Source organism: Aeromonas sp. (genome assembly GCF_050252055.1).
Taxonomy (GTDB): domain Bacteria; phylum Pseudomonadota; class Gammaproteobacteria; order Enterobacterales; family Aeromonadaceae; genus Aeromonas; species Aeromonas caviae.
In genome coordinates, this window is sequence record NZ_JBFWLQ010000016.1 from 1 (window position 1) to 41775 (window position 41775).

At 61.4% G+C, this 41775-nt stretch carries 40 protein-coding genes and 1 tRNA gene; 19 read left to right on the plus strand and 22 right to left on the minus strand.

Annotated features, from left to right (window positions below):
• Positions 1-353 precede the first annotated feature (353 nt).
• Positions 354-893: a gamma carbonic anhydrase family protein gene (locus AB7E19_RS20345; protein ID WP_322131703.1), complete on the plus strand. Its 540-nt coding sequence runs from the start codon at positions 354-356 to the stop codon at positions 891-893.
• A gap of 79 nt (positions 894-972) precedes the next feature.
• Here the strand turns inward: AB7E19_RS20345 and polA are convergent, their stop codons facing one another.
• The gene (gene polA, locus AB7E19_RS20350; RefSeq protein WP_427936402.1) at positions 973-3726 is read right to left on the minus strand and encodes a DNA polymerase I; all 2754 of its coding nucleotides are present in this window, start codon (positions 3724-3726) and stop codon (positions 973-975) included.
• 401 nt (positions 3727-4127) lie between these two features.
• Between polA and elbB the strand changes: the two genes are divergently transcribed.
• A complete protein-coding gene (gene elbB / locus AB7E19_RS20355; RefSeq protein ID WP_124244667.1) occupies positions 4128-4778 on the plus strand; it encodes an isoprenoid biosynthesis glyoxalase ElbB in 651 nt (216 codons plus the stop codon).
• A 72-nt stretch (positions 4779-4850) separates the two neighbouring features.
• Here elbB and AB7E19_RS20360 read toward each other — a convergent pair whose 3' ends face one another.
• From AB7E19_RS20360 to AB7E19_RS20375, 4 genes are all read right to left on the minus strand, one after another.
• Positions 4851-5060 carry a cell division protein ZapB gene (locus tag AB7E19_RS20360; RefSeq protein WP_010672454.1) on the minus strand — a complete coding sequence of 70 codons (210 nt, stop codon included), beginning with the start codon at positions 5058-5060 and terminating at the stop codon, positions 4851-4853.
• A 221-nt stretch (positions 5061-5281) separates the two neighbouring features.
• Positions 5282-6562: a hypothetical protein gene (locus tag AB7E19_RS20365; protein WP_010672453.1), complete on the minus strand. Its 1281-nt coding sequence runs from the start codon at positions 6560-6562 to the stop codon at positions 5282-5284.
• Between the two features lie 21 nt (positions 6563-6583).
• Positions 6584-7363 (minus strand): serine O-acetyltransferase, encoded by a 780-nt coding sequence (gene cysE, locus AB7E19_RS20370; protein WP_010672452.1) that lies wholly within the window; start codon positions 7361-7363, stop codon positions 6584-6586.
• 8 nt (positions 7364-7371) lie between these two features.
• Positions 7372-8283 (minus strand): cation efflux pump FieF, encoded by a 912-nt coding sequence (locus AB7E19_RS20375; RefSeq protein ID WP_043155671.1) that lies wholly within the window; start codon positions 8281-8283, stop codon positions 7372-7374.
• An 87-nt stretch (positions 8284-8370) separates the two neighbouring features.
• On the opposite strand from AB7E19_RS20375, the gene AB7E19_RS20380 reads away from it, so the two are divergent.
• From AB7E19_RS20380 to trmL, 3 genes are all read left to right on the plus strand, one after another.
• Positions 8371-9066 carry a response regulator gene (locus AB7E19_RS20380; protein ID WP_010672450.1) on the plus strand — a complete coding sequence of 232 codons (696 nt, stop codon included), beginning with the start codon at positions 8371-8373 and terminating at the stop codon, positions 9064-9066.
• On the plus strand, positions 9063-10418 hold the full coding sequence (locus AB7E19_RS20385; RefSeq protein WP_039041147.1) for an ATP-binding protein: 1356 nt from the start codon (positions 9063-9065) through the stop codon (positions 10416-10418). The genes AB7E19_RS20380 and AB7E19_RS20385 overlap by 4 nt, the downstream gene beginning before the upstream one ends.
• Positions 10419-10488: 70 nt before the next feature.
• Positions 10489-10953, plus strand: coding sequence for a tRNA (uridine(34)/cytosine(34)/5-carboxymethylaminomethyluridine(34)-2'-O)-methyltransferase TrmL (trmL, locus tag AB7E19_RS20390; protein WP_103244035.1), 465 nt, complete (start codon positions 10489-10491; stop codon positions 10951-10953).
• 31 nt (positions 10954-10984) lie between these two features.
• Here trmL and dinF read toward each other — a convergent pair whose 3' ends face one another.
• From dinF to lexA, 4 genes are all read right to left on the minus strand, one after another.
• Positions 10985-12355: an MATE family efflux transporter DinF gene (gene dinF / locus AB7E19_RS20395; protein ID WP_124244664.1), complete on the minus strand. Its 1371-nt coding sequence runs from the start codon at positions 12353-12355 to the stop codon at positions 10985-10987.
• A 14-nt stretch (positions 12356-12369) separates the two neighbouring features.
• Positions 12370-12996, minus strand: a complete 627-nt coding sequence (locus AB7E19_RS20400) for an SCO family protein (protein ID WP_045522510.1) — start codon at positions 12994-12996, stop codon at positions 12370-12372.
• A 190-nt stretch (positions 12997-13186) separates the two neighbouring features.
• A complete protein-coding gene (locus tag AB7E19_RS20405; RefSeq protein WP_427936407.1) occupies positions 13187-13477 on the minus strand; it encodes a hypothetical protein in 291 nt (96 codons plus the stop codon).
• 350 nt (positions 13478-13827) lie between these two features.
• Positions 13828-14454, minus strand: coding sequence for a transcriptional repressor LexA (gene lexA / locus AB7E19_RS20410; RefSeq protein WP_010672444.1), 627 nt, complete (start codon positions 14452-14454; stop codon positions 13828-13830).
• 204 nt (positions 14455-14658) lie between these two features.
• Between lexA and plsB the strand changes: the two genes are divergently transcribed.
• On the plus strand, positions 14659-17082 hold the full coding sequence (gene plsB, locus AB7E19_RS20415; protein WP_010672443.1) for a glycerol-3-phosphate 1-O-acyltransferase PlsB: 2424 nt from the start codon (positions 14659-14661) through the stop codon (positions 17080-17082).
• Between the two features lie 64 nt (positions 17083-17146).
• On the opposite strand, the gene ubiA is transcribed toward plsB, so the two are convergent.
• Both ubiA and AB7E19_RS20425 read right to left on the minus strand, forming a co-directional pair.
• Positions 17147-18010 (minus strand): 4-hydroxybenzoate octaprenyltransferase, encoded by an 864-nt coding sequence (ubiA, locus tag AB7E19_RS20420; RefSeq protein WP_010672442.1) that lies wholly within the window; start codon positions 18008-18010, stop codon positions 17147-17149.
• The gene (locus AB7E19_RS20425; RefSeq protein ID WP_202043486.1) at positions 18007-18558 is read right to left on the minus strand and encodes a chorismate--pyruvate lyase family protein; all 552 of its coding nucleotides are present in this window, start codon (positions 18556-18558) and stop codon (positions 18007-18009) included. The genes ubiA and AB7E19_RS20425 overlap by 4 nt, the downstream gene beginning before the upstream one ends.
• Positions 18559-18703: 145 nt before the next feature.
• Between AB7E19_RS20425 and AB7E19_RS20430 the strand changes: the two genes are divergently transcribed.
• Both AB7E19_RS20430 and AB7E19_RS20435 read left to right on the plus strand, forming a co-directional pair.
• The gene (locus AB7E19_RS20430; protein ID WP_010672440.1) at positions 18704-19135 is read left to right on the plus strand and encodes a flagellar basal body-associated FliL family protein; all 432 of its coding nucleotides are present in this window, start codon (positions 18704-18706) and stop codon (positions 19133-19135) included.
• A 56-nt stretch (positions 19136-19191) separates the two neighbouring features.
• Complete coding sequence (locus AB7E19_RS20435) at positions 19192-19362, plus strand: hypothetical protein (RefSeq protein ID WP_010672439.1); 171 nt, start codon at positions 19192-19194, stop codon at positions 19360-19362.
• 57 nt (positions 19363-19419) lie between these two features.
• Here the strand turns inward: AB7E19_RS20435 and AB7E19_RS20440 are convergent, their stop codons facing one another.
• The 3 genes from AB7E19_RS20440 to AB7E19_RS20450 all read right to left on the minus strand — a co-directional run bounded on the left by AB7E19_RS20440 (position 19420) and on the right by AB7E19_RS20450 (position 21337).
• Positions 19420-19764, minus strand: a complete 345-nt coding sequence (locus AB7E19_RS20440) for a DUF2799 domain-containing protein (RefSeq protein WP_080944131.1) — start codon at positions 19762-19764, stop codon at positions 19420-19422.
• Between the two features lie 162 nt (positions 19765-19926).
• The gene (locus tag AB7E19_RS20445; RefSeq protein WP_010672437.1) at positions 19927-20049 is read right to left on the minus strand and encodes a hypothetical protein; all 123 of its coding nucleotides are present in this window, start codon (positions 20047-20049) and stop codon (positions 19927-19929) included.
• A 265-nt stretch (positions 20050-20314) separates the two neighbouring features.
• Positions 20315-21337, minus strand: coding sequence for a LacI family DNA-binding transcriptional regulator (locus AB7E19_RS20450; RefSeq protein WP_041212112.1), 1023 nt, complete (start codon positions 21335-21337; stop codon positions 20315-20317).
• A 252-nt stretch (positions 21338-21589) separates the two neighbouring features.
• Between AB7E19_RS20450 and AB7E19_RS20455 the strand changes: the two genes are divergently transcribed.
• From AB7E19_RS20455 to AB7E19_RS20470, 4 genes are all read left to right on the plus strand, one after another.
• Positions 21590-22033 carry a PTS sugar transporter subunit IIA gene (locus AB7E19_RS20455; RefSeq protein WP_005307534.1) on the plus strand — a complete coding sequence of 148 codons (444 nt, stop codon included), beginning with the start codon at positions 21590-21592 and terminating at the stop codon, positions 22031-22033.
• A gap of 32 nt (positions 22034-22065) precedes the next feature.
• On the plus strand, positions 22066-22353 hold the full coding sequence (locus tag AB7E19_RS20460) for a PTS sugar transporter subunit IIB (RefSeq protein ID WP_042879175.1): 288 nt from the start codon (positions 22066-22068) through the stop codon (positions 22351-22353).
• 60 nt (positions 22354-22413) lie between these two features.
• Complete coding sequence (locus AB7E19_RS20465) at positions 22414-23670, plus strand: PTS ascorbate transporter subunit IIC (protein WP_011704190.1); 1257 nt, start codon at positions 22414-22416, stop codon at positions 23668-23670.
• Between the two features lie 215 nt (positions 23671-23885).
• Positions 23886-24935: a glycosyltransferase family 9 protein gene (locus AB7E19_RS20470; RefSeq protein ID WP_322131704.1), complete on the plus strand. Its 1050-nt coding sequence runs from the start codon at positions 23886-23888 to the stop codon at positions 24933-24935.
• Between the two features lie 21 nt (positions 24936-24956).
• On the opposite strand, the gene AB7E19_RS20475 is transcribed toward AB7E19_RS20470, so the two are convergent.
• Genes AB7E19_RS20475 through rfaD form a run of 5 tightly spaced genes read right to left on the minus strand, consistent with a single transcriptional unit; the run spans position 24957 to position 30478 of the window.
• On the minus strand, positions 24957-25652 hold the full coding sequence (locus AB7E19_RS20475; protein WP_262000069.1) for a glycosyltransferase family 32 protein: 696 nt from the start codon (positions 25650-25652) through the stop codon (positions 24957-24959).
• Positions 25649-26380 (minus strand): glycosyltransferase family 25 protein, encoded by a 732-nt coding sequence (locus tag AB7E19_RS20480; protein WP_042864640.1) that lies wholly within the window; start codon positions 26378-26380, stop codon positions 25649-25651. The genes AB7E19_RS20475 and AB7E19_RS20480 overlap by 4 nt, the downstream gene beginning before the upstream one ends.
• Positions 26361-27683 carry an O-antigen ligase family protein gene (locus AB7E19_RS20485; protein WP_045522532.1) on the minus strand — a complete coding sequence of 441 codons (1323 nt, stop codon included), beginning with the start codon at positions 27681-27683 and terminating at the stop codon, positions 26361-26363. The genes AB7E19_RS20480 and AB7E19_RS20485 overlap by 20 nt, the downstream gene beginning before the upstream one ends.
• 22 nt (positions 27684-27705) lie before the next feature.
• Complete coding sequence (locus AB7E19_RS20490; protein ID WP_324037433.1) at positions 27706-29469, minus strand: polysaccharide deacetylase family protein; 1764 nt, start codon at positions 29467-29469, stop codon at positions 27706-27708.
• A gap of 49 nt (positions 29470-29518) precedes the next feature.
• The gene (rfaD, locus tag AB7E19_RS20495; protein ID WP_039041134.1) at positions 29519-30478 is read right to left on the minus strand and encodes an ADP-glyceromanno-heptose 6-epimerase; all 960 of its coding nucleotides are present in this window, start codon (positions 30476-30478) and stop codon (positions 29519-29521) included.
• 154 nt (positions 30479-30632) lie between these two features.
• On the opposite strand from rfaD, the gene AB7E19_RS20500 reads away from it, so the two are divergent.
• From AB7E19_RS20500 to AB7E19_RS20520, 5 genes are all read left to right on the plus strand, one after another.
• Positions 30633-31277 carry a TetR/AcrR family transcriptional regulator gene (locus AB7E19_RS20500; RefSeq protein WP_010672429.1) on the plus strand — a complete coding sequence of 215 codons (645 nt, stop codon included), beginning with the start codon at positions 30633-30635 and terminating at the stop codon, positions 31275-31277.
• A 183-nt stretch (positions 31278-31460) separates the two neighbouring features.
• Complete coding sequence (locus AB7E19_RS20505; protein WP_042879183.1) at positions 31461-32651, plus strand: glycine C-acetyltransferase; 1191 nt, start codon at positions 31461-31463, stop codon at positions 32649-32651.
• Positions 32652-32740: 89 nt separating this feature from the next.
• Positions 32741-33766 (plus strand): L-threonine 3-dehydrogenase, encoded by a 1026-nt coding sequence (tdh, locus tag AB7E19_RS20510; protein ID WP_010672427.1) that lies wholly within the window; start codon positions 32741-32743, stop codon positions 33764-33766.
• Between the two features lie 219 nt (positions 33767-33985).
• Positions 33986-34438, plus strand: a complete 453-nt coding sequence (locus tag AB7E19_RS20515) for a c-type cytochrome (RefSeq protein ID WP_045522541.1) — start codon at positions 33986-33988, stop codon at positions 34436-34438.
• Between the two features lie 84 nt (positions 34439-34522).
• Positions 34523-36826, plus strand: coding sequence for a putative bifunctional diguanylate cyclase/phosphodiesterase (locus AB7E19_RS20520; protein WP_427936418.1), 2304 nt, complete (start codon positions 34523-34525; stop codon positions 36824-36826).
• Here the strand turns inward: AB7E19_RS20520 and rep are convergent.
• A complete protein-coding gene (gene rep, locus AB7E19_RS20525; protein ID WP_043155654.1) occupies positions 36813-38825 on the minus strand; it encodes a DNA helicase Rep in 2013 nt (670 codons plus the stop codon). The genes AB7E19_RS20520 and rep overlap by 14 nt on opposite strands.
• 152 nt (positions 38826-38977) lie before the next feature.
• Between rep and AB7E19_RS20530 the strand changes: the two genes are divergently transcribed.
• Positions 38978-40198, plus strand: coding sequence for an aminotransferase class V-fold PLP-dependent enzyme (locus tag AB7E19_RS20530; RefSeq protein ID WP_427936421.1), 1221 nt, complete (start codon positions 38978-38980; stop codon positions 40196-40198).
• Between the two features lie 13 nt (positions 40199-40211).
• Entirely contained in the window at positions 40212-40646 is a 435-nt protein-coding gene (locus tag AB7E19_RS20535) for a SufE family protein (protein WP_427936423.1), read from the plus strand.
• 21 nt (positions 40647-40667) lie between these two features.
• On the opposite strand, the gene tcdA is transcribed toward AB7E19_RS20535, so the two are convergent.
• Both tcdA and AB7E19_RS20545 read right to left on the minus strand, forming a co-directional pair.
• The gene (gene tcdA, locus AB7E19_RS20540; protein ID WP_427936425.1) at positions 40668-41504 is read right to left on the minus strand and encodes a tRNA cyclic N6-threonylcarbamoyladenosine(37) synthase TcdA; all 837 of its coding nucleotides are present in this window, start codon (positions 41502-41504) and stop codon (positions 40668-40670) included.
• 147 nt (positions 41505-41651) lie between these two features.
• Positions 41652-41728 (minus strand) — tRNA-Asp (locus AB7E19_RS20545).
• Positions 41729-41775 lie beyond the last annotated feature (47 nt).

Here is a 41775-nt window from a genome sequence, read left to right on the forward strand (position 1 = left end):
TTTGATGCTCGATGCTGTGAGTGCCCACACAGATTGCTTGATTCAAATTGTTAAAGAGCGACGCAGCTTTTGGCTGCTGCGGGAGTGGCATTCTACTCAACCGCCTTCTCGAGTCAAGCCTTATTTTACGAGGCTTTTTCGAGGCTACCGACCGGCTTGTTTGCGTTGCCGCTTGCCCTGTCGATGGAGGCGCATTATAGGGAGCGAATTCGTTCTGGCAACCCCTCCTCTGCAATAAAATTGTAAAAATCGGCACTTTTTTAGTTATTCATATCCAAACACAGCTTTTATACAAACTTATCCACAGAAACCGGTATCGTCTTGCTAGAATGGCCGAAAACAAGGAGGCCAAGATGGACTTGCGACTAAGACCTTACAAGGGAAAATGCCCGCAACTGGGCAATCGGGTATATGTGGATCCCTGCGCCACCCTGGTGGGGGATATCCAGCTGGGCGACGATGCGAGCATCTGGCCCATGGTGGCCGCCAGAGGGGACGTCAACCATATCCACATCGGTGCTCGCAGCAACATTCAGGACGGTACAGTGCTGCACCTGACCCGCAAGAGTGCCAGCAACCCTGGCGGCTATCCGCTGCTTATCGGCGAAGATGTCACGGTCGGACACAAGGCGATGCTGCATGGCTGCACCATAGGCGACCGGGTACTGGTCGGCATGGGTGCCATCCTGCTGGATGGGGTGATCGTTGAAGACGATGTGATGATCGGGGCGGGCAGCCTGGTGCCACCAGGCAAGCGGCTCGAGGCCGGCTTTCTTTATATGGGCAATCCCGTCAAGCAGGCCCGCCCTCTCAAGCCGGCCGAGATCGCCTTCCTGAAGACCTCGGCCGACAATTATGTGCAGCTCAAGGATGAATACCTGCAAGAGGCCTGACCCTGCAGCCACAAACAGGAAGCCCGGCATGATGCCGGGCTTCTCTGCTTATATAGCTAGCCAATCACTGTGGTCAGGATCAGTGGGCCTGATCCCAGTTGTCACCGGTGCCCGCTTCCACGACCAGCGGCACATCCAGTTCGGCCGCACCCGACATCTTCTCCTTGATGAGGGCGATGTACTCTTCCAGCTTCTCTTCGCGGATCTCGAACACCAGTTCATCGTGCACCTGCATCAACATGCGGATCGACTGGTCTTCAATGCCCCGGATCCAGCCATCCACGTTGATCATGGCCCGCTTGATGATGTCGGCAGCCGTACCCTGCATGGGGGCGTTGATGGCGGCCCGTTCGGCCGCCTTGCGCAGGCCCGCGTTGCGAGACTTGATATCCGGCAGATAGAGGCGACGGCCAAACAGAGTCTCCACATAGCCCTGGGCGTCCGCCTGCTGGCGGGTACGCTCCATGTACTCCAGCACACCCGGGTAGCGCTCGAAGTAGAGATCCATGTACTTCTGCGCTTCGGCGCGACCGATCCCCAGCTGCTTGGCCAGACCGAAGGCACTCATGCCATAGATGAGACCAAAGTTGATCGCCTTGGCGCTGCGACGCATGTCGCTGGTCACCGCATCGAGCGCGACGCCGAATACTTCGGCGGCGGTCGCCTTGTGGATGTCCTTGCCCTCGGCAAAGGCGGTCAGCAGCCCTTTGTCACCGGAGAGGTGGGCCATGATGCGCAGCTCGATCTGGGAGTAATCCGCCGCCACCAGCTTGTAACCGGCGCACGGAATGAAGGCCTGCCGAATGCGGCGCCCCTGTTCGTTGCGCACCGGAATGTTCTGCAGGTTGGGGTCGGTGGACGACAGTCGACCGGTCGCCGCCACCGCCTGGTGATAGGAGGTGTGCACCCGCCCGGTCTGCGGCTTGATCATCAGCGGCAGCTTGTCGGTGTAGGTGGACTTGAGCTTGGCCAGGCCACGGTGCTCCATCAGCAGACGCGGCAGCTCATAGGTCTCCGCCAGCTCGGCCAGCACCTCTTCCGCAGTGGATGGCGCTCCCTTGGGGGTCTTTTTGATGATCGGCAGCCCCAGCTTGGTGAAGAGGATTTCACCCAGCTGCTTGGGCGAGGAGAGATTGAACTCCTGCCCGGCCAGCTCGTGGGCCTGCTTCTCCAGCTCTGCCAGACGCACTTCGATCTCCTGGCTCTGCTGATGCAGCAGCTTGGGCTCGATGGTGGTACCGAGTCGCTCCATCCGCGCCAGCACCGGCAGCAGCGGCAGTTCGATCTCGCTGAACACCTTGGCAAGGCCCGGCTCGGCAGAGAGCTTGCCCCACAGTGCCTGATGCAGACGCAGGGTGATGTCGGCATCTTCCGCCGCGTAAGGAGCCGCCTGCTCCAGTTCGATCTGGTTGAAGGTGAGCTGCTTGACCCCCTTGCCAGCAATGTCCTCGAACGAGATGGTCTCGACGTTCAGATACCTGCGGGCCAGGGAATCCATATCGTGGCGGCTGGCGGTAGAGTTGAGCACATAGGACTCGAGCATGGTGTCGTAGGCGATACCCTGCAGCTCGATACCGTGGTTGAGCAGCACGTTGCGATCGTACTTGAGGTTCTGCCCCACCTTGAGACGGGCCGGATCTTCCAGCAGCGGCTTGAGCTTGCCCAGCACCAGCGCTTCGCTCAGCTGGACAGGCGCTCCCAGATAATCATGGCCGAAGGGCACGTAGGCCGCCTTGCCCGGCTCGATGGCAAAGGAGACGCCAACGACGCGCGCTTCCATATAGTCGAGACTGGTGGTCTCGGTGTCGAAGGCAAACAGCGGCGCCGCCTGCAACCGTGCCAGCCACTCATCGAATTCGGCCTCATCCAGGATGCAGCGATAGTCGGTTTCGATGGCGACTGCCGGGGCGGCACCTTCATCATCACCCTCGGCGTCACTCTCCTCAGCGCCGCCGGACTCCAACTCTTTGATCAGGTTGCGCAGCTCATACTCGCGATAGACCGCCAGTAGAGCCTCTTTATCGATGGGGCCAAGCTGCAGCTCTTCCAGACTCTGCTCCAGCACCACGTCGGTCTTGATGGTGGCAAGCACATAGGAAAGGCGCACCTGCTCTTCCTGCTCGCGGAACTTGTCGGCGAACGCCTTGGAGCCGCGGAAGCCGAGCGCCGCCACCTTGTCGAGGTTGGCGGCGATCTCGTCGATGCTGCCGATCCCCTGCAGCAGGGCCAGTGCGGTCTTCTCGCCGACACCTGTCATGCCGGGAATGTTGTCCACCTTGTCCCCCATCAGCGCCAGGTAATCGATGATGAGCTCGGGCGGTACGCCGAACTTCTCGATCACCCCTTCCCGATCGGTCTTCACATCCTTCATGGTGTCGATCAGGGTGACATGGTCGGAGACCAGCTGCGCCATGTCCTTGTCGCCGGTGCTGATGAGCACAGGCAACTGTTTCTCGGTCGCCTGACGGGCCAGGGTGCCGATCACGTCGTCAGCCTCCACCCCTTCGACCATCAGGAAGGGGAAACCCATTGCCTTGATCATCTGGTGGATAGGGGCGACCTGGCTGCGCAGATCGTCCGGCATGCTGGCGCGTGTTGCCTTGTATTCGGGATAGATGTCGTCGCGGAAGGTCTTGCCCTTGGCGTCGAACACCACGGCCACGTGGCAGTCGGGGTACTGCTTGCGAAGGCTGCGCATCATGTTGGCCATGACACGGACGGCGCCGCTAGGCAAGCCGGTCGAGGTGCGCAGATCGGCCTGCTGCGAGGCAAAGAAGGCGCGGTAAAGATATGAAGATCCGTCGACCAGAATAAGAGGATTGCTAGAGGCCATGAAAATCGTCCTGCCAAGAATAAACAGCCGCTAGGATGCCACAGGGCCCGCACCACACCAAGGGGACTCCCACCATCACCCCGGCGCACCGGTGGGGCATATTGCTGTGGATAACTCTGTGCTCAAAAATGGCACCATTGCATCACGGCCGTGACAAAGCTGTGGATTAAAACAAAAAATATCTTTTAAAACACTATGTTGAGATCATGAAAACTCAACATGACGCACGCATCATGATCTCGATCAATGTGGAAAAAAATTCAAGGGGGGTGCTGAGGCAGGATCCAAAACGAAACAATCCTAGCACAGGGAGATGACTTGACCAGCGGAGGTCGAACGATAACCATACAAAAGTACAACAATCTACCCTGGCTCACATTTTCAACAACGAGGAGTCTGTCATGAAAAAAGTGGCCGTGATCTTGAGTGGTTGTGGCGTGTTTGACGGCGCCGAAATCCACGAGGCCGTCATCAGCCTGCTGGCGCTGGCCCGTCAGGGAGCATCCGTTCAATGCTTCGCCCCCAATGTCCCTCAGCTTCATGTCATCAATCACCTGACCGGCGAGGTCAGCGAGGGAGAGAGCCGCAACGTGCTGGTCGAGGCGGCCCGCATCTGCCGCGGCCAGATCAGGGATGCGGCTGAACTGGATGCAGCCGACTTCGACGCCCTGCTGGTGCCGGGCGGCTTCGGCGCCGCCAAGAACCTGTGTGACTTCGCCATCAAGGGCGCAGAGTGCCGCATCCAGCCGGATGTGCTGAAGGCCTGCCAGAGCTTTGCCAGAGCCGGCAAACCGGCCGCCTACATCTGCATCGCACCGGCCATGATCCCGCTCATCTATGGGGCAGGCACCCTGGCCACCATTGGCAACGACGAGGGCGCCGCCAACGCCATCGAAGCCATGGGTGGCAGTCATCTCGACTGCCCGGTGAGCGAGTTCGTGGTGGATCAGGAGCGCAAGGTCATCTCCACTCCTGCCTACATGCTGGCCAACAATATTGTGGAGGCGGCGGACGGCATCGAGAAGACCGTCAAACAGCTGCTGGCACTCTGATTGCCCGGCAGACCAAAACAAGCGGGCCGCTCAAGGAGCGGCCCGCTTTCATTCCGGTCAATCTAGACGGGATCAGATGGCATCGCCCATCTGGTCCATCTTGCCCAGCAGGGCACGCAGACGCTCTTGCCAGGCAACGTGCTCGTTGCGCAGTTGGTGGTTTTCGTCTTGCAGCTTGCTGTTCTGCTCTTTCAGCTCGTCCAGCTCCATCTTCAGCAAGGAGATGTTGTCGACGGCGGATTGTACTTTGGATTCGAGTTGCTCAAGGACTTCTAGTGACATATGCATACCTGTATGTTCAATTGCGATGCCCCACAGAGGGCGATTCAAGCGCGTGGAGCCAGCATACCCTGATGCGCTCGACACAAACAAGCCAGCACGTTGCAAAATGCGCCCTGCGGCCCGGTATTGCTTAAATATGCGTCGGTTTTTCTCGCAGGCAGCAGGAACCTCGATCCCGGGCGTCCGCCGTGGCATAACCCGCCCTCCTGCCGATGCCACCATCAGCCATGCAAGGCGATGAAGCCCCCCATCATCAGACAGGCCACGGCGTACATCAACAGGCCGTAGAGCAGGTTCCAGCGCAGCAGCAGCCCGGCGCTCAGGTTGTAGCGGGACGCCAGCGCCAGATTGGAGCCGGAGAGCGGGCTCGTCCCGGTCGCCAGCCCCCACCCCATGAGGAAGCACATGCCAAGCAGGCTGGGATCCGGTGCCAGCGGCCAGAGCAGCGGCGCCACCCCCGAGATGCTGATGAGAGGATGCACGCCCACTATGGCCACCAGGAAGATCAGCAGCAGGGTCAGGCAGGCTTCCAGCCAGCCGAAGTGGTTGAACAGCGGCAGGCCGTGGCCACTGCCAAAGTCCAGTACTGACAGCGCGCTGTTGATGCCAGCCGCCAGCAGGCCGGCCCCCAGAAACAGCACAAGCTGGCCACCGATGGCCGGGAAGCGCTCCACCACCTGGCGCTTGAGAGCAGCCCCTCGCCCCGCTTGCGGCATGAACAGCAAGGCCAGCAAGGGCGCCACCAGGGCGATCACCGCCAGAATGCTGAGTCCGGGCCAGAAACGGTGGATCACCAGCACCAGCAGTGCCAGGGTCACCGGTAGCCCCAGGGTCTGGAGCCGCAGCGGATAACCTTCAAAGGTCTCCACGCCGAGTCGCTCTACCTGCCAGGCCGTCAGCCCCATGGCCAGCAAGGCCGCCAGTATGCCAAAAGGCAGTATGCTGCCCAGTTGCAGACCCGGTGCATAGGTGAGGGCCACCGCCATGGCGACGAAGAAGGGGGACCAAAACGCAGCCGCACAGAAGATCCGGCTCAGCACCATGACCTGACGCCGCTCCAGCGTCCCGTTGCGCTCCAGCCGATCGCCGATGATGAAGAGCACCGAAAGATTGATGACGGCCCCCAGCAGATTGAGGCTGGCCATGGTGCTCCACAGCCCCTTGCGACCGGACCAGGAGGCGGTGCCGGTCAAGAGGCCGGAGGTAGCCAGATTGAGGGTGCTCACTGCGGCAAACATGGTCAGCATGTTGATGTTCGGCAAGAGCCAGTCACCGGGGCTGAGGCTGGCCCCTCGCCACCAGGAAAAGAGCAGCAGCAGGAGCGCCGCGCCGTAGAGGGCCAGCGCCTGGCGCCGTGCGGCACCCACCAGCCAGGGCCAGGTGAGCAGGGAGGCGGCCCAGGCCGCGATGGCGGCGGGCCAGGGGGAGAAGTCCAGATAAAGGTGCAGCAGGTTGAGCAGCCACATCCCCAGGATCAGAAAGCCTGACCAGCGCTTGACCATACAACGGCCTCGGTCAGGGGATCAGAGGCACTGATCCATGTCCAGGGAAGGTTTGTCGCACTCGGGGCGGCCCACAATCCTGGCAGGCACGCCAGCGACCGTGGTGTGAGGCGGCACCGGGTTGATCACCACGCTGCCGGCACCGATCTTGGCGCCGACGCCCACCTCGATGTTGCCGAGCACCTTGGCCCCCGCCCCTATCATCACCCCTTCCCGGATTTTGGGGTGACGATCGCCACTCTCCTTGCCGGTCCCCCCCAGAGTCACACTCTGAAGGATGGAGACGTCGTTCTCGATGACGGCGGTTTCGCCGACCACGATACCGGTGGCATGGTCAAACATGATGCCCTTGCCGATGCGGGCGGCCGGGTGTACATCCACGCCGAACACCACGGAGATCTGGTTTTGCAGATAGAGCGCCAGGGCACGGCGTCCCTGACGCCACAGCCAGTTGGCCACCCGATACCCCTGAAGAGCATGGAATCCCTTGAGGTAGAGCAGCGGGGTGGAGAAGAGGTCGACCGCCGGGTCGCGATCCTGCACCGCGCAGATGTCGGCGGCCACTGCGGCCAGCAGCTCGGGCTCGCTGCGCAGGGCCAGCTCGATCACTTCCCGCAAGGCGATGGCAGGCATGGTGGTGCTGTCGAGCTTGTTGGCGAGCTGGAAGCTCAGCGCCGAGCGCAAATCCCGGTGATTGAGAATGGTGGAATGAAAGAAGCTGGCCAGCATGGGCTCCTGGGCCGCCATGCTCTGCGCTTCCTGCTGAATTTTTTGCCAGGTTCTGGCAACCAGATCATCCATGTTGCAGCCTACTGTTGTTCAGGGTGAGTGCTTTGTCGTTCTTTTGTCAGCACCGAGATGGGGTCCATGTGAATGATCACATCCATCCGCTCGAAGGCCTGGCGGACGGCCAGTTCAGCCTCGTCGGCTATCTGATGGGCCCTGACCAGAGGCAGTTGATCATCGAGTTCCAGATGCAACTGCACGAAACGGGTCGGCCCGGATTGGCGGGTACGCAGGTCATGTACGCCATGCACCCCCTCTACGGCGCAGCAGAGGGCCATTATTCTCGCTTGTTCCTCCTCTGGCAACTGACGATCGAGCAGGGCCTGCACCGATTCGTAGCCGATATGGACAGCCCCCCACACCAGGAACAGACCGATCAGAATGGCAAACAGGCCGTCGGCCCAGTACCACCCCTGCCCCGCCAGCACCAGTGCCACCAGCACGCCGCCATTGAGCAGCAGGTCGGAACGGTAGTGCAGCATGTCGGCCTTGATGGCCACACTGTTGGTCTTGCGGATGACAAAGCCCTGGAAGCTCACCAGCAGCAGGGTCAGCACGATGGAGCCGACGCTGACCCAGATCCCGGCCTCCAGGCGCACCACGGGCACCTGATTCAGCATCGACGAGATGCCGTGCATCACCAGCAGCAAGGCGGACCCCGAGATGAAGGCCGACTGCACCAGACCCGCCAGGGACTCCGCCTTGCCGTGGCCGAAGCGATGCTCTTCGTCGGCAGGGGCCAGCGCATAACGGATGGCCAGCAGATTGATGAGAGAGGCGCTGATGTCCATGAAGGAATCGGTCAGGGATGCCAGCAGGCTGGATGAATCCGTCATCAGCCAGGCGATCAGTTTGCCCAGGATGAGCAGGGTGGCGGTGGTCACAGCGGCCATGCTGGCCAGGGTGACCCAGCGGGAATAGTGTTGGTGGCTCAAAACCGGCTTTCCTCCGACGCGTAAAAACTTATTATACCCTGACCCGGACGTCAGTTTGGCGTGCAAAATCAACAGAGTGACTCCCAGATGAACAAAATACTCCTGGTCGACGACGATCTCGAACTGACCCAGCTGCTCACCGAAATCCTGACTCTGGAGGGGTTTGAGGTCACCGTCGCCGAGGATGGGGAAGAGGGATTGCAGCGACTGGCAGAACAGGCTTTCGACCTGGTGCTGCTGGACGTCATGATGCCCAGACTCAACGGTTTCGCGATGCTGACCCGGCTGCGCAAGACCCACGACACCCCGGTGTTGATGCTGACCGCCCGTGGCGACAGCCAGGATCGGGTCAACGGGCTGGAGGCCGGTGCCGACGACTATCTCGCCAAGCCGTTCGACGACAGGGAGCTGCTGGCCCGGGTGCGCGCCATCCTGCGTCGAACCCAGAGCCAGGCTCCCCAGCGCGGCGGCAGCTCGGAAGAGGTGCGCTTCATGGATCTGGTGCTGCAGCCCGGCCTGCAACAGGCTCGCTGCGACGATCAGTTGCTGGAACTCACCGCCACCGAGTTCGGCCTGCTGGAGTGCCTGCTGCGCAATCCGGGCCAGATCGTCAGCAAGGGCCTGCTCTCCGAGCAGGTGCTGGGCAAGAAGCTCGAACCCTTCGATCGGGCCATCGACATGCACCTGAGCAACCTGCGCAAGAAGCTGCCGGAGCGGGCCGACGGCCAGCCCCGCTTCAAGACAGTGCGGGGACGAGGCTACTTGTGGCTGGAGCAGGCATGAAATCGGCCCGCACCTTCAACGGCCTTTCCACCCAGATCTTCCTCTGGTTCTGGTTCATCCTGCTGCTGGTCGTGGCCGCGGTGGTGATCCTCCCCACCCTGGACCCCCGCAACATCATCCCGCTGCCGGCCCACGAGATCACCCGTCTCAACAACAACCTGGCGGCGCTGCAACGGGGCGCGGATCCCGAGCAGGATTTCGATCTGGCCAAGGCCATCGATGCCGCGGGCCTCTTGCCGGTGGACAACATCTATCTACGCGATGCCAAGGGGCAGATGCAGTCCAGCACCCGGCTGAGCAAGTTCGTGATCCGTTTCATGCTCGACTCGGACAACCCGGCCAAGCCCATGCTGGGCAGCGAACACCAGCGCGCCATCGCCGGCCCCTTCCAGATGGTCCATCACGGCCAGACCTATCACGTCTATTTCGGTCTGAACGTCGAAAACTCCTACCTGTTCCTCTTCATCCAGATCCTGGATCACCCCATCCAGATCCTGGGCATCGCCATGCTGGTCAGCACCCCGCTCTGTCTATTGCTCGCCTGGCGCCTGACCCGCCCCATACTGCAGTTGCAGCAGTCGGTCTCCCAACTCGCCCAGGGCAACCTGGAAATACAGATCCCCAACCTGGGTCGGCGCGACGAGATAGGCCAGCTGGCCGAACATGTCAGTCGCATGGTCGACACCCTCAAGGACATGATCCAGAAGCAGAAGCAGCTGCTCTCCGACATCTCCCACGAGCTGCGCAGCCCCCTGACCCGCATCCAGCTCGCACAGGCGCTGATCCGCCGCAAGCAGGGGGACAGCGCCGAGCTGGCGCGCATCGAAGGGGAGATAGCCCGGCTCGACAAGCTGATAGGGGATCTGCTGGATCTGTCGCGGGTGCAGCAACATGTGGAGGCGCCGGTGACGCTGCCCCTGGCGGAGCTGCTGGAGCCCATCCTGGACGACGCCATGTTCGAGGCAAACCAGAACGGCAAACAGCTCAGGCTCCCTTCCTTGCCCGCCGAATCCCTCACCATGTGGCCAGAACTGTTGGCCCGCGCCCTGGAAAATCCCCTGCGCAACGCCCTCAAGTATGCCCGCGAGTTCATCAAGGTGGACTGGTACCGGGAGGGACGGGAATGGGTGATGACCATACGGGATGACGGCCCGGGCGTGCCGGTGGAGCAGCAGCCCCGGTTGTTCCTGCCCTTCTTTCGGGTGGACGATGCCCGCAACGCCAAGACCGGGGGCACGGGTCTCGGCCTTGCCATCGCCGCCGAGGCGATCCAGCGTCATGGGGGGACCATCCGGGCCAGCAGCAATCAGCCGACCGGACTGGTCATCACCATCCGTCTGCCCATGCCCTGACCTCCCCCTTTTCATCGGCACGGGTGCTGGGTATGCTGGCGCCCGTTTCGCACCAGCCCAGGATCCTTCCATGCTCGATATCGTGCTCTACCAACCGGAAATCCCCCCCAACACCGGCAACATCATTCGCCTCTGCGCCAATACCGGCTACCGGTTGCACCTGATAGAGCCCCTGGGGTTCGAGTGGGATGACAAACGGGTCAAGCGGGCCGGGCTCGACTATCACGAGTTTGCCGACGTCAAGCGCTGGCCTGACTATGAGGCGTTTCTGACGGCCGTCGCCCCCCAACGCGTCTTTGCCTGCACCACCAAGGGACGCACCGCCCACTCGGCGGCCCGGTTTGCCCCCGGTGACGCCCTGCTGTTCGGGCCCGAGAGCCGAGGCCTGCCCATGGAGATCATCGAGAGCCTGCCATTCGAGCAGCGGCTGCGCATTCCCATGCTGCCCCAGAGCCGCAGCATGAATCTGGCCAACGCCGTCGCGGTGTTCGTCTACGAGAGCTGGCGACAGTTCGACTATTCAGGCTCGCTCTGACCGCTGACGATATTGGCAAGACGGCCAGGATTCAGACTGACTGCGCCGTCCCCTGCCCCGCCAGCAGCCGTCCATCACGCTCCAGTCGCCAGCAGAGCCAGCCCAGCGTCAGGCCACGACCGGCCATCAGGGCACTCATGGCGGCCCACAGGGCCGCCACACCCCATCCCTGGCAGAACCACCAGATGGGAAAGAAGCCGGCAAACACCGCCACCAGCATGCTGTTGCGCATCTCCCGGGCCCGGGTGGCGCCGATAAAGACCCCGTCCAGCAGGAAGCACCAGACCGCCAGCAGCGGCATGGCCACCAGCCAGGGGAGCTGACGTTGCGCCTCGGCGATCACCGCCGGTATGTCGGTAATGTGGCGGATGAGCCAGTGTCCCCCCAGGGCAAACGAGAGGGTAAATGCCAGGGCGATCAGCAGCGCCCAGCCCAGATTGAGGACGATGGCCTCCCGCAGCAGCGGCCGATCACGCCGCCCGATGGCACGCCCTACCATGGCTTCCACCGCATAGGCAAATCCATCCAGCCCGTAGGAAATCAGCATCAGGAAATTGAGCAGCACCGCATTGGCGGCCACCGCCACATCCCCCAGCCTGGCCCCCTGCAGAGTCATGAACACGAAGCAGAGTTGCAGGCAGAGGGAGCGGATGAAAATATCCCGGTTCAGGGCGAGCAGCCGCAGCAGGGCCGGCCACTGGCGCCAGCGCTGCCAGGCGTTGTGCCACACCCCGGGATCAAGTCGGCGCAGATGCCGGCTCACCAGCCAGAACCCCACCCCGAGCGTGCTGTAATCCGCCAGCAGGGAAGCTGCGGCCACCCCTTTCACCTGCCAGCCCAATCCCAGCACGAACCAGGCATCCAGCACCATGTTGACGAGATTGCCCAGGATCAGCAGCAGCATGGGACTGCGTGCATCCTGCATGCCCAGCAACCACCCCATGATGACCAGATTGCACAAGGCCGCCGGGGCGCTCCAGACCCGCACCGACACATATTGACCGGCATAGGTCTGTACCTCGGAAGAGCCGCCGCCGAGGGCGATGATGGCAGGCAGGAACGGCAACAACAGGAGCAACAGCACCATGCCCAGTCCGATCGCCAAGCCCAGGGCCCGCGCCAGGGTGTCGAGCTGCCCTTCGGCATGGGCTGCACCCTGAGCCTGGGCGGTCAGCCCTGTGGTGGACATGCGCAGGAAGCCAAGCAACCAGAACAGCAGATTGATGAAGGTCGCACCGACCGAGACGCCGCCGAGAAACCAGGCCTGGCCAAGATGACCGATCACCCAGGTGTCCACCAGCCCCAGCAAGGGCGTGGTGACGTTGGAGAACACCATGGGCAGGGCCAGGACGAAGACGGCCCTGTGGCGGCGAGGATCCTTCAGCCAGGCGGGAATCAGCATGGTGCGCGCCGGGCTCACTCGCCAGCCAGCCGCACGATGCGCGCGAAGTCGGCCACCATGGCCTGCATGTCCACGTGGGGCACCTCACCCGGTGCCACTTTGGGTCGGAAGGTGGCCACCAGCTTCCCCTCGGGGTTGATCAGCACGATGGAGGCGGAGTGGTCTATCAGGTAATCCTTGCGATCCCCTTCCACGATGGAATAGACCAGCCCCAGATTGCGGACCAGAGGAAAGAGGGCACTGTGAGGTGCTGTCGCCGCCTTGAACTCGGGCTCGAAGAAGGCGGTATAGCTTTTCAGGCGGGCGCTGTCATCCCGCTGGGGATCCGCCGAGATGAATACCACCTGGCTAGTGGGGGCTATCTTCTTCAACGCCGGATAGACGCTGCGCAGATCCGCCAGCGTGGTCGGACAGACATCCGGGCAGTAGGTGTAGCCGATGAACAGAAAGCTCCAGTGTCCCGTCAGGTTGGCAGGGGTAAAGGGCTGTGCATCCGCATCCGTGAGGGTAAACGGGTTGATGTCTCGCCCCGCCGGGTAGTAATCGGCCTGTTCCGGCACCGCGGGCTGACTCCAGTAATAAGCCGCCGCAATGGCGCCGATGAACAGCAACAGCAGCAGGTAAAAGCGTGGTTTAACCATATAAAACAAAGCCTTGCTTATGTTAGAAGCCCTATGGGCAAAACCGGTAGGGGTCATTGTAACCCGCACGCCCCCGCCGCTGGCTAGTCTTGCATCCCGGCGGGAAAGCGTCTGTGCCATGGATCAGCAGCATCGGCGCCAAAACAAGAGCCCCGCTCTGGCGGGGCTCTTGTCTGTACAGGAAGAGGGATCAGGGCCGCAGCCTGTGCTGCGGCTGGGCACGTCTCAGGGGGACGCGCAGCGGGATGACGGGGGCAGTCCAGGGCTCATCCGGCAATCCGATGTCGTGATGATGGCGAAACAGACGAACCAGGCGGACAATCTTGTCTTTGGGGCACCCAAGCCAGATGGTCCAACCATCTCCCTTGTGATAGACCCAGAGCGCATAGAACCATGTCATCCGACTGCCCTTGATGAATCGGGTGATGGAAGATGCGGGCGCTGCGGCCGGCACCGGATCCCACGGCGAGCTTGAAGCCATACCTGTCCTCCTTGCTCAACAGGTCACGCTGACGGGTCTCTTTGTCCCCAACGACGAACCAACCACGGCAGCGTACTGACTGTACGAGTCCCCAGTCTGAGGCGACTCTCCCTTCTGCGCACCGACCCGGCGATCATGCATCCCTGCCATGGCGTACTGCCCGGTGCGACTCCCCCTTCCCTGATCACCGACCATGACAGGGGCCTTATCAAAGGATATATCCGAAATGCATGTCGTGCGGCGAGACTGTGCGCACAGGAAGGAGAAGCGAAAAGGTGGGGAGGGAGATGCCATCGGCAGATGAAAATGAAGAGGCCTCCCGCAGGAGGCCTCTTCATCGCATCGGATGTTTACATCCAGTCGGCGTTGCGGATTACGCCGACCGCCAGGCCCTCTATGGTGAGGTGCTGACTGGCGAGATCCACCTCGATGGGGGAGAGTTCTTCATTTTCCGGCAGCAGCCACACCTGGCTGCCCTTGCGCTGGAAGCGCTTGACGGTGACGTCCTCGTCCAGACGTGCTACCACGACCTGGCCGTTGCGTACCTCCTGGGTCTTGTGCACCGCCAGCAGGTCCCCGTCCATGATGCCGATGTTCTTCATGCTCATGCCCTGCACCCGCAGCAGGAAGTCTGCCCGCGGGTGGAACAGGGCGGGATCCACCTGGTAGTGGCTCTCGATGTGTTCCTGGGCCAGGATGGGTTCCCCGGCCGCTACCTTGCCAATCAGTGGCAGGCCGTTTTCTTCAGGCTGCACGTCCTCTTCTTCGAGCAGCAGACGAATGCCGCGGGACGTACCCGGCATGATCTCGATGACCCCTTTTTTGGCCAGGGCCTTCAGATGTTCTTCGGCCGCGTTGGCCGACTTGAAGCCAAGCTTCTGGGCAATCTCGGCGCGAGTCGGCGGCATGCCGGTCTCGTTCATGTTCGCCTTGATGAGCTCGAGTACTTCAGCCTGGCGAGGGGTAAGGGGTTTCATAGCATGGGCACCTGTCTTTTTATACAGCACACTGGCAGTATATACAGTGCTGGGGCCAAGGCAAGGCGCAACTGGCATTTGTCGCGACCCGACGCACATTTGTCCCTCCCCCTGCTCTGAAGTGCCGACTCATCGTACCTCTCGGCGACAAGCAGCCGGTGATTTGCTATGCTCACGCCGCATTTTTTTGGAGAGCAGACGCACATGTCCCTTGGACAGAAGATTTCCAGAGCCATCCTGCAATGGCCGGTCAGCGGCTTGGTCAATCACAAGAGCCTGCCGGAAAACCCCATCACCGAGCTCAAGCTGGATCCGGCCAGACCCATCGTCTATGCCCTGAAGACCAGCTCGATCACCGACCTGATGACCCTGCAACAGTGCTGCGAGGATCTCGGCCTGCCCGGCCCCTTCACGCCGCTGGAGCTGAACGGTCAGCTGCTGCCACGCTACGTCTGTCTGGACCGTCCGCCTCCCCTGTTCGGCACGCGCAACAAGCCGCTCCCCTTCCTGCAGGAGTTCCACCAGCTGCTGGACCTGCACAAGCAGGATCCGGCGCTGGACATCCAGGTAGTACCCGTCACCCTGTTCTGGGGCCGCGCCCCGGGCCGGGAAGGCGAGGAGGCCTCCGGCTGGAACATCATCAGCAGCCTGGCGCCAAACCGCCTGAAGAAGGCGCTGATCGTGATCCTGAAAGGGCGCGAGAACCTGGTGCGCTTCTCCCCGCCCCTCTCCCTGCGCTACATGGCGGACAAGCACGGCACCGACGAGGCCATCGCCCACAAGCTGGCGCGGGTGGCCCGCACCCACTTCAGCCGCCAGCAGCTGGCCGCCACCGGACCCAAGTTGCCGAACCGCAACCTGCTGTTCAAGCAACTGCTGGATTCGAGCGTGATCCAGCAGGCCATCGAGGAGGAGGCCAGACGGGAAGGGATCAGCCTGGAGAAGGCGCAAAAGCGTGCCCACGGCTACATGGACGAGATCGCCTCCAATTTCTCCTATCGGTTGATCCGCCTCGGCGAAAGCTTCCTTGGCTGGCTGTGGAACAAGCTCTATCGCGGCCTCTCGGTCAACGGAGCAGAGCAGGTGCGTCAGCTCGCCCAGGAAGGGCACGAGATCGTCTACGTCCCCTGCCATCGCAGCCACATGGATTACCTGCTGCTCTCCTACGTCATCTACCACCAGGGCATGGTGCCGCCCCACATCGCGGCGGGCATCAACCTCAACTTCTGGCCGGCGGGCCCCATCTTCCGCCACGGTGGCGCCTTCTTCATCCGCCGCACCTTCAAGGGCAATCCGCTCTACAGCACGGTATTCCGGGAGTACCTCAACCTGCTGTTCGCCAAGGGCTACTCAGTGGAGTTCTTCACCGAGGGCGGGCGTTCGCGTACCGGTCGCCTGCTGCCCCCCAAGACCGGCATGCTGGCCATGACCCTGCAGGCCATGATGCGCGGGCTGGACAGGCCGGTCACCCTAGTCCCCGTCTACCTCGGCTACGAGCACGTGATGGAGGTGAATACCTACCACAACGAACTCAAGGGGAGCCGCAAGGAGAAGGAGAGCTTCCTGCAGGTGCTCGGCATCCTGCGCAAGCTGCGCAACTATGGCCGTGGCTTCGTCAATTTCGGCGAACCACTGACCCTCAACAGCTACCTCGGCGAACATGTGCCCACCTGGAAGGAGAGCATCGGCCGGGAGGAGCGCCCCGAGTGGATGGCCTCCACCGTCAACCAGCTGGCCGAGCTGCTGATGACCCGCATCAACGATGCCGCCGCCGTCAACGGCTTGACCCTGAGTGCCCTGGCCCTGCTGGCCGCCGAGCGCCACGCCCTGACCCGGGACGAACTCCAGGCCCAGCTCAACACCTATCTGGACCTGCTCAAGCAAGTGCCCTACAGCCCGCACAGCACCATGCCGGACGAGGACGCCAGGACCCTGCTGGAGCAGGCGATGGAGCTCAACAAGTTCGAGGTGAGCGAGGACAAGCTGGGCCAGATCATCAGCCTGGACCGCTATCAGGCGATCCTGCTCACCTACTACCGCAACAACATACTGCACCTGTTCGCCATGCCCTCCCTGGTGGCGGCCCTGATCGAGCGGTGCGAGGGGATCTCCCGCAGCGAGATCGTCGCCCGCTGTGTCGACATCTACCCCCTGCTCAAGACCGAACTCTTCCTGCGCTATGAAGAGGACGAGCTGCCGGAGCTGATCGATGCCCTGCTGGCCGAGCTGCTGCGCCAGCAACTGGTCGAGGCACGCGACGGCGGCTACTGGGTCAACCCCGGCAACCAGATGCGCCTGCTGCTCTTGGCCGAAAGCATCCAGGAGACCCTGCAGCGCTACGCCATCGTGCTGACCCGCATGCTGGCCCAGCCCCACATCGAGGCGGAGCAGCTGGAAGCGGACGGCCTGATGATGGCGGAGCGCCTCGGCACCCTGCACGGCATCAACGCCCCCGAGTTCTTCGACCAGAAGCTGTTCAGCACCCTGATCCACACCCTGCGCAGCGAAGGCTATCTGGATCCGGGCTGCAAACCGGATCTCGGCCGCTTCCAGGCATTGGCCGACAACATAGTGCCGCTGCTCAGCAACAAGATCCGCCGCACCATCCAGGCGGGCAACCGGCTCTGAGGCGTCGACACCCAACAAAAAGGCCGCATCATGCGGCCTTTTTTCATCCAGGAAGGGGGGCGGGTTAGAGGTAGTGAACCATCACCCCGAGCAGCACCAGCGCCCCCACGTAGTTGTTGTTGAGGAAGGCCTGGAAGCAGGCTTCCCGCTGCCGCTCCCGGATCAGTCGCTGCTGGTAGACGAACAGCGCCGCCGCCCCCAGCAGTCCCCAGTAATAACCGGATCCCAACCCCATCAGCTGCCCGACCCCCAGCAGGATCAGCAGGGTCGCCAGTTGCAGCGCGCCGATGATCCGCTTGTCGTGACGGCCAAACAGGATGGCGCTCGATTTCAGGCCGAGCTTGAGGTCGTCATCCCTGTCCACCATGGCGTACTCGGTGTCATAGGCGATGGTCCACAGCAGGTTGGCAAGAAACAACAGCCAGGCTTCCGGCGGCAGGGCATTGGCCTGAGCCGCATAGGCCATGGGAATGGACCAGGAGAAGGCCATGCCAAGCACCAGCTGGGGGATGGGGATGAAGCGCTTCATGAAGGGGTAGCAGACCGCCAGCAGCAGACCGGCAAAGGACAGGCTGATGGTGAGCGGGTTCAACGTCAGCACCAGGGCGAACGAGAGAAGCGCCAGCACGGCGAACAGCACCAGCACTTCCCGCTCGGCGACCCGCCCCATGGGCAGCGGTCGCCCGGCGGTGCGTTTCACATGACCGTCGAAGTTGCGATCCGCATAGTCATTGATGACACAGCCGGCGGAGCGCATCAGAAAAACGCCCACCACGAACACGGTCAGGATCCAGGGGTCAGGCAGGCCACCAGCCGCCAGACAGAGCGCCCACAGGGTCGGCCACAGCAGCAGCAGGGTACCGATGGGCTTGTCGATGCGGGCCAACTGCGCATAGGCCAGTCCCCGCTCCTTGGTTAACAGCTTCACTCCAGCTCCTTATCCGATGGCAACGAATGAGACGATAGCGAGGGCAGGAAAAGTTCATGGACCAGCAGTGGCCATTGCCCCAGAAACAGGCGGGAACGACGCCCCCAGACGGTGGCGGCCGGACACCAGGGATTGCTCGCTATCTCGAAACAGGCCAGTTGCAGGTGATCCCGCCGCGCCGGTGCCCCACCGAAAATGCGCTCTCCCAGCGGCTGCTCTCCCAGATCCTGCAAACCGCCCCCCTGCAAGGCCGCTTCGGCAAACAGGGTCCAACCCAGGATGGCAGGCCCGCCATCACCGTGCAGGATCACCTCGCGGCACATGCCCACGGGGGCCGGCACCGCTACCAGCGCCTGCTCGTCCACCGTCAGCGACACGGCGCGATTGCCGAGCAGTTGCACCGAGAGATGATGATTGTAACGACGCAGGCGCCGGGTCATGGAATCGGCCTCCAGCAACCAGGGACGCAGCGCCTCGGGCGGTTCGCACTCTGCAGGCGCCCGCCACGGGACGAGCTGGACGAGGGGAACAGTCAACTCGGACTTCACAGCTTCACCATCCGGAGATTTCCGTTGTCAGGTTAAAAACCGGTTTATTATCCGTAAATCAATGGCGAATTGTAAGAACATCCGTGCTTGACGGCCCCGATGGCAGCATCAAAAATGGGGCATCCGTCGCTGCCGAGCCATCCAGATGAAGATCTTCAGAATTCTGCTGCTGTCCCTGGGGTGTACCCTCTTGAATACACAGGCCTTCGCCAACGAGGAAGAGGCCACCGATCCCGCCTCCTCCGCCGTCCAGCCGGGATTCGCCTATCACGCTCTGGATCCGGACATCATCACCAACTACCTTGGCGACGGCAAAACCCTCGGCTATGTACGGGTGACGGTAGAGCTGATGGCCACGGACGCTGCCGACCTCAAGTTGCTGGAGCAGCACGACCCCCTGATCCGCGACGCCATCATCCGGCTGATTGGCAGCAAGACGGGCGCACAGATCAAGTCCCTGGTGAACCGGGAAGAGCTGCGCAAGGAGTGTGAGGCCAAGGTCAACGAGCTGCTGGTCAAGGAGACGGGCAAGAAGGCTGTCCGCGAGCTCATCTTCACCAAATACCTGTACCAGTAACCACACCGGGAGGGGGCCTACCCCTCTCACCCGTTGCATTCACTGTCGAGGACGTCATGGGTCACAAGACGCTGTGTGAGTGGCGCCGTCACGAGATCCCCGCCGATCTCAAGACGCTGCGCAAGATTGTGCGCAAACCCAAATTCGTGTGTGGCAAGTGTGCCCGCAGCGCCAATGACAAGGATTACCTGTGCCAGCCGCTGCGGCTGAAGCATAAAGAAGGGTAGGTACCTCTTCTCACGAAGAGGTTCACGCAATATTTCAGAAGAGAGAGGAAGGCTGATTTATTGATCAGTCCAGCCATGGCGACCCTGTTCAAACAGGCGACGGGCCTGCACGTCGTTGGGACAGACGCCGCGATACTCCTCTCCCGACCGTCCTGCCAGATAGAGATGCTCGGGTCGGCAATACCAGGCCAGCCCCTTCTGGCGACCCTGCTCCCAAAGGGCAACGTCCACTTTTTCCCCGCACTGGGTCTGGTGAAAAGCCACCCGATCGCCAGCAAAACCGAGCTTGCCGTCCGCCTCTCCCACGTCGCTCCACACCTTCTCGCAAGGGTCGTCGGAGTTGGAAACACAGCCCCCGAGCAGGGCGGCACAAAACATGATGACGAGTGAGCGCATATTCATCCTTGGCGTCGTTGGAATCGTTGTTGAGCCGCTGCCTGCCTCGTACAGCGTCATTTGAGCAGTTCATTCTAACCAGCCCGCCCCGTTCTCACCAAGGGCTGCCCCCCTCGCCACACAAAAAATCGGGCGGGCACCAGGCCCGCCCTCAGGCGTTACAGGGAATCACTGATCGTCGAGAGGGTCATAGTCCTGCCAGCTCTCGTCATCCAGCTCCTCCAGCTCGTCTTCCCAGGATTCCGGCTCCCAGTCATCATCGAGATCGAAATCAGGCGTCTGCGTACCCATGCTCATTCTCCTTGGATAGTGCACCGGCCTACAAAGTCTATCCAGAATAATGGGGCTCGCCAGTGGTTCCGCTCAGAGCTTGACCAGGGTGCAGACAGCCACCTGGAGTCATGGCTCCGGTGGCATCCACGCTCTGCTCCAACCCGGTGACAGACCGGGCGAACACGTCGGCTGGCAGTTCCCGCGCAGGGCGACGGTGCACCGACCTGGCCTTCGGTCACAACGCCTTGAACATGCTTGCCTCGCCCTGTCGTGGCATCGCTCGTCAGGTGCTCTGGCGCTTTTGCAATTGAAAATCCAGGGCGAGGCTCATGCCGGCCACCTCCTCGCCCGCCAGTTGGCGCAGGATCAGCTCCGCCGCCTCCCTGCCCATCTGGTGATAGGGGATCCTGACCGAAGTCAGCGCAGGATGACAGGCGCGCGCCACATCCAGATCGTCGAAACCGGCGATGGCGAGCTTGCCCGGCACGCTCAGATGGCGGCGCTGGCATTCGAACAGCACCCCGGCCGCCAGCTCGTCGTTGACGCAGATCAGCGCATCCAGTTCGGGCCAGCGCAGCAGAAACTCCCCCAGCATGGCCGCCCCCGTGCTAAAACTCGGCAGCTCAGAGGTATTGATGATGGCGTCCGGGGAGAGGTAGTTGTCCAGCAGCGCCTTCTGCCAGCCCTGCATGCGCTGCTGCAGCATCCACTGCTCCTGGCGGGCACAGAGAAAGCCGATGTTGCGATGACCGCGCTCGATGAGGTGGCGGGTCAGCTGATAACCGGCATCGAAGTTGGAGACCCCGACGTTCATGTCGATGGGATGGCGCGCCATGGCTCCCACCTCCACCACCGGCAAGCGAGCCGCCTGCAGGCGCTGCCGGATGACCTCCCCGGGATCCCCCCCAAACAACACCACGGCGGCCGGATTGTGCTGCAGGAAATTGCTGAGCAGGCTGGCCTCCTGCTGCTTCAGGTGCTGGGCATCCCCCAGCATAATCTGATAGCCCTCGGCGAGCAGGGTCTGCTGCAGCCCGGCAATCATGTCACCGCAGGCGCGCTCTGCCAGGCTGGGGACGATGACCACTATGGTCTGGGAGGTAGCGGATGCCAGCGCCCCCGCCGCCCGGTTCGGGATATAGCCGAGTTCATCCACCGCCGCCTCGATGCGCTCGCGCATCTTGTCGGACACCAGCTCGGGGGTGCGCAGGGCGCGCGACACCGTCATGGCTCCCACGCCAGCCAACTGGGCCACGTCGTTGAGGGTCACCCGACCCGTGCTGCGGCGTTTTTTCGCTTCTGACATCCTTTCCCTTCCTCGGCATGCGGGCATTCACTTTAAGGCAAAAGCGGGGCACTGACTATTTGCTCAAACCGGATTTTACCTTCTTTGAGGCCGATAAGGGGCAGGATGAATCCCTCCTGTGAGAGAAATGATAGCGCTATCACAGATCAATGTTAGCGCTATCTGGTAGCGCTAACTTTCGGGATCAAGCTCACAGTTATCAAGGGGCAAGATCGCTAGATTGGCGCCATCCTATCCAGCCCGGACACTGCCATGCTGACCCAATTGCTGACCGAGGAGGTCATTTCCATCGAAGCGGGCGCCCGCGACTGGCGCCACGCCATCGAGCTGGCCACCGCCCCCCTGCTGGCCAACGGCACCATAGAGCCCTCCTATGTGGCGGCGCTCTATCGCTCCCACGAGGAGCTCGGCCCCTACTACGTGCTGGGACCGGGCCTGGCCATGCCCCACGCCCGCCCGGAAGACGGCGTCAACCGGTTGGGACTGGCGCTGACCGTGCTGAAAGAGGGGGTCAACTTCGGCTCCGAGGGCAACGACCCGGTGCGGCTGCTGGTCACCCTGGCCGCCAGCGACAGCAACTCCCACGTGGAGACCATCGCCCAGCTGGCCGAGCTGTTCATGAATGAAGAAGACGTGGCGGCCATCATGGCGGCCACCAGCAAAGACGACATCTTGCGCATCCTGGCGCGTTATTGAGTGGCGCCCTGCGCCCGACAGAGGAAGAGAGCATGAAAATTCTGGTTGTATGCGGACACGGCCTGGGCACCAGCCTGATGATGGAGATGAGCATCAAGAGCATTCTCAAGGAGCTGGCCGTGACGGCCGAGGTGGATCACCGGGATCTCGCCTCCGCCGGCAGCGAGAGCGCCGAGATCTTTGTCGCCACCCGCGACATCGCCGAACAGCTGGTCAGCATGGGTGTCAACGGTCGGCTGGTATCGCTGGACAACATGGTCGACAAGGCCGCCATGAAAGAAAAACTCGCCATCGCCCTGCGCGAGCTGGGCGCACTCTAACCCCTTTGCGACTGTCTGGGCGGCTGGTGAGCCGCCGCTTCCATCTGCTTGGAGCTGACCATGGAATTTTTCAATTTTCTGATGTTTGACGTGCTGTCGGAGCCGGCCGTGCTGGTTGGCCTCATCGCCCTCATCGGCCTGATCGCCCAGAAGAAACCGGTGACCGAGTGCATCAAAGGCACGGTCAAGACCATCATGGGCTTCGTCATCCTGGGGGCTGGCGCCACCCTGGTGGTGAACTCCCTTGGCGACTTCGCCACCATCTTCCAGCACGCCTTCGGCATCAAGGGGGTGGTGCCCAACAACGAGGCGATCGTCTCCATCGCCCAGCAGTCATTCGGCAAGGAGATGGCGATGATCATGTTCTTCGCCATGCTGGTGAATATCCTGATCGCCCGGCTCACCCCGTGGAAATTCATCTTCCTGACCGGTCACCACACCCTGTTCATGTCGATGATGGTAGCGGCCATCCTCTCCGCCGGCGGCATGAGCGGCATCCCGCTCATCGCGGTGGGCAGCCTGGTGGTCGGCGTGACCATGGTGCTGTTCCCGGCCCTCGCCCACCCCTACATGAAGCAGATCACCGGCTCCGATGACGTGGCACTCGGCCACTTCTCCACCTGCTCCTACGTGCTGGCCGGCTGGATCGGCGCCAAGTTCGGCAACAAGGCCCACAGCAGCGAAGAGGTGCAGGTGCCCAAGAGCCTGCTGTTCCTGCGCGATACCCCGGTGGCCATCTCCTTCACCATGGGCATCATCTTCCTCATCACCTCCGCCTTCGCCGGCCCCGAGTTCGTCGCCAGCGTCGCCAAGGGCAAGCACTGGTTCATGTTCTCCCTGATGCAGTCCATCACCTTCGCCGCCGGTGTCTACGTCATCCTGCAGGGGGTGCGGATGGTCATCGCCGAAATCGTGCCGGCCTTCAAGGGGATCTCCGACAAGCTGGTGCCCAACGCCAAGCCGGCGCTCGACTGCCCCATCGTCTTCCCCTACGCCCCCAATGCGGTGCTGATCGGCTTCCTGTCGAGCTTTGCCGCCGGTCTGGTAGGCATGGTGCTGCTCTACCTGCTGGGGCTCACCGTCATCATTCCGGGCGTGGTGCCGCACTTCTTCGTCGGCGCGGCGGCCGGGGTGTTCGGCAACGCCACCGGCGGTCGTCGCGGCGCTCTACTCGGTGCCTTCGCCAACGGCCTGCTGATCACCTTCCTGCCGGTGTTCCTGCTGCCGGTGCTGGGTGATCTCGGCTTTGCCAACACCACCTTCAGCGATGCCGACTTCGGCGTGGTGGGGATCCTGCTCGGCCTCATCGTACGCTGATCACTCTTCCCCATCGGGGGCATGGCCAGCGGTGCCATGCCCCCGCTCATCTTCCCGCACAGCCAGCCGGGCCCCACCAGCCCGAACAACGTCGAAAATATGTGCAAACACAGTGCGTTGGATCGGATTTTCACCCCATAGCGGCAGCATCTGACAGGGGAGTGCGATATGCTGATGCGCTGACGTTCAACCCGACCTCGCTCGAGGCCCTTTCCATGAAATACCTGGTAGTACAAACCAAACAGATAGGAGATGTGCTGATCTCCACCGCACTGTGCAACAACCTCAAGCAGCACGACCCTGCCGGGGAAGTTCACTATCTGGTCATGGATTACTGCGCGGGCATGGCAGAGGGAAACCCCAACATCGATCGGTTAATCGTCATCGAGAAGGCGCGCCGCAACGAGTGGTGCTACATGAAGGATTTGCTGCTGGACATTCGCCGCGAACGCTACGATGTGGTGATCAACAGCCAGGGCCAGATGATAGGCCTGCTCACCTGCCTCTTCTCAGGCGCCCGCCTGCGGATCGGTTTCGACTCCTTCCCATGGCGCCTGGGCCACAACCGCATCGTGCGCTTTCGCCATGACACCGAGCATCAGGGCAACAGCACCCTGGTGGACGACCGGTTTTCACTGCTCAAGCCCCTCGGCCTCGCCAGGGAGGATCGCAACTACTACCTCTGGCTGAGTGAAGAAGAGAAACAACAAGGAAGGGATGCCCTGCTGGCCGCTGGCGTCGACCCGACCCGGCCACTCATCGCCATGGGAGTGAACTCCCTCGGGCATTACAAGCGCTGGCCCATCGACTGCTTCGCCAAGGTCGCCCAGTGGCTCATCGAGGAGCACAATGCCCAGATCCTGGTCTATTGCGGACCGGGGGAAGAGGAGTACAACCGGGGGCTGAAGCCGCTGCTGCCAGAGGCGTTGCAGGCCAGCGTGTTTGACCATGTTCAGACCCGCTCGGTACGGGAGCTGGTGGGGCTCTTCGCCCATTGCCAGCTCTTCGTCGGCAATGACACCGGACCGCGGCACATGGCGCAGGCGCTGGATATCCCTCTGCTCACCATCGTCTCTCCCCTCGGACACTCCGCCATTGCCAATCCCGTCTCTCATCCCCGTTACCGCTTCGTCGACACGGGTCGTCAGGATCCGCAGCAGGAAGTGCGCGAGGTACAAATGCAGCTGGATCAGCTCTGGAGTCAAGTCACACCCGTCACCGGCAAGCAGGCAGATGGAGACATGGCTCCCCTGCCCACTGTCTAGCACGGTGATGCCATATCGCCGTCATTTGCGCAGGCGGAAGAACTCCTTCTGCCATTCATAGAGATACCCTGACCAGCCTTTGGCCTTGGCACGCAGGAACACAAGACCGGATGAGCGTTTCCAGCTGTGCTGGAACCAGTGGGTCATGTAGCGCTCTGCCGCCGGCTCGAAATGAATCTCCTCCCCCTGGTAGTTGTAGAAATAGTGCACGGGGGCGATCAGGGCGGTATCCCCTGATGATGCCAGCTTCTCCGAGACCAGGTGTGTCATTATCTCCGGCCCCATGTACATGGGAGAGGACATGATTTCCTGTTCATAGAAGCGCACCAGTTCGGACAGCATGGCCGAATCTTGTCTGGCGTAGATGACCGCGGTGCCGATCAGCCGATCGGATTCGTAGCCAACGCCAAAGGCCACGGACTCGAAGAGCGGGAAGGGATCCTGGTTGATGGTGACATCGGTATCCAGATACAGACCCCCTTCCTGAGCGAGGATCTTGAGCCGCAGGTAATCGGTCACGAAGGCCAGCAGGCCTCGCCGGTAGCACTCCCGGGCAAAGGTGCACTCCTGTATCCAGCGTTTGACCTGCGGATCCGTGTCCAGCCAGAGCTTGTAGTCGTAACCCTGCTTGCGCCAGTCATCGATGCACACGTGCGCCAGAGGAGGCAAGCGGCTGCCGAGCCAGATGGCGTGAATGGTTCTGTTGGTCGCACTCATGCCTTGCCCCCCGCCTGTTTCATGTTCCACAGGGCCATCCTGACGAAGCGGTAGAAGCGATAGAGTTCACGGGTCAACTTGAATCCCAGCGGAACTTTCTTCAGCACGACCTGATTCTGGATGTCGCTGCCCATGTCCCGCGGACTGTAGATGGCATAGGGAATCAGGCCGGTACAGATGAGCCCGGTGCGATAGGACTCACCGATGAAGTTGTCGACCGAACAGAGCCACCGCTGGCTGTGGGCCAGCAACCGGCGGGCCCCTTGGGGAGAGATGCTGTATCCCGTGGTCCAGCACGAGTTGTTGTGCCAGAACATGAGCTGCATGTTGTCCACTGTAGTCAGGGCCGTGGCGGTACCGATCTGGGGTTCCACCTTCACGTACTCGTACTGTTCATGGATCTTCGGCAGGGTACCCACCACCTCTTCAAAATACTGGGTGGGTAGGAAATCGTCTTCCAGGATGAGGATGGGCTCGTCGAGCTCGACACACTTCTCCCACAGCAGATAGTGGCTGGCATAGCACCCCTTTTCCCCGGGCGTCAGCGGTCTGCTGCGAAACCGGATCCTGTGCTGATCATCCGGCAGGGCCTGCAGCCGCTCGGGCAGCCCCTCAAAACCGTTCACTGCGCTGAAAAATTCGAAGGGGATGCCTCTGGCAGAGAGCACAGACTCGACACGACTGCGCCGCTCGACGGCCCTGTCCAGACTAATGACGTAAATTTTCATGACCTTCCTTTCCAAGCCTGTTCAGTTCCCAATGCAATGCGGTCGAGTAGATGGCGCCCATGAAGACGCTGAATACCCACTGCCCGGAACGCATGTAGAAGAATGATTCGAAGTTGTTGATGATGAGCCAATAGAGGATGAAGGAGATGGCCAGCATCTTGATGAAACGGGACGAAACCGGACAGCACAGCACCTGGCGGAGCACCGAGAAAAGTGTGCCATACAACACCAGGAAACCGGCTACCCCCCAGCACACCAGTGTTTCCATGTTGGAGTTGTGCAGGTGACGAAACTCCCGGGTAATGTAGTCAGGCAGCGTCTTGGAGAGGGTGATCACCAACGACTGGCTGCCATAGCCTGTCCCGAAGAAGGGGTGAGCCAGGAACCACTGGATGGCCTCCAGCCAGGTCTTCAATCGCACCCCGATGCTGAAGTCCCGTACCTCGTTCCAGTTACCCGTCAGGATGGCATGCACATCCCCCTGATGCACGAAGCCGGCCAGCAACCGCTCCCGGATGAACGAAACCTGATACAGCGCCAGCATGGTCATCAGCAAGATGGCGTAGGTCAACACCACCTTGCGCCTTGGCCAATGCTCTCCTCCCCCCAGCAAGGGGAGGATGGCCAGCGAAGCCGAGATCGCCAGCCAGGACTGACGGGACTGCAGAATGACGGAGAAGACCCCGAACAACAGGATACCAAGCAGGATCCCGGCATTGCCCAGCGACAGCTTCCTGAATTTCGATGTAAGCAACAAGAGCACAAAAAACAGGAAGCAGGCACCCGCGATCAGGGAGCCGTGCTGGGCATTGCGGTAATTGAAATCTACCCTGGCCCCATCAAGACCTGTCTCCACGATGGAGAAGAAGGAGGAGTGATAGGCAAAGGTGAAAATGACACCGAGGCAGAAGGTCAGCAGGGTGATGACAATCCGGCGCGGGTCCCCCTTCAGCCAGTAGGCGAGACCAAGGAAGAAGAAGAGGTATGCCATCGACTTCACAGAAGGGTATTTGAGGGCATAGTCGGGCACGAACTGTCTGGATGCGACCCAGCTCAGGCTCTGTACCACCAGGGCCAGACAGAGCAGTTGAAAGATCCTGTTCCTTGTAAAGAAGGCCCTCTCCACATAGAAGGCCATCAGGGTGGCCAACACTATGATGGTCTGGCAGACGTCGGCGATCAGCTGAATCGAATCCTTGAACAGGGTGTAACCCAGAATATTCAGGAAGATGAAGTTGCCGAACGCCTGGCCGTGAAAGATGCGGAGAAAATCGTCACTCGTCGATGAGTCATGATCTGTCATACGGAGCAAGGTGTATTCCCTGTCAGGTTTTTCGGAAGACATAGTTGCCACGGATCTTGCGCCACAGGCCGAACATGTCGGTGCGGGGGAAGATGGCGATCCGGCGGATCTGGAACGGATCCCGGTGCATGGCTCTGGGGCCGCTGTTGGTGGCCACAGCATAGCGATAACCGGCGGCAACGGCCTGGGCTTTTGCACTGTCGTTCAGATCCCCGTAAGGATAGGCAAACGAGATCAGGGGATGGCCGAGCAACTGCTCCAGCCAGGCCTTGTTGGCCTGGATCTGGTGGGCCTGCTCCTCTGGGGGGAGCGTGCTCAGGCGGGGGTGAGTCAGGGTATGACCCCCGATCTCCACATGACCGGAGGCCACCAGCGCCTTGATTTCGTCCGGGTTCATCAGGGTCACCGGGGTATCGGGGTGCGTCGGGTGCTCCACATCCCAGCGATTGTGATCCTCACCGGTCACCACATAGACCACCGCCTTGTAACCATACTTTTCCAGCAGCGGCAGCATGCGGGTGAGGTTGTCCCGATAGCCGTCGTCCACGGTGATCATCAGGTACTTCTTGCCGTATTGCAGCCGGTGGATGAACCCGTTCTCCGCCAGGTCGGCAAATGTCAGCGTCTCGTAGCCCAGCCACTTCATCAGCTTGAGGTGCTTCTCGAACATGGCGACCGTGAGCCAGGTGCCATGCACTCCCTTTTCGCTCTCGTGCTCGATGAAGCGGTGATACATGATGACCGGCATCTCCCGGCGCAGGGTCTCGACCACGGCATCCTGATAGACGGATTCCAGCCCGGTCACGACGCCTTGCAAATCATACTCTTGCAGGATCCGTTGACGCACTGGGTCTGGCACCACCTTGGAGGCTAGCGCCGAAGGGATCTGCGCCTTCAGACCAGCAAAGTCGATGGCCAGATCCCTGGGGCCGATGTCGCCGAAGTTGCTGGCAAGCGCCTCGTCCAGATTCTGCTCCGTCACCAGACCGATGGCCCTGGCTTCGCCGATGGCAAACGCCGGACGACCGCACAGCAGCGCCTCCATCGCCACCCGACCGGCACCGATCACCAGATCGCAGCCCGCCATCAGGGCGGGCACATCGTCCACATAACCGACGAAGTCGACCTTGTCCTGAAAACGGGCAAAACGCGCCGGCACCTGGGTGCCGCTGACGATGCGCACCCGGCAGGCTTCCAGATCCAGCACCTCGTCCAGCAACCGGTAGCAGAGCTCCCCCTTGGGACCGCTCAGCCGACCAATGATGGCGATCACCGGCTTGTCGTTGTCCGGTATCGGCACGGGCTGGAACTTGTCGGTCTCGATGCCGTTGCGCAGCACCTGCACCATGGCCGGGTCCACCCCCAGGTTGTCGATGATCTGGCTGGCGATATCCTCGCACACTGCCACCGCCCGATAGCCCAGCGCATGGAATGCCTTGCGGGAGGCGTGTACCGGCTGGCGCCCGTGCACCGTGGTGATCATGGGGGTGCCGGTCAGCTTGCAGGCGACGTAGCTGCTCCAGCCCGAGGCGCGCGAATGGGCATGTACAAGCTGGATCCTGTGCTTGCGGATCAGATAGATGAGATAGAAGACGTGCCAGAAGCGGCGCAGGATGCTGCGCTTGTTGAAGCGCAACCGAAAGACCGGTCCCAGAGTCGGTTTGGTCAGGGTGTCAGAGACGTAGAAAACCTGGTGGCCACGGCGGGTCAGCTCGTTGCCGACCGTGGTGGCATAGACCTCCGCGCCCGTCACTTCGAGCTGGGAGAGAGCCATCAATATGTTCATGCAAGCGCATCCGATCGACGGGTGGCCAGAGCCACCCGCCAGAGAGGGATCAAGCCCGGTTCAACCAGGCCATGTAATCGGCCACGCCTTCGGCCACAGTCTTGAACTCGCCGTCATAGCCGACGCCGCGCAACTTGGTGAGATCCGCCTGGGTGAAGCTCTGGTAGCGACCCTTGAGGTGATCCGGGAAGGGAATGTATTCGATGGCGCCTTTCTGGTGATGCCTGATCACGGCTTCCGCCACGTTCTGGAACGGCTCGGCACGGCCGGTGCCGCAGTTGAAGATGCCGGAGTGCTGCGGATTCTGCCAGAACCAGAGGTTCACCTTGCAGACGTCGTCCACGTAGATGAAGTCGCGCATCTGGCCGCCATCCGGGAAGCCGTCACAGCCCTCGAACAGCTTGGGATTGTCACCCTGCTTCACCTGGGTATTGAGGTGGAAGGCCACGGACGCCATGGAGCCCTTGTGCTGCTCGCGGGGACCATAGACGTTGAAGTACTTGAGACCCACCACCTGGGAGTTGATCTCCGGCATCCAGCGACGCACGTACTGATCGAACAGCTGCTTGGAGTAGCCGTAGACGTTGAGGGGCTGCTCGAACCTCGGGTCTTCGATGAAGTTGTCGTTGCGCCCGCCATAGGTCGCGGCGGAAGAGGCGTAGATGAAGGGGATTTCCCGTTCGATGCAGTAGTGGAACAGATCCTTGGAGTACTCGTAGTTGACCTCCATGATGAACTTGCCGTTCCACTCGGTGGTCGCGGAGCAGGCGCCTTCGTGGAAGATCACCTCGATGCCGTCATCCCACTCCTCGAATTCGTCACCGGAGACGATCCGCGCCTGGAACTCGTCCTTGTCCATGTAGTCGGCGATGGTGAGGTCGACCAGGTTGACGAACTTGGTGCCGTCGGTCAGGTCATCGATGACCACGATATCGGTCCGTCCTTGAGCGTTCAGCTGCTTGACCAGATTGCTGCCGATAAAGCCAGCACCGCCAGTTACTACGATCATGGAGTTTGCCTCGCGTACGTTGTGGCCCCGTGTGACTGCCTGTTAAAGCTGTGTATAGTGGGCCAATTTGAAATTGCCGAAAAGTTTATCACGGGCCGCAAGGGGATTCGACCTCGATGACTTTTCCCCTTCGGGCCCGGCAGAGGGACCAGCGATGAAGACCAGAGACAGGATCATCCACAGCGCCACCGAGCTGTTCAACGATCAGGGCGAGCGCAACATCACCACCAACCACATTGCCGCACACCTTGGCATCAGCCCGGGCAACCTTTACTACCACTTCAGAAACAAAGAAGACATCATCCACTCCATCTTCGATCAGTACGCCCGCCACCTGAGCGACAGCTTCACTCCGATCCGCAGCAGCGAGATCCGGCTGGAGGATCTGATGGGCTACCTGGATGCCATCTTCTATTTGATGTGGCAGTTCCGCTTCTTCTACGCGAATCTGCCGGACATCCTGAGTCGCGACGAGCTGCTGCAGCAGAAATACCTCAAGGCACAGGAGCAGCTCCGTGCCACCGTGGAGACGCTGCTCAGAAGCCTGCGCGAAGGCGGCATCATCGCCGTCAGCGATGAAGACCTGCCGGATCTCGGCCAGACCATCAAGATGGTCGTCACCTGCTGGATCCCGTTCCAGATCGCCCAGGCCCCGGCCACCCGCATCACCAAACCCCTGCTCTACCAGGGGGTCTTGCGGGTGCTGTTTTTGCTGCGCCCCTACGTGCAGCCACAGGTGGCCCCCCAGATACATCAACTGGAGCAACATTATCACCAACTGGCCCAACCAGCCGGGTGAGATCTGTTTCACAATTGTTGATTATCAGCATAAAAATTTGAATTTATACGCAGGGATTACAGTAAAATGTTGCCCATTCTAGGGTCTGTCGGCGTTTCGTCGCGACCGTGACGACGCCGAACCGTGCGGGTTGCACGGCCCGGGATCCTGATAACACAGTCGATACAGCAATGAGGACCGAGGATGTCTAACGGATTCTATCGTCACCTGACCGAACAGCTCGAACAGGTCAAGGCGGAAGGGCTATACAAGCAGGAGCGCATCATCACCTCGGCCCAGCAGGCCCAGATTGCGGTGGGTGGCGAGCAGGTACTGAACTTCTGTGCCAACAACTACCTGGGGTTGGCCAACCACCCCGACCTGATTGCCGCCGCCCATCAGGGGCTCGAGAGCCACGGCTTCGGCATGGCCTCCGTCCGCTTCATCTGTGGTACCCAGGACCAACACAAGGAACTGGAGCAGAAGCTGTCCGCCTTCCTCGGCACCGAAGACAGCATCCTCTACTCCTCCTGCTTCGACGCCAACGGCGGTCTGTTCGAGACCCTGTTCGGTGCCGAAGACGCCATCATCTCCGACGCCCTCAACCATGCCTCCATCATCGATGGGGTGCGGTTGTGCAAGGCCAGGCGCTATCGCTACGCCAACAACGACATGACCGAACTGGAAGCCCAGCTCAAGCAGGCCGATGCCGACGGCGCCCGCTTCAAGCTGATCGCCACCGACGGCGTCTTCTCCATGGATGGCGTCATCGCCGACCTCAAATCCATCTGCGATCTGGCCGACAAGTACGATGCGCTGGTGATGGTGGATGACTCCCACGCCGTCGGCTTCATTGGTGAGAACGGCCGCGGCACCCACGAATACTGCGAGGTGATGGAACGGGTCGACATCATCACCGGTACCTTGGGCAAGGCGCTGGGTGGCGCGTCCGGTGGCTACACATCCGGCAAGAAAGAGGTGATCGACTGGTTGCGTCAGCGCTCCCGTCCCTACCTCTTCTCCAACTCCCTGGCACCCTCCATCGTCTCGGCCACCATCAAGGTGATCGACATGCTGGCCGAGGGTCACGACCTGCGTGCCCGCCTCAAGGAGAACAGTGCCTACTTCCGCGAGCGCATGAGCGCCGCCGGCTTTACCCTGGCCGGTGCCGATCACGCCATCATTCCGGTCATGCTGGGGGATGCCAAACTGGCCGCCGAGATGGCGAGCCGCATGCTGGACGCCGGTATCTATGTGGTGGGCTTCTCCTTCCCCGTGGTCCCCAAGGGTCAGGCGCGCATCCGGACCCAGATGTCCGCCGCCCATACCCGGGAGCAACTGGACAAGGCGATCGATGCCTTCATTCGCATCGGTCGCGAGCTCGGTGTGATTTGATCACATGGCTGGCTGATTAAAACGGGGGCCAAGGTTGGGCCCCATTTTATTACCCTCTGTACCCGGCATGGCGCCGTGAGGAATCTGTCATGAAAGCACTCTCCAAACTCAAATCCGAAGTCGGCATCTGGATGACCGATGTCCCGGCTCCCGAGCTCGGCCACAACGATCTGCTCATCAAGATCCGCAAGACCGCCATCTGCGGCACCGACATGCACATCTACAACTGGGACGAGTGGGCCCAGAAGACCATTCCCGTCCCCATGGTGGTGGGGCACGAGTATGTGGGAGAGGTGGTCGCCGTCGGCCAGGAAGTGCGCGGCTTCGCCATCGGCGATCGCGTCTCCGGCGAAGGCCACATCACCTGCGGCCACTGCCGCAACTGCCGTGCCGGTCGCACCCACCTGTGCCGCAACACCATTGGTGTGGGTGTGAACCGCCCGGGTTCCTTCGCCGAGTACCTGGTGATCCCGGCCTTCAACGCCTTCAAGCTGCCGGACAACATCCCCGATGAGCTGGCCGCCATCTTCGATCCGTTCGGCAACGCCGTGCACACCGCCCTCTCCTTCGATCTGGTGGGTGAAGACGTGCTCATCACCGGCGCAGGCCCCATCGGCATCATGGCCGCTGCCGTCTGCCGTCACGTTGGCGCCCGTCACGTGGTGATCACCGACGTCAACGAATACCGGCTGGAACTGGCCCGCAAGATGGGCGCCACCCGTGCCGTCAACGTGGCCAAGGAGAAGCTCTCCGATGTCATGGAAGATCTCGGCATGACCGAAGGGTTCGATGTAGGGCTGGAGATGTCCGGGGTGCCCAGCGCCTTCCAGGACATGATCGACAAGATGAACCACGGCGGCAAAATCGCCATGCTCGGCATTCCTCCCTCCACCATGGCCATCGACTGGGGCAAGGTGATCTTCAAGGGACTCTTCATCAAGGGGATCTACGGCCGCGAAATGTTCGAAACCTGGTACAAGATGGCAAGCCTCATCCAGTCTGGCCTGGATCTCAGCCCCATCATCACCCACCATTTCCATATCGATGACTTCCAGCAGGGCTTCGAAGCCATGGGCTCGGGCAAGTCCGGCAAGGTGATCCTGAACTGGGATTGACGACGCGCGAGGGGCGTCTGGGCAATCAGCGCGCCCTATTTTGTTCAGCCTCACGAAACCCGGCGCATGCCGGGTTTTTTTATGTGGGATCACCCCTTCCCGCTCTACCACTTTGTTTGCAGATTGCTTAACACTTCACACACAAGCGTTTAAATGGCTGTAACTATTCGGTTATAATCCCGTCGTTTTCTGGGGATAATAAGAGCCTGCTGGGAGTACATGAGCGTGTTGAAAAAACTGAGCTATTTGCTGGCTGCCGGGATGGCGGCTGCCACTCTGTCCGGCGCCGTCCTTGCCGCCGATGACATGTCGACAGAGGCCATCGCCGAGCGTATTGCCCCGGTTGGCCAGGTTTATACCGCCAAGGATCTGGAAGGCATTGCGACCGCCGCGGCGGCGCCTGCGACAGCCTCCTCCGGCCCCCGTGACGGCGAAACAGTGTTCAAGGGTGCCTGCTTCGCCTGCCACGATACCGGTGCCGCCGGCGCCCCCAAGCGAGGTGACAAGGCCGCCTGGGAGCCACGCATCGCCCAGGGCTTCGACACCTTGCGCAAACACGCCATCGAAGGCTTCACCGGCAAGGCTGGCATGATGCCACCGCGGGGGACCTGCGCCACCTGCAGTGACGAAGAGATCGAGAACGCCATTCACTACATGATCGACAAGCTCTAAGTAATTGAAAGGGCTCCTCTTGCAGCCCTTTCAATCCCATCACTTCCGACTACGCTTGAAGGTAAGTTTTTTCGGGAGTGTTGCATGTCAGTTCAGCCCACCACACCGCCAGACTCGCACTCCTTGCTGGCGGTCGTCTCCTCCATCATGGATTTTCCCGCCCCCGGCATTGCCTCCCCCGAGGATTACTCCCGACTGGTCGGTCTGCTGGACACACTCTGCCCTCTGCAACATTTCGCCATGCTGGGGCTGGCCGACGGGGGGCTGAACTGGCGCTACACCTATCAGCTTCCCGACGTGTTCAAGCAACAATTGGGACGGGAAGAACCTCGCCTCACCGAACAGCTCACCCGGCTCGATGAAGGTCAGGGCTGGTGCGTGCAGCCTGTGGAGCATATCGACGTGCAGTGGTTGCTGGCACGCAGCACCCCGGAGCAGGCACCCACCCTGAGGCTGCTGCTGGAGTGCCTGGCCAAACGCCTGCACGAAACCCAGACCGGTACCCAGCTGGCGGGGCAGGCCTCCCCTCTCATGCAGCGGGATCCCCAGTGGCAGGAGAAAATCGAGAAGATCGGCCGAGTGATGCGCCTGGCTCACAACCTGCCTCAGCATGCCCTGTTTGCCCAGTTGGAAGCTGTGTTGCGCCAGATGCTCTCGGTCAGCGACATGTTGCTGATCCGGCTGGAAAACCAGCGACTGGAGCGACTCTATCCACCACACCTGACATACGACGATGACATCATTCGGGCCATGTGCCACAGCACCAACAGCGTAGAGCGCCATGAAGAGGGGCTTTACTGGTACAGCCTGCCCCTGCGCCAGCAGCAGCAATACTTTGCCCACCTCATCCTCAACATGACCCGGCCTCTGGAAACCGATGACAGGCTGTTCCTCGATTTCCTGCGCCATCAGCTGACCCTGTTGCTGGAGCTCAAAAGGGTGCGACAGCAACTCGATGAGCTCAACTCGGAGGAGTCCATCAACCAGCGACTCCAACAGCTGCGCCAAACCAACTTGAGGTTGCAGAAACGGCTCAAGCATCATCAGGAGCTGGAGCGGCGGCTCCAGTTCAATGCCCTGCACGACCCGCTGACCCAGTTGCCAAACCGAGCGCTGCTGATGAATCACCTGCATCATGCCATGACCCGCTACCGCCGTTACCAGACAGCCGGCTTCACCCTGATCTTCGTCGATGTGGATCACTTCAAGCAGGTCAATGACGCCCTGGGCCACAGTGCCGGCGACCAGTTGCTGCAGGAGCTGGGCAGCAGGCTGCAAGGCTGCATCCGGCAAAATGACATGGTGGCGAGGCTCGGAGGGGACGAATTCGTCATCTATCTTGACAACAGCCAGCGGGAAGAGGACATCAGCCCCGTGCTCAATCGCCTGATTGGCCGTATCGGCCATCCGTTCCGGCTCCAGGGCAACGAACTGACCATCACCGTCAGTCTGGGGGTCGCCAGCGTGACGGAGCAAACGGCCGATGTCAGTGAACTGCTGCACCAGGCAGACCTCGCCATGTACCAGGCCAAGCGCAACGGCCGCAGCCGCATCGTCATGTATTCGGAGGCCTGTACCGAACAGGCGGGGTCACCGGAAGAGCGGCTCTTCAGAGCCTTGCGGGAAGGGCGGATTGTGCCCTACTTCCAGCCGGTGATCAGGCTGTGTGACAGCCGCCTCGTCGGACTGGAGGTGATGGCGCGCTGGATAACGGAGGAAGGGGAGCTCAAGGATGCATTCGACTTCATTCCTCTGGCGGAACAGTGCGGCCTCATTCAGGATCTGGACCGCCAGATCCTCAAGCGCACCTGCCAGCAACTGAAGCTTTGGCAACCCGCCTCCGGGGTCGGTCGTTTCAGGATAGCCATCAACCTCTCCGGCAAGCACCTGGCCAGCCACGAGCAGATCATGCAACTGCTCACCATCATGGAGGAGGAGGGTGTCATCCCCGCATGTTTCATCTTTGAGTTCAACGAGCGCGAGCTCTCCCGGCAGAGTGCCGACTCCCTCACTGCCCTGCATGAACTGAGGGCGAAAGGGATCCAGGTCAGCCTGGATGACTTCGGCACCGGCTTCTCTTCTCTCAACGCCCTGTTTCACTTCCCGGTGGATTACATCAAGGTGGACGACAGCTTCACCCATCGCATGTTGAACTCACCCAAGGATCTGGCGCTGATCCGCGCCATGCGGGACATCTGTCAGGACCTCGACTTCACCCTGGTGGTCGAGGGGATCGAAAATCAGCAGCAGTTGCAAAAGCTCATCGAGCTTGGCTGTGCCCTCGGGCAGGGGCGCCACATCTCCCCCCCGCTGCCGGGAGCCGATATTCCCCCTCTGCTGGGTCAGGCCGTCCGAGAGACCAAGCCTTCCGGCCTCAATCCTTCTTGAACAGGGCCCGCAGGTTGGCGACCCCAACCTGCCCCTTCTGCTGGCGCTCCTCGGCCGTCACCTTCTTCTGGTTTTCCCACTCCAGGTCATCCTGGGGCAGCTCCAGCAGGAAGCGGCTCGGCTCCGGCCGCACCGACTCCCCAAACTGGCGGCGCTCCTTGCAGAGAGTAAAGGTCAGCTCGGTCTGGGCCCGGGTGATCCCCACGTAGGCGAGGCGCCGCTCCTCCTCCACGTTGTCCTCGTCGATGCTGGTCTGGTGGGGCAGCAGCCCCTCCTCCATGCCCACCATGTAGACATAGGGAAACTCCAGTCCCTTGGAGGCGTGCAATGTCATCAGCTGCACCTGATCCGCCTCATCCTCCCCTTCGTTGCGCTCCATCATGTCCCGCAGGGTGAGGCGAGTCACCACCTGAGCCAGCGTCATCGACTCCTCCAGCTCGTCCCCCTCCAGCATCTCGCTGATCCAGCGATAAAGGGTGGAGACGTTTTGCATCCGCATCTCCGCCGCCTTCGGACTGGGGGAGGTCTCATAGAGCCACTCCTCGTAATGGATCTCCTTGATCATGTCCCGTACCGCCTCCACCGGATTGCCGCGCAGCGCCTGATCGCCAAGCCTCACCAGCCAGTTGGTGAAGGCCTGCAGGGCGGATAGACCGCGTCCGGAGAGGTGTTGCTCCAGCCCCAGCTCGAAACTGGCGGCAAACAGGCTCTTGCCACGCTGGTTGGCGTACTGGCCCAGTTTTTCGAGGGTAGTGGGGCCTATCTCGCGGCGCGGCAGGTTGACCACCCGCAGGAAGGCGGTGTCCTCGTCCGGGTTCACCAGCAGCTTGAGGTAGGCCATGATGTCCTTGATCTCGGTGCGGGAGAAAAACGAGGTACCGCCCGAGATACGGTAGGGAATGCGGTTGGTCATCAGCGCCTTCTCGAAGATGCGCGACTGATGGTTGCCCCGATAGAGGATGGCGTAATCCTTGAACCGGGTGCGGTTCATGAACTTGTGGCCCATCAGCTCGGCGGCGATACGCTCCGCCTCGTGCTCCTCATTCTTGGCAAACAGCACCTTGAGCTTCACCCCTTCATCCAGTTCGGAGAAAAGCGCCTTGTCATAGACGTGGGGGTTGTTGGCGATCAGGATGTTGGCGCACTTGAGAATGCGCCGCTTGGAGCGGTAGTTCTGCTCCAGCTTGATGAGTCGCAGATTGGGGAAATCTTCGTTCAGCAGCACCAGGTTCTGCGGCTTGGCCCCACGCCAGGAGTAGATGGACTGGTCATCGTCACCCACCACGGTGAAGCGGGCCCGCTCGCCGACGATCTGCTTCACCAGTTCGTACTGGCTGGTATTGGTGTCCTGGTATTCATCGACCAGCAGGTAGCGGATCTTGTTCTGCCAGCGCTCGCGCACCTCCTGGTTGCTCTTGAGCAGCAGGGTCGGCATTACGATGAGGTCGTCAAAATCCAGCGCGTTGTAAGCCACCATCTGGCGGTGGTAACGCTCGTAGAGCTGGGCCATCAGCACTTCTTCAGGCCCGCGGGCGATACGCATGGCCCGAGCCGGCAGGATGAGGTCGTTCTTCCAGTTGGAGATCTGGCTGATGAGGGCCGAGAGCTTGTCCTTGTCGTTGTCGAGCTCCGCCTCGGTCAGCTCCTTGAGCAGCGCCAGCTGATCGGTGTCGTCGAACAGGGAAAAGTTGGCCTTGAGGTTCAGGCTCTTGTGCTCACGACGAATGATCTCGAGTCCCAGGGTATGGAAGGTGGAGACCATGAGTCCCCGCGCCTCCTTGCGACCCAGGGTCTGACCGACCCGCTCCTTCATCTCCCGCGCCGCCTTGTTGGTAAAGGTGACCGCCGCTATGTTGCGTGCGTTGTAGCCGCACTGCTGTACCAGATAGGCAATCTTGTTGGTGATAACGCGGGTCTTGCCCGATCCGGCACCCGCCAGCACCAGGCAAGGGCCGGAGACATACTTGACCGCTTCGTTCTGATTGGGGTTGAGCTTCATGGGCCGGATCTCTTGGCTTATGATGAGGGGCGGCATTGTAGCAGAGATCCCGCGGGCAGCCGAAACCGGGCACGGGATCCCGCCACTTCATCTTGTGTTTGCCCGCCATTTTCCGGATCATGACCGACTTTTCCAGACGAGATGAGGGGAGCATGAATCAGCAACAGCACGACCGGCTGCGCGGCCAGTTTCCAGCCTTGGCGCAGGAGGTGAACGGCCACCCTCTGGTCTATCTGGACAACGCCGCCACCACCCAGAAACCGCAAGCCGTGCTGGATGCGATCAATCACTACTATCGGGCCGACAATGCCAACGTGCACCGCGCCGCCCATGCCATGAGCGGCCGGGCCACACGCGCCTTCGAAGATGCCCGCAAGACGGTTGCCCGCTTTATCAATGCCCCTCGCAGCCACGAAGTGATATGGACCCGTGGCACCACGGAGGCGATCAATCTGGTGGCCCAGAGCTGGGGGATGAACGAGCTGAGGGCGGGGGATGAAATCGTGCTCAGCACCCTCGAGCATCACGCCAATATCGTCCCCTGGCAGCTGATCGCCCAACGCACCGGCGCCGTGATCCGGGTCGTCCCCCTCGATGAGCGGGGCGATCTCGACATGGCTGCCTATCACGCCATGCTGGGACCACGTACCCGACTGGTGAGCGTGGCTCACGTCTCCAATGCCCTTGGCACCGTCAATCCAGTCAAAGAGATGGTGGCAGCGGCCAAGGCGGTCGGGGCCCTGAGCCTCATAGACGGCGCCCAGGCGGTGGCCCATCTCGTGGTGGATGTGCAGGCTATCGGCTGCGACTTCTACGCCTTCTCCGGCCACAAGCTCTATGGCCCGACCGGGATCGGCGTGCTGTGGGGCCGCACTGAGCTATTGGAGCGGATGCCCCCCTGGCAGGCCGGCGGCGAGATGATAGACAGGGTCAGCTTCAGCGGCACCACCTTCAACACCCTGCCCTTCAAATTCGAGGCAGGCACCCCCCATATTGCCGGCGCCATCGGCCTGGCCGCAGCCATCGGCTTTGTGATGGAGCAGGACAAGGATTCATTGGCCAGCCATGAAGCGGCGCTGACCGACTATCTGGTTGCCGGACTGCAACAGGTGCCAGGGCTGCGTCTGGTCGGCGAACCCGGTCAGCGCGCCGGCGCCATCTCCTTCCTGCTGGAGGATATCCACCCACAGGACGCCGCCACCCTGCTCGACATGCAGGGCATAGCCCTGCGGGTCGGCCATCACTGCGCCATGCCGCTGATGGAATCGCTTGGTGTCGGCGGCACGATGCGCGCCTCGCTGGCCTGCTACAACAATCGGGACGATGTCGACGCCCTGCTGGCCGCCCTGCACAAACTCCGTGACTTCTTCTAAGGCAGACAATCCAATGAACAGCCTCGCAACCTATACCCCCATAGGCCTTGAGCCCGATGCCGACGCCATCCGCCAGCAGTTTGCCGCAGCCCACGGCTGGGAAAACCAGTACCGGCTCATCATCCAGCTCGGCAAACTGCTGCCTGCACTGCCCGGCGAATGGCAGCAGGAGGCATTTCGCCTCAAGGGGTGTGAGAGCCAGGCCTGGTTGAAGGGGGAGAAAGATGAGGATGGTAACTGGCACTTTGCTTGCGATTCCGATGCCCGCATTGTGCGTGGTCTGATCGTCATCGTACTGGCAGCGCTCAACCACCAACCTGCAGCGGCGATCCACTCCTTCGACATGGAGGGCTATTTCAGCGAACTGGGGCTGGAGAAACACTTGAGCCCGTCGCGGGGCAACGGGCTCAGAGCTATCGTGTTGGCAATCCGGGAGCAGGCTGCCTAACCCACCTTGTACAGTGGTCGATCAGGCTTCGCCAATCGACCCTGTGTCTTCATTTCCGGCCTCTTTCTCGGCGCGGGCTCCCCGCTCGGCAATCTTCTTCAAGACCCGGGACGCGGCAACCAAGCCAAAGGTGGCCGTCACCGGCGTCACGGCACCGAAGCCGGAGGCGCAATCCATCTTCATGTTGCCGTCACTGGCCGCCTTGGCCTGACAGGTGCCACCATTGCCGTCCGGGTAGCTCAGCTGTTCGGTTGAGAAGACACACTCCACCCCGAACTTGCGCGCCGGATTCTTGCTGAAGTTGTGCAGTCGGCGCAGGTCGGAGCGCACCTTGGCGGCCAGCGGATCCTGAATGGTCTTGGCCAGGTCGGCCACGGTGATCCGGGTCGGGTCCATCTGCCCGCCGGCACCGCCCGCCACGATCACCGGGATCTTGTTGCGCTTGCAGAAGGCAATCAGCGCCACCTTGGCCTTGACCGAGTCGATGGCATCCACCACATAGTCAAACTCCCGCTTGATATGCTCGCCCAGGTTGTCGGCGGTGACGAAGTCATCCACCTCGATCACCTCGCAATCCGGGTTGATGGCACGGATGCGCTCGGCCATCACCTCCGTCTTGAGACGGCCGACCGTGCCCTGCATGGCATGGATCTGGCGATTGGTGTTGGTGATGCAGATATCATCCATGTCGATCAGAGTGATCTGGTTGATGCCGGTCCGAGCCAGCGCCTCGGCCGCCCAGGAGCCGACGCCACCGATCCCGACCACGCAGACTTTCGCCTGGCTGAAGGAGCCAAGGGCACGCTGGCCATAAAGACGGGCTATGCCCCCGAATCGCTGTAGATACTCTGCTTTCATACCACCACCTTGCTTGAGGGCGGCCATTATAGCGGCAACCTCTCTCAGGGGCGATGATCGGATGATGGTGGTGTTGATGTGCGAGAAAAGGAGTGCGGTATCGAAAACGAAAAAAAGCCCAGTCGTTAGACTGGGCTTCTTAAGTAGTGGCGGAGCGGACGGGACTCGAACCCGCGACCCCCGGCGTGACAGGCCGGTATTCTAACCGACTGAACTACCGCTCCGCATTCGGTTAGCTTTCGCTAAATCTTTTGCTGCTCATTTGTGAGGT

Coding starts and splice junctions, on each gene's coding strand:
- AB7E19_RS20515 (WP_045522541.1), top strand. CDS start 33,986: ATGAGCGTGTTGAAAAAACTGAGCTATTTGCTGGCTGCCGGGATGGCG.
- AB7E19_RS20505 (WP_042879183.1), top strand. CDS start 31,461: ATGTCTAACGGATTCTATCGTCACCTGACCGAACAGCTCGAACAGGTC.
- AB7E19_RS20365 (WP_010672453.1), bottom strand. CDS start 6,562: ATGGTCAAGCGCTGGTCAGGCTTTCTGATCCTGGGGATGTGGCTGCTC.
- AB7E19_RS20380 (WP_010672450.1), top strand. CDS start 8,371: ATGAACAAAATACTCCTGGTCGACGACGATCTCGAACTGACCCAGCTG.
- AB7E19_RS20460 (WP_042879175.1), top strand. CDS start 22,066: ATGAAAATTCTGGTTGTATGCGGACACGGCCTGGGCACCAGCCTGATG.
- plsB (WP_010672443.1), top strand. CDS start 14,659: ATGTCCCTTGGACAGAAGATTTCCAGAGCCATCCTGCAATGGCCGGTC.
- AB7E19_RS20345 (WP_322131703.1), top strand. CDS start 354: ATGGACTTGCGACTAAGACCTTACAAGGGAAAATGCCCGCAACTGGGC.
- AB7E19_RS20405 (WP_427936407.1), bottom strand. CDS start 13,477: ATGGCTTCAAGCTCGCCGTGGGATCCGGTGCCGGCCGCAGCGCCCGCA.
- AB7E19_RS20490 (WP_324037433.1), bottom strand. CDS start 29,469: ATGAACATATTGATGGCTCTCTCCCAGCTCGAAGTGACGGGCGCGGAG.
- lexA (WP_010672444.1), bottom strand. CDS start 14,454: ATGAAACCCCTTACCCCTCGCCAGGCTGAAGTACTCGAGCTCATCAAG.
- polA (WP_427936402.1), bottom strand. CDS start 3,726: ATGGCCTCTAGCAATCCTCTTATTCTGGTCGACGGATCTTCATATCTT.
- AB7E19_RS20385 (WP_039041147.1), top strand. CDS start 9,063: ATGAAATCGGCCCGCACCTTCAACGGCCTTTCCACCCAGATCTTCCTC.
- AB7E19_RS20440 (WP_080944131.1), bottom strand. CDS start 19,764: ATGAATATGCGCTCACTCGTCATCATGTTTTGTGCCGCCCTGCTCGGG.
- dinF (WP_124244664.1), bottom strand. CDS start 12,355: ATGCTGATTCCCGCCTGGCTGAAGGATCCTCGCCGCCACAGGGCCGTC.
- rfaD (WP_039041134.1), bottom strand. CDS start 30,478: ATGATCGTAGTAACTGGCGGTGCTGGCTTTATCGGCAGCAATCTGGTC.
- AB7E19_RS20400 (WP_045522510.1), bottom strand. CDS start 12,996: ATGGTTAAACCACGCTTTTACCTGCTGCTGTTGCTGTTCATCGGCGCC.
- AB7E19_RS20485 (WP_045522532.1), bottom strand. CDS start 27,683: ATGACAGATCATGACTCATCGACGAGTGACGATTTTCTCCGCATCTTT.
- AB7E19_RS20360 (WP_010672454.1), bottom strand. CDS start 5,060: ATGTCACTAGAAGTCCTTGAGCAACTCGAATCCAAAGTACAATCCGCC.
- AB7E19_RS20435 (WP_010672439.1), top strand. CDS start 19,192: ATGGGTCACAAGACGCTGTGTGAGTGGCGCCGTCACGAGATCCCCGCC.
- AB7E19_RS20535 (WP_427936423.1), top strand. CDS start 40,212: ATGAACAGCCTCGCAACCTATACCCCCATAGGCCTTGAGCCCGATGCC.
- cysE (WP_010672452.1), bottom strand. CDS start 7,363: ATGGATGATCTGGTTGCCAGAACCTGGCAAAAAATTCAGCAGGAAGCG.
- AB7E19_RS20445 (WP_010672437.1), bottom strand. CDS start 20,049: ATGGGTACGCAGACGCCTGATTTCGATCTCGATGATGACTGGGAGCCG.
- tdh (WP_010672427.1), top strand. CDS start 32,741: ATGAAAGCACTCTCCAAACTCAAATCCGAAGTCGGCATCTGGATGACC.
- AB7E19_RS20465 (WP_011704190.1), top strand. CDS start 22,414: ATGGAATTTTTCAATTTTCTGATGTTTGACGTGCTGTCGGAGCCGGCC.
- AB7E19_RS20500 (WP_010672429.1), top strand. CDS start 30,633: ATGAAGACCAGAGACAGGATCATCCACAGCGCCACCGAGCTGTTCAAC.
- AB7E19_RS20455 (WP_005307534.1), top strand. CDS start 21,590: ATGCTGACCCAATTGCTGACCGAGGAGGTCATTTCCATCGAAGCGGGC.
- AB7E19_RS20520 (WP_427936418.1), top strand. CDS start 34,523: ATGTCAGTTCAGCCCACCACACCGCCAGACTCGCACTCCTTGCTGGCG.
- AB7E19_RS20530 (WP_427936421.1), top strand. CDS start 38,978: ATGAATCAGCAACAGCACGACCGGCTGCGCGGCCAGTTTCCAGCCTTG.
- elbB (WP_124244667.1), top strand. CDS start 4,128: ATGAAAAAAGTGGCCGTGATCTTGAGTGGTTGTGGCGTGTTTGACGGC.
- trmL (WP_103244035.1), top strand. CDS start 10,489: ATGCTCGATATCGTGCTCTACCAACCGGAAATCCCCCCCAACACCGGC.
- AB7E19_RS20470 (WP_322131704.1), top strand. CDS start 23,886: ATGAAATACCTGGTAGTACAAACCAAACAGATAGGAGATGTGCTGATC.
- AB7E19_RS20430 (WP_010672440.1), top strand. CDS start 18,704: ATGAAGATCTTCAGAATTCTGCTGCTGTCCCTGGGGTGTACCCTCTTG.
- rep (WP_043155654.1), bottom strand. CDS start 38,825: ATGAAGCTCAACCCCAATCAGAACGAAGCGGTCAAGTATGTCTCCGGC.
- AB7E19_RS20480 (WP_042864640.1), bottom strand. CDS start 26,380: ATGAAAATTTACGTCATTAGTCTGGACAGGGCCGTCGAGCGGCGCAGT.
- AB7E19_RS20450 (WP_041212112.1), bottom strand. CDS start 21,337: ATGTCAGAAGCGAAAAAACGCCGCAGCACGGGTCGGGTGACCCTCAAC.
- AB7E19_RS20475 (WP_262000069.1), bottom strand. CDS start 25,652: ATGAGTGCGACCAACAGAACCATTCACGCCATCTGGCTCGGCAGCCGC.
- tcdA (WP_427936425.1), bottom strand. CDS start 41,504: ATGAAAGCAGAGTATCTACAGCGATTCGGGGGCATAGCCCGTCTTTAT.